Origin of the sequence: Lwoffella lincolnii (assembly GCF_037201985.1) — a bacterium.
GTDB lineage: Bacteria > Pseudomonadota > Gammaproteobacteria > Pseudomonadales > Moraxellaceae > Psychrobacter > Psychrobacter lincolnii.
In genome coordinates this window covers 57,672-115,342 of the sequence record NZ_CP147511.1, presented here as the reverse complement: position 1 = coordinate 115,342, position 57,671 = coordinate 57,672, and the positions used below count along the sequence as shown (strand labels likewise).

The window sequence follows — 57,671 nt, the reverse complement described above, 5'->3', positions numbered from 1 at the left end:
ATTCACATAGATATCGGCACTTTGCCCTGGGTGCAAAAATGCCCACTGGCTACGTTGATACATCAGACGTGATGATGATTCACCATTGTGGCCAGCACCAACATTAACCCAGTTGTTGGGAAATAGACGCTCAATGTCATGTTTTAAATCAAAAAAATCCATCGTACGGCTGGTGTTCATGGACGCATTGCGTTCTGATTCTGCCGTACCAACCGCCACCAAGGCAATGCTTGGCGTTTGCTTCAACTGTGCCACATTCGAACCGACAAAAGTGAGTCCAGTTTCAAAAAGACGCACTCGTGATTGTTGGCGATTTAGATTAAACTGCACACTTGGCAGTAGGCTAGACAACAAAGTACGACGCATCACCGCCAAATCACTTGAAATTGGATTGGCAAGTGTCAGCATCGCTCCTAAATCATCATCATTGAGTGTTTGCTCAAGCTTGGCATCACTAAAACTAAACGTCACCGCTTCGGCATATCCTGCTTCAACCAAACGCATCTTTAAGTCAAACAACCGATCATCATGGTCATCATATCGCATGTTAACCATCAGCCTAGGCAACTGATTGCTGATGTTGTCATAACCATAAATGCGAGCAATCTCTTCAATCAAATCTTCTGGCAAGCTCAAATCATAACGCCAAGATGGTGGCGTGCATTGCAGATGGGTTTTGTTGTCTGTCACAACAAGCCCAAGTTGCTTTAAAATTCGCTCAATTTCTGAGCGCTCAATATCAACGCCAAGCAATTTTTGTACTTGCTCTAATCTTAAATCAATGGCAAGTCGCTTGGGCAGTTTATCTTGCACTTTAACTTCACTCACCACACCAAGTTGACCGCCAGCAATGTCTTTGAGTAATTGGACTGCTCGTGATAATGCCATCTGTGGCAACTCAAAGTCTACACCCCGCTCAAAGCGTTGTGACGCATCGGTGTGCAAACCAAAGCGACGAGCCCGCCCTGCAAGTGCCAATGGGGCAAAAAATGCACTTTCTAGCACCACATTGGTGGTGGTGTCTGTGACGGCAGTACGTTTGCCCCCCATGATACCAGCCAAGGCAATCGCTCCTTTGTCATCAGCTATCACCAACTCATCGCCTGTCAATGTGATGTCATCATCATTGAGTAAAGTCAGACGTTCTTGCGGTTTGGCAAGACGTACCACGATTTGTCCGTTAATTTGGTCTTTATCAAAAGCATGTAGAGGCTGACCCAGCTCTATCAACACATAGTTGGTAACATCTACCAAAAAGTTATGTGTGCGAAACCCAGACTGCAACAAGGCATCTAGCATCCATTTTGGGGTGGCAACATCACGGTCAATATTCAGTACAGGCTGTGCCAAATATAGAGGGCATTGCTCAATTGCCATCACTTGCACATCTTGGGCATCAGGTAGGCTTGGCGTTAGGGTGGTGATTTTGGGAACAATCAATGGTAAATTATTAATCACTGCAAGCTCTCGAGCAATGCCACGCACGCTAAAACAATCACCACGGTTGGGCGTGATAGAAATGTCCAGCACTTGGTTATCTAAACCCAAATACTCACGAATATCCATGCCAACAGGGGCATCATCTGGCAGGTGCAACAGACCATCCACCCCATCATCGCAATCTATCTCACTGCTACCACACAGCATGCCTTGTGATTCAACGCCACGAAGTTTGGATTTTTTGATTTGAAAGGGTTTGCCATTTAATCCATCTGGATTGGGTAATTGTGCACCAATGGTTGCCAAAGGGGCTTTCATACCCACCTGCACATTAGGAGCTCCGCAAACAATTTGTACTTGCTCACTGCCTGTATTGACTTGTGCAACCTTTAGTTTATCAGCATTTGGGTGTGGTTCAACACTGATGACCTCAGCTACCACCACACCATTAAAATCTTTGGCAACGGCATATTTATCATCAACTTCCAACCCAGCCATGGTCAGCTGTTCAGCTAAGGCATCACCATCAATATTGGGACTCACCCACTGGCGTAACCAGTTTTCACTAATTTTCATCGTTGAGTTTCTCTAAATTTGTTCATTTTAAGGTGGTTGTTTAAGTTAAGGTGATTGTTTAAGGTGATTATCCTTTTAAACACTAAGCAAACTGCCTTAAAAATCTTAAGTCATTTTGATAAAACAATCGTAAGTCATCAATGCCATAATACAGCATGGCAAATCGCTCAATGCCCATACCAAAAGCAAAGCCTGAATACATATCTGAATCAATGCCACAATTTTTTAACACTTGCGGATGCACCATGCCACAGCCCATCACCTCTAACCATTTGCCACTGGCAGATAAAATATCCACCTCCGCTGATGGTTCGGTAAATGGGAAAAACGACGGACGAAAACGCACACTGACTTCTTTGGCAAAAAAGGCATTCAAAAATTCATGAATAACCCCTTTTAACTCAGCAAAGTTACTGTTTTCACTCACCATTAAGCCCTCAAGCTGATGAAACATCGGTGAATGTGTTTGGTCATAATCGTGACGATACACACGCCCAGGGCAAATGATGCGAATGGGCGGTGTGCTGTTTTGCATTGTGCGTATCTGTACATTACTGGTATGGGTGCGTAACAAATAATGGGCATCAAAATAAAAGGTATCGTGCATGGCACGAGCAGGGTGATGCTCAGGAATGTTCAATGCCTCAAAATTATAATAGTCATTCTCCACTTCAGGGCCTGTCGCCACGCTAAAGCCTGCTTGCTTAAAAAACTGTTGCATGCGTCTGGCAGTCAGCGTGATGGGGTGTAATTGTCCACGTTCACGCCCACGAGCTGGCAGTGTGATGTCCACACTTTCTTGCGTTAATTTACGTTGTAAGGTAATGGCATCTAGTGTTTGTTTTTGTTCATCAAGTGCTTGCTGAATGTCGCTGCGTAGCTGATGTAACCATTGTCCATAGTTTTTTTTGTCATCAGCAGACAGCTTGCCCATTTGTTTTGACCATGTGGTGATATGGCTTTTTTTACCTGTCAATATGACACGCACTGTTTGCAAATCCTGTGGATTGGTTGTTGTGTTAATCAAAACTTGAGCATCTTGGCTAAATTTATCAAACTGCTCTTGATTTAAATCGGTCAAGGTATCGGAATATGCTTCTAATGAATTGGTCATGGTGTTGGTCATAAAATGGCATCGGTTCAGTGAATAAAACTTAAATGTATAAAACTTAAATGTATAAAACTTAACGTATATATAAAAATGGCGTATGAAAAAAACAGCGTGTAAAAAACTGGTGATAAAAAACGGACAATCCGCTATTTTAAAGCGTTTAACTAGGAATGTAAATGTACGTTACAAGATTTGTAACAATATGTAACCATGTATGTTACCGTATCAAACAAACTCATAAATAGACTAAAAAAAGCGTGGAATGATTGTCAACTAACAGCGGTCAATTAACGACGGTCAACTACAATCGCATTGGTATGCCTTGTTTTGCCATAAAGCGTTTGGCTTCGCCCACTGTGAATTCGCCAAAATGAAAGATACTGGCCGCTAATACGGCATCTGCACCACCTTGTATGATGCCATCTGCCAGATGTTGCAAATTACCCACACCGCCTGAAGCAATCACAGGGACAGTCACACTGTCGGTGATGGCTTGCATCAACATCAAGTCATAGCCTTGGCGTGTGCCATCACCGTCCATGCTGGTGATGAGTATCTCACCTGCCCCAAGCTGTGCCATCTTGCTTGCCCATTGAACCGCATCAATGCCTGTGGCTTTGCGTCCGCCATGGGTAAAAATCTCCCAACGGGGTTGCTGGTTTATGTCGCTTACCCGTTTGGCATCTATTGCCACCACAATACATTGACTGCCAAAACGGTCAGCTGCTTCACCAACAAAGTCAGGGGTAAATACGGCAGCTGAATTAATCGCCACTTTATCCGCTCCAGCATTGAGTAGAGTGCGAATGTCCACCATTTGGCGCACACCACCGCCCACGGTCAGCGGTACAAAAACCGTTTGAGCCATTCGTTCAACCGTATGGTAAGTGGTATCACGTCCGTGGTGGGTGGCGGTGATGTCCAAAAAAGTAATCTCGTCCGCCCCTTGTTCATCATAACGCTTGGCAACTTCCACAGGGTCACCTGCGTCTTTAATGTCAATAAATTGTACGCCTTTGACCACACGACCGTTGTCAACATCTAGGCAGGGAATAATGCGTTTGGCTAGCATGGGTATCTCAAACTGTTTTAGGATAGGTTAAAATTCATGAAATGACGAATCATGTTATTGACATACTTTTTAGTGGTTGGTGGTTGGGTCTTGTGTTGCCATCGATGCCAAAATGTCTTTATCAATCACGTCCACACGTCCAGTTGTTCATTATTGGATTGCTTGGTATTATCTTGCAAATGCTAATCATGCTTAGGGTGTTCTCTAAGCAAACTCAATCCAAGACAAAATAAATTCAAAACATATTGTGTTTTATCCGTATAATGATGCCAAATACTATCATATTTTGTATTGTCATATTTTATCAATTTAGGACAGCTCATGTCGGTATATACCCAGTTATCTGAACAGCAGTTCATCGAATTTTGTCAAGCATTTGGCGTGGATTTTGCCCATGCCACACCCATTACTCAAGGCATCAAAAATTCAAATTGGTTCATTCAAACCACCCATGATAAAACAAATGAGCCATCTTTTGTGTTTACTTTATTTGAAGAACGTAAACCGCATGAAATTCAAAAAATGGCAATTATCCTAAACAAACTCAAAGACAAGCTGCCTGTTGCCACCCCTCTTAAAGCCAATAATGGTGAGTTTTTGCTCTATTTTGACAACAAAGCCATTACCCTTGCCCCAAAGTTATCAGGCAATCACCCCACCCACATCACATCTGATATGTGCATGCAAATGGGGCAAGCGTTGGCAACGTTGCATGATGGCTTACAAACACTTATCCCTGCTGAGCATTATGGCGTGGCGCTGTATCCTTGGCATTTGGTCAAAGACCGTGAAACCAAGTTTATGCCAAAAGACGAAGCCAAATTAATGAATGACATTTGGCAGGCGTATGACAATGTGATTAAAAGCGATGTAACTAAAAACGATGTAACCAACAGCGATGTGGCACATGGTGGTTTGCCCAAAGGCTTGTGCCATTTGGACATGTTTGCAGATAATACGCTGTGGGATTTTACGGGTGATACACCAAAGCTGACAGGACTGCTTGATTTTACCGAGGTGTCTGTTGAGCATTATCTGATGGACATTGCCATCACCATCAACGATTTTTGTACCACATGGGGCAATGCCAATGACGGCGAGAGCGTGAATTTTAACACGGACAAAATGACTGCTTTTATAGATGGCTATGAGAGTGTCCGCCCCTTAACGGACAACGAAAAAACCGCCTTGCCTGTGATGCTTGCCTACTCTGCCACCATTTTTTGGCTTTTGCGACTAAATGTCATTTATTACAACCGTGAACAAGGACGCACAGGTGATAACATCATGGTCAAAAATCCCGACTTGATGAAACGCTTGGCAAGTCATCATTGGGCAAAGGTGCAATAATCATGTGTCAACTGCTTGGAATGAATGCCAACACCCCCACCGACATTGGATTTAGCTTTACAGGGTTTAGAAAGCGTGGCGGACTTACTGACCATCATGAAGATGGCTTTGGCGTTGCGTTTTTTGAGCGGACAGCATTGGGTGATATTGGGCTTCGTCAGTTTCATGATGATAAACCCAGCCATTTATCGCCTGTGGCTGATTTGGTGAATCATTATCCCATTGAAGCAATGAATGTGATTGCCCATATTCGCAAGGCAACCACAGGGGGTCATGGACTTGCCAATATTCATCCTTTTGTGCGAGAAGTGTGGGGAGAGCAATGGGCATTTGCCCATAATGGGCAGATGAGCGCCGACTTCATCAACCGCCTGCATCGACTCAATGCGAACGGTAACGCCCAATACTACCAGCCTGTTGGGGATACCGATTCAGAGCTGGTATTTTGCTACCTACTCAATCGGCTAAAGTCCACCTTTAAACACCGCCCTGACGACACCAGATTATTTGCCTTTCTCATTGCCCAATGTCGCTACCTATCCGTTGGTGGATTATTTAACTGTCTAATCTCTAACGGTGATTGGCATTTGGCTTATGCAGGCAGTTTGTTGTTTTATTTGACACGCAAAGCGCCCTTTGGTGAAGCCAGACTTGCTGATGATGATTTGTCCATTAACTTTAAAGACGTCACATCAGCCACCGATTGCGTTACCATCATCACCACCATACCATTAACCAACAATGAACAATGGCAACAGCTTGCGGTTAATGAGTGCCTTATCTTCCGACAAGGACGCATGGTTCACCAAGACCTACCCAGCAAAAAAACATACCTAAGCATTGATGATGGCATTACTTTGGCCAGGCAAGTGGGAGCAAGCGTGTGATGGGTCATGGTCATATTGGTACAATCGATGCCATCTTTGCCAAGCAATCTTTGCCAACTTGTCTATACAATTATATGAGCAACATGCTATAGTGCAGAAAAATCACCATCATCCACATCACCACATTACCATGACGATTAGGACACCAATATGGACATTGACTTAACCCAACTTAAGCAACTCATCGCCATTGCTGAGAATGCCAACATTGGACAGCTTGAGATAAGCGATGGCGACCAACGCATCAGCATCATCTGTCAGTCGCCCATATTTACGTTACTGCCCGCCTTTAACACCGCATCGAGTTTGGTGGCGCCCCAACACCATCAAGCCCACACCCCATCATCTTTAGATGCGACCGCCCCTACTGTGTCTGCTTCACACATGTCTGCTTCTGATGTCTCTTGCTCAGACAATTTAAATCCAAATGCGTCAAATCCAAGCACATCAAGCCCTGCCATCTCCAGTGCTGATGTTACCAATATCATCACCGTCACTTCGCCCATGGTTGGTACGTTTTATCGCAGTGCCGAACCTGACACACCCCCTTTTGTTAACGAAGGCGATGATGTGGCAGTGGGCGACACCTTGTGCATTGTTGAAGCCATGAAAATATTACACGAAGTCAAAGCTGAGCAAGCAGGCAAAATCCAACACATCACCGTCAATGACGGCGATATGGTCGAATATGGGCAGACGCTCTTTGAACTACAGCCAACAGGGGTATAGCGATGTTTAACAAAATATTGATTGCCAATCGGGGTGAGATTGCCTTACGCATTGTCCGAGCTTGCCAACAAATGGGTATCCAATCGGTGGTGGTGCATTCTGACGCTGACCGTGATTCTTTGCCTGTCAAACTTGCTGATGAAAGCGTGTGCATCGGACCTGCCAAGGCGAGTGCCAGCTACCTTAATCATGATGCCATCATTTCTGCTGCTGAAATCACAGGGGCTGGGGCGATTCATCCTGGTTATGGCTTTTTGTCCGAAAATGCCGACTTTGCCGAGCGGGTAGAACGGGCAGGGCTGATATTCATCGGACCACCATCAGACTGCATTCGCAAAATGGGTGATAAAGTCGCTGCTAAGCAGACCATGATTGCCGCTGGTGTGCCTGTGGTACCAGGGTCAAAAGGGGCGTTGCCCGATGACGATGACGAAATCGAACGCATCGCCGACCAAGTGGGGTATCCAGTCATCATCAAAGCCGCTGGTGGTGGCGGTGGTCGGGGCATGAGAGTGGTTGAAGACAGAGCCAAACTGCTGTCTGCGGTAACCATGACCAAAAACGAGGCCAACACTGCCTTTGGCAATCCTGTGGTATACCTTGAACGCTACCTAAAAAAGCCTCGCCACATCGAAATTCAAGTGTTGGCTGACCGTTTTGGCAACGCCATTCATTTGGGTGAGCGAGACTGCTCCATGCAACGTCGTCACCAAAAAGTCATCGAAGAAGCCCCTGCTCCTGACATCACCAAAGAGCAACGAGAGCAGATTGGGCAAGCGTGTGTTACTGCCTGCCAGCAGATGGGGTATGTTGGGGCAGGCACGTTTGAGTTTTTATATGAAGATGGTGAATTTTTCTTTATCGAAGTCAACACACGCATTCAGGTTGAGCATCCCATCACTGAGCTGATTACAGGCATCGACATTGTGCGTGAGCAAATCCGAGTGGGGACAGGCGAAGTACTCAGTTATCAGCAGTCTGACATTGAGCTGATAGGACATGCCTTTGAATGTCGCATTAACGCTGAGCATCCGTTCACGTCATTGCCCAGCCCTGGGGTGGTGAGTGCGTGCCATTTTCCAGCAGGTTTTGGGGTGCGTATGGACACGCATCTGTATGCAGGCTATCGCATTCCCACCAGTTATGACAGCTTAATAGGCAAACTGTGCGTTCATGACCACAGCCGTGATGCCGCCATCAAAAAAATGCAGGCTGCTCTAAGTGAGCTGTCCATTGATGGCATTCAACACAACAAGGCGTTGCATCAAGCGTTGTTTGCTGATGAAAATTTTGGGCAAGGTGGCACAAGTATCCACTATCTTAGCCATTGGTTAGAAAATCATGACAACCACACGACAGCCAAATGACAGCCACACGCACGACAGGGAACATTCATCATGGCACAGATTCAAAAAGACACCATAAAAACGCCACCGCAAGACAGCTTACAACCCAAATCACTCACCAAACCACCAAGCAAACCTGTCAGCAAAGCATCAGCGAAAGCCAAGCTTCATTTTAAAATCAGCAATGCCCATTGTTTGATTGGCTTTTTTATTGACCCATTGGACAAAAAGCAAGCAGGACAAGCCGCCAACTTAGTGAACCAACAAGCTTGCTGGGCATTGCAACCGCATATCCAAGCCATGCAAGGTGTGTTGGAAGTTGTGCCAGGCATGAACGCCCTAACTGTCTATACCCACTCGTTAAGCTTGCTTGAGCTACAACAACTACAAAAAAAACTCAATGCCTTAGACATCAGTGAGTTTTTGGGTGGTGATGAGTGCAAAGACACCAAAGACATCATTAAAATCCCTGTCATCTATGGCGGTGAGGCAGGTCCTGATTTGGTGGACAGTGCCAAATGTTTGGGCATGACCCCAGCCGAGCTGGTCGAAGCCCACACAAAGCCAATTTATACCGTGTATTTTATGGGCTTTCAACCTGGTTTTCCGTATTTGGGCGGTCTGCCTGAACACTTACATTTACCAAGGCACGCCAACCCTCGCACCAAAGTGCCAGCAGGGTCGGTTGGTATCGGTGGGCAACAAACGGGGGTCTATCCTTTTGCTTCACCTGGGGGCTGGCAGCTGTTGGGTCGTACCGATGACAAATTATTTGACATTCATGCCACCCCTCCCACTCGCTTACAAGCAGGTGACCGTTTACAGTTTGTGGCGACTCAAATTATTGATGAAGGGCGTGTCAATTAAAGGAGTTTTTGACCAAACGACTGCCAATTAAAGGATAGCCAATTAAAGGATAATAGCATGAGAATAGACAAACTGACAGGCATCTGTAGTGTACAAGATTTGGGGCGAATCGGTCATCGCAGTCAAGGAATCCGTCGTAATGGGGCAATGGACGCTTGGTCACTGATGGCAGGTAACGCCTTACTCAAAAACCCAACCAACACCCCAGCCATTGAACTGACCATGGCGGTGGTAACCTTAAGCTTTGATTGTCAGGTGAGCTTTTGTCTGACAGGGGCCCAATATGAAGCCTATCTGGACGGTGAGCAAATTCGTAATTATTGGCGTGTGCAAGCCCACGCAGGGCAAACGCTGGAGCTTAAAAGGGCGGTCACAGGTTTGCATGGTTATCTGTGCATACAAGGCGGTTTAAACATGCAGTCGGTTCTGGGGTCTGCCAGTACCGACATTCAAGCAGGATTTGGTGGTTATCAAGGACGGTTGCTACAGGCAGGAGATGATTTTGAGCTGACCGATCAGTTTGAGCTTGCCACCATTGGCATTGCCAGCCTGCCTGCTCAAGACACAATCCGCATCAGTAAAAACAGTGAATACGATGCTTTTACCGCCAACGCCCATCAGCAGTTGGAAAGCCAAGCCTACAAGCTGTTGCCATCAAGCAGTCGTATGGGCTATCGCCTAGAGGGCAATCATGCCCTAACGCTCAAGTCAGAACTACAAATGCCCTCACACGGAGTTGATGTGGGCATGATACAAGTACCACCCAATGGTCAGCCAATTGTATTGATGGCAGACGCTCAGACCACAGGGGGCTACCCTAAAATTGCCTCAGTGATTGAAGCAGATTTGGGGTTGCTTGCTCAGACCCGTTTTGGGCAGACGTGTCGGTTTGCTGTGGTGTCGCTGGGTGATGCCATCATTGCTCGCAATCAGCGACTGCTTTATATTGATAGAATTCGGAGATATGCCAATGCCAACTGATACCACAAGCCATGCCAACCCCAAAACACCCACACTGTCCATTGATTTAAATGCTGACGTTGCCGAAGGGTGTGGTCAAGATGAGCGACTGATGAGCATCATCAGCTCCGCCAACATCTGCTGTGGACTGCATGCTGGGTCAGTTGCTGACATTCATCAAACCTTGCAATTTGCCAAACATCACGGCGTGCAAGTGGGGGCCCACCCAAGCCTAGATGACAGAGCCAATTTTGGTCGAGTGGCACAACAGTTAAACGCCGACGCTTATCACGCTTTGATGAGCTATCAGCTTGGGGCAATGCAAGCCATGTGTGACTTGCACGGTCTTAAACTGGCTTATGTCAAGCCACATGGGGCGTTGTATAATCAAGCCGCCAGTGATGAACATTTGGCAGAAATTTTGGTCAAACAGCTAAAAGCTTTTAACCCAGAGCTGGCACTGATGGGGCTGGCTGGCAGTCAGATGATTGCCGTTGCCGAGTCGTTGGGCGTGGCGGTCATTCGTGAAGCCTTTGCTGACCGTCGCTACACCGATGCAGGCACGTTGGTATCTCGAACCAAGCCACACGCCGTCATCGCCAACGAAGAAGAAGCGGTACAACAAGTCCTTGGTATGGTGCAGGCAGGTCACATCATCACTGAATCAGGAAAAACACTAAGCACCCAGATTGACAGCATCTGCTTGCATGGCGATAACGAACACGCCATCGCCTTTGCCAAGCAAATCAAGCAAGCATTGCAACAGCATGGCATCGCCATCAAGCCGTTGGCGATTTAGCTTTATATCTTATATCCCACACGTACACAGACAAAGGATTGTTTATGCAACCACACAAACTCAATACCGCTAATAAATCCGCCATTTTAGGGGCGGCATTTTTGATGGCAACCTCAGCGGTTGGGCCAGGCTTTTTGACCCAAACCGCCACTTTCACCGAATCACTGCTTGCCAGTTTTGGTTTTGTGATTTTGCTGTCCATCATCATGGACATTGGCGTACAACTCAATGTTTGGCGAGTGGTGGCGGTGTCTCGCTTAAGGGCTCAAGAGCTTGCCAACAGGGTCTTTCCGGGGGTGGGCTATCTGCTGTCGTTGCTCATCATCATGGGTGGCTTGGCGTTTAATATCGGTAACATCGGTGGGGCGGGGCTTGGCATGGAGTCCATGTTTGGCTTATCGCCGATTGTCGGGGCGTTGATTAGTGGTGTGATTGCCGTTGCCATCTTTTTGAGCAAAGAAGCTGGCTCACTTATGGACAGATTTGCTCAGCTTATGGGCTTTATCTTAATCATGTTGGTCATTTATGTGATGTTCCAGTCTCAGCCACCTGTGGCAGAAGCAACGGTAAAAACCTTTGTGCCTGATACCTTAGATGCGATGGCGATTGTTACGTTGGTTGGTGGCACGGTTGGCGGATACATCACTTTTTCAGGGGCTCATCGTTTGTTAGATGCTGGCATCAGTGGGCAAGAAAACTTAAGCGAAGTTACCAAAAGCTCAGTAACAGGCATCATCATCGCCTCCATCGTGCGTGTGTTTTTGTTTTTAGCGGTATTGGGCGTGGTCAGCCAAGGAGTTAAACTTGACCCAAGCAACCCAGCACTGACCCCATTTAGCCATGTGCTTGGTCATGTGGGACAAATCATCTTTGGCATGGTCATTTGGGCTGCTTCCATCACCTCAGTGATTGGTTGTGCCTACACATCTGTGTCATTCATGACCAACTTACACCCCATCATCCGTGATAACAGTCGTTATTTTATCATTGGCTTTATTGCTGTATCGACCTTGGTGTTCTCAACCATCGGTAAGCCTGCCACGGTGTTGGTGTTGGTGGGTACATTAAATGGCTTGGTATTGCCCATCGCCCTAATCATCGTGCTGATTGCCGCTTATCGAAGTAACATTGTGGGCGATTATCAGCACCCCAAATGGATTGCCTTTTTTGGTTGGTTGATTGCCATTGCCATGAGCATCTTAAGTGCCATGACCATCGCTAAGTATTTGGGCTTGACAGGTTAATCTGATAAGGTAAGTAAAACAGATAAGGAAGTGTGATGAACATCGACATTCAGCAAGTACAACACATTGTCAATTTGGTGAATCAATCACCCATTCAAGGCTTGAGCATCAGTGATGGACAACAGTCTTTACAGATTAACAAATGGACCACACCGCAGCCAATGACGTCATTGGCTCAGCCAAGTCGCTCAAACAATTCAAATAACAGCCCATTTTTGGCAAGCACACCCCAAAAATCTCAAAACAAACGGTCAAACAGCAAAAGCAAAGCAAATAGCGAACCATCAGGCGGACTGGGTGGGCAGATTGCCAACACTCGAGATGTGGACACAGGTCGCATCATTGCTGCCAATCATGTGGGCTATTTACGACTGCGTGCCGATGATGTCACCTCCGTTTTGGTAAAAGTGGGCGATACCGTGAGCAAAGGGCAAACCCTTGCCTATGTCCAATCCACCGTTAAGATGTTGCCAGTTACCGCCAATATTTCGGGGCAAATCACCGATATATTGGCGAATGATGGTGATAAAATTGAATATGGGCAGGCGTTATTTGCCTTAGCAAGGGATTAACATCATTTTATTTTGCCATCTGTCATCATTTTGACAGCATTCATTGATAGCCGAACGTGATTGATTTGATAGGCTCACAAAGGTGATGACTAAATCATCGCTTTTTTTATCAACAGCCAACTGATTGGATCGCTGAGCGTTGCCCAAAATTGACCAAATGAAGGAGCAATAAACCATAATGTGGCGACCAAAGCATATAAAATCGCATACCGCCATGGGTATTTGGATTGATAAAACTTCATCGCTGTGCCTGAAGAGCGTTTTATTTTTAGCCCCAGCAGATTGACACTGTACAATTCATCTAAAATCAGATGCACAAGGCTGCCCAAAAACAGCATGCTGCCATAAAACCAACTGATGAATGCCGAATTGGCAAAGCCATAAAAGTTTAAGCAAACCAATGCCAGCCCCAACAATGCCATAAATGGTACTGAGTGAATCATGCCCCGATGCACCGTTACCCGACCAAATACCCAAAATAACCCATAACGCACCAGCACATAGCCCACCGCCCAAGTGATGAGCATGGCGATAAACGATAACTGCTCTCGCCAATGGCTCAATACCGCAAACACCACCATAATTGACAGCAGATTAAACCCCATTTTGGCTGGGGTTGATTTGTCCGAATCAATGTCAGGCAGCAAGCTGCCAACCGTACCAATTAAGGTGGCGGTGGCAAATTCATTGTCCGATATTGTGCCTGCCTTAAAGCTGAGCAACGCCAACACGCCACTGACCACAAAACCCACGCTCACATGGGTATGAAAATTTGCCACGGATTATTGAACTTTTTTGGGCTGCAAGTCAATCACCTCACCCTTGACGTCGATGCTGTCATCACTCATCAAACACACATAAGCAGGCATCAACTCTTCAGGTGTTTTTAAAGTCATGGGATTTTCACCCGGATAAGCATGGGCTCGCATGTTGGTACGAGTGGCCCCCGGATTTAGGCAATTAAAACGCAGTTTGGTGGTGCTTTTGGTCTCTTGTGTCCAAATATCACTGAGACCCTCCACGCCTTGCTTAGACAGCGCATACGCCCCCCAAAATGCCCTTGGCACAGACCCCACAGAGCTTGTGGTAAAGACCACGGACGCATGGTTGGCAGACTTTAATAAGTCAAATAACGCTTGTGTCAGCATGAATGGAGCGGTGAAATTGACTTTCATCACCTGTTCAAAGGTAATCACATCATACATCTCCAATGGGGTCAATGCCCCCAATGTCCCTGCATTGTGCAAAATGCCGTGCAACTGTGCCACTTCATTGCCGATGAGCTTGGCAAGCTGTTGCATTTCTGCATGACTTGCTCCCTCTAAGTTCATGGGCAAAATGGCAGGTTGCTCACCACCAAAATCTTCAATTTCGTCATAAACGCATTCTAACTTACTTGTGGTTTTACCCAGCAACAGTACCGTTGCGCCATAACGTGCATAAGTCAATGCTGCCACACGCCCAATGCCATCACCTGCCCCTGTTACAAGGATATTTTTGCCTTTTAGACAATGAGATTGTGGCTGATAATTGCGAATGTCATCATGTGTTATTGTCATTTTTCTTAAAAGCCCCCATCAAAAAAATTCTGTCATAAATAATCAAAGCGATTAGAACCAAGTAACGTTACCAACTCTTTTGGCGTATTGACGATAAAATCCGCTTGCCAAGCAGGCAGATTGTCTTTATCTTCAGGTGGCAGATAACCATATGCCGCCAAAACCGTTATCATACCAGCAGCATTGCCTGCTTGGATATCACGAAGGTGGTCGCCCACATAGATGATTGAACCTGCCATGGCACGTGGCATCGCCAGTTTTTCCATTGCCAAATACATGGGTTCTGGGTCAGGTTTACTGCGGGCAACGTCATCAGGACAGACCAAGACAGCACAACGATGAGTCAAGCCCAGTGCATCAAGCAGTTTTTCTGCCAAATATCTGGGCTTATTGGTAACAATGCCCCAAGGTGTGCCTTGTCTTTCTAATTCTTTGAGCTTATCATCTAGACCTGCAAATATTTGGCTGTCTACACAGATGTCTTGTTCATAAATGTCTAAAAACTCTTGACGATAGGACTGTATTTTTGGGTCGTCATCAGCAACTTTCGCCAATTCTTCGCCAAACATCAATTTAACCATTGCCTTTGCTCCTGCAGACACCTGCTCTCGTATGGCAGTATCCGTAGGGCATGGGTGATTATGTTTGGCACACATCACTTGAATGATGCGAATAAAATCATTGGCAGTGTCAATCAATGTGCCGTCTAAGTCAAATAGCACAGCTTTGATATATTGTTGATTCATCATGGATTACTCAAAACAAATTGTTGATTTTTTATCAAGGTCATTTCTTTATCTTTATCAGGGCAATTTTTTGACAGCCATCATATAATTGACATCGACATTTTGTGCCAGCCAATAGCGTTTGGTCAGTGGGTTATAATGCAGTCCAATCAAATCATGACGGATAAATCCTGCATGCGTTGCCATGCTGTCAAGCTCAGCTGGGGTAATGAATTTGTCATAATCATGTGTTCCTTTGTCCAACAGTCTTAGCACATATTCTGCCCCAATAATGGCAAACAGATAGGCTTTTGGGTTTCGGTTGATGGTAGACAGCACGCACACCCCATTGGGTTTTAATAAGTCAAAACATGCTTTCACAATGCTGGCAGGGTCTGGCACATGCTCAAGCATTTCCATGCAAGTCACCACGTCAAACTGCTCTGGTTGACTTTGAGCCAGTGTCTCAACAGCAACATGTTGATAATCAAGGGTGTCCGTCAAACCTGTTTTGGCAGCATGAACGCTGGCGGCTTTTAGATTTTCTTCCCCCAAATCTAGCCCTGTTACCACCGCCCCACGGCGAGCCATGGACTCTGCTAAGATGCCACCCCCACAACCAACATCTAACACCCGCTTGCCTGCCAAGCCACTGCCTAAAACGTGTCGCACATTGTCTTCAATCCAGCTTAACCGCAACGGATTGATGTCATGCAACGTGGCAAACGCCCCTTGTCGACTCCACCATTCATCTGCCAGACGAGTAAATTTACCCACTTCAGCGGCATCAACATTGACCGAATGAGCATTGGGCATGGCGTTGGTGTTAACGTTGGTATTAACGTTGGCATTAGCATTGGCATTAATATTGGTACTAACATTGGTATCAGACACGTGCATGGTGTGTTCCATCATAATGGTTGTCAAGAAGATGACTTTGGTTGATTTTGGTTGATATGGTTGTCAAGAATGGTTATGAACATGGTCATCATTCTAGCAAATTTCTACCACAAATAAATCAATGAATGTCAGAGACAAACAAGAAAAGCAGCATCAACAATTCTTTACGGCAAATCATGGACAAAATGGGTTATCCTAAACTGGTATCATATTGTAAATTTAACTCATCGTGCGTAATTCTCCACCTATAATCTTTGATTTAGGTGGAGATGTAAGCACGGAGCGACCTAAGCAGGCGTTAGCTGATGTGGCAGGACTTGCTACTGTGTAAAGAGTTCCCTCATGCCGATACTATTCAGCGATGGTGGCATGACGAAGGGTAACAACTCAATCTAAGCTTGGGTTGTTATGGGTCGCAAGGATTCTCACGCCTACCGCTAGGTTTGGTGGTGGGAGTATGTCAATACAAAACGTCAAAATCAAACCTTGATGCAAAATTTAGACACAAAACAACATAGGAGCATTTATGAAACTTGCCTTTAATCTCGCCGCCACCGCCTTGGCTGTTGGCATCAGCATGGTGGGCATCACCGCCCACGCCGCCACCTTTCAAGAAGGCACGGATTACCATGTATTAGACAATCCAGACAACATCAAAGGCGACAACGTGGTGGTGCGTGAGTTTTTTTGGTATGGTTGCCCACACTGCTATTCACTTGAACCACACATGGATAAGTGGCTAAAATCCAAGCCTGCTGATGTGGCATTTTTCCGTACCCCTGCCGCCATGAACCCAGTATGGGAAACCAACGCTCGTGGCTTTTATGCTGCACAACTGATGGGCCATGAAGACAAAACCCATATCCAACTATTTGATGCCATTCACAAAGGCAACGAACGTCCTTTTGACAAAGCGTCCTTAACCAACTGGTATACCGCTCAAGGTCTGGATAAAGGCAAATTCTCTGGATTGTATGACTCATTTGCTGTCAACGCTCGCATTGCTCGTACTCAAGAAGCCTCACAACGATATGGCCTCACAGGTGTGCCTGCGGTGGTGGTGCATGGCAAATATGTGGTACAAGGAGAAAGCGAAAAAGTACCGCAAGTGGTGGATTTTTTAATTGATAAGGTGCGTGCAGAGAACAAACAATAAATAAGTGCTTGAAATAAATGCTTGTTACCCTATATCTAGGTTCTTATAAACCATCAATATAGGGTAACTTGTTTGTTAAAACTGACTGTGTAAGCTTACCCCCATGTGTTGCCTTTTATGCGATTTTTGCCATTGCCCTTGATAATCTAAAGTGATATTAATATTGGGTGTTAGGTTCATGCCAAGCCCCATGCCTGCCAATAGGCTTGTTTGTGCAATGTCATCACCTGATATGCTAAATTTTTTATTTGGATTAACACCAAAGGCTGTGGTTGTTTGCGTGCGACGACTACCATTTTCTAACATACCTGCCAACATGCCATCTATAAAGACAACGTGATTTAAAGGCTGTTTAAATCGCATGCCAAACATAGAATACAAGCTTTTATGGCTGTTATCATCAACATGTAAATTTAAGATATTATTGCCTGTTTCTTGATAAGCAGGAGAATTGACTTGAACATAATCTAGCGTAGCGAAGGGCGTTAAGTGCTTATCTTTTGTGCCTATTTGGTATGATACGCCAATACCCGCTTGTTTACTATGGGCTTGATATTTGCCATTTGTAGAAATGGTGGTATTGGATAAGGTGAGTTTGCGAGTGGCATCAATATCGCTTTTACCCCCACCGACATAGCCATGTAACTGGGTATTGCCATTATGAAATCCTGTATAGAAAATAGCCTGAGTGGTTTTGGCTTTTAGGTCATGGTAAGCAAGTGATTTTTTGCTGTCAACTTGGCTGGATATCTTACCAAGAATCAAACCTAATTTAATCTGCCCAAAATTACCATCAATACCTGCCATGACACCTTTATCTGTTTTATCAAATCCTAATAGTCCATTAGTTGGATTATCTTGAGAGCTTGTGTTATTAATGATGTTCGCCCATAAGTGACTGCCTTGTTGTGTGTGATGCAAAGCCAAAGGGGCATATTGATGTGATTGTGCGATGAGATGATTTACTTTTCCACCAATTATTGGTTGCATTTGAACTATGGTTTGGTTAATTTGATTTATGTTACCTTGATTTTGTAAGTTTTGGGCGTATAAATTTAAAGCATTACCCAGTGGGTTTTTAGGGTCAGCTAAAAAATCATCTAATGTCTCCGTTAGATTTAGTAGAGAATATTGTTTTTGGTCTTTAGCCATTTTGCTTAGGTTGACTTCAGGAGATTTTAGCTTGGTAGTCAGATGTACCGCATTGTCCTGATAATCTAAGGTCAATAATGGGTTGGCAATCTGATTGCCTTGGCTGTCTAGTACGTTAAATGCCTCTTTAGCAAACTGTCCTTTTAAGGTTTTGGCTTTGATGATATTTTGCCATATATGGTCATTATCCCTTACGCTGCCATCGAGCAACTGTTTGATGGCATCTTGAGCTTTGATTGTTAACCCACCGTTACTAATGTCTGCTGTGCCTGTAACGTTGAGCTTGCCATAGTCATTTTTATCATTTAAAGACAGATGTAATGTTTGGTTTGCTCCAAGAGTATAATCACCATTAATTTTTAAAGTACCTGATTCTAAGATGGTATTGCCAGTCCATTGTTTGCTGTTAGCATCTATGTTCAGCGTGCCTGTGCCTTTTTTGTGAAAGGTTTCTCCTGTTAATTTAGCAACTGCATTGAGTGTGGCATCATGGTCGCTAATCATGGTAAGATTTTTCAAAGTTGCTGTATCGCTATCTTTAAATCCATCAAACAACGTACTTGTTGGTTTCTCAGATAAAGTTAAGGCACTATCCGTTAGAGTAAATTTTGCGATATTATCGCCTGTTTTGTTAATGTCTTTAATTTCAAGACTGGCGTTATCAATATTAACACTACCATGGTTTATGTTTAAAACATTTGAATATAACTCTGATTTATTTTTAATGTCTAATTTACCAATACCATTTGTACCATTTGCCCCAACACTTAAACTTTCAGTTGCCATGACAATAGCATGGTCATCTGCAACGACACTGCCAGTACTATGATATTCTTGTCCTAGATTGATATGTTTAGCAGCAACATTTGACCCATCACCTATGATGTTAATCTCTCCTGTACCACCGCCGATGCCTCCTACAATCAATGCTTCACTGGCGGTTAAGGTTTGTCCGTTTTTGACATTTACCTTACCCACTGCATCACGCCCAATACCAAGTTTGATGTTACTTCCTGATACCACGCCACCACCTTGTATCTCTAAAGTGGTGGTATCATAGCCTCTCGTACCAATCAAAATTTCTTTTCTAGTGGTACTGGCATCTTCTCCTTGGGGTAATGTTAATGTCAGTGAACCGCCTTCACTGATGGTGATGGTACTCTCATTTGATAATAAAATTGTGTCATCATGTTCTTTGGCGGTGTTGATTTCTTGTGTTCTGGTGTACCTTTCAATGGCAATGGCTTGCGTACTTAATGCTGATAAGATGGTAATGCTTAATGTGGTCAAAGACAGCTTACCTATAATTTGGGTACGGTGGTTAGATGGCATACAACACTCCTGATACGATAAAAGATATTGGATAGTCTTTAATTTATCATAAATGTAATAATAATGATAATATTAATGAAAATAATTATCATTATTATTGTGTTGTTTTAGATAATTGTGCATAATACTAAATATACGGCGTATCAATGATGTGCTTACTTAATCATTATTTAAGCGTATAAACAAAACTGTCCAAACGTATCAGGTGATATGGTAGAGAGCGAATGAGTAGTCAATATTTTAATACAGACATGTTAAAGACCATCATGAAATATTACCCAAAACATCAATTACTATTCGGTATTGGGGTATTAGCTTTGATAACCGCCTGTGGTGGTGATGACAATCATGTGGATAGCAATAAAATAACATCATCAAAACCAGCTTTAACAACAGACATCACCACTAACCCCAACATAAATCATTCACAGTCTTTATCACCCCAATCTCATCTAGACATCAATGCCACAGGTGTTAATTTGTGTGCTGATGAAACCAGTAACCATAAAGACTGCACCAAACTTAGCAATGATTGGCAAAATCTAAAGCAAGATGCACAAATAAAAGCAGGCAAGCCATTGTCATATCAGCACATAAAAATAACAAATAGTCATGATGAATGTATACAAGATGTCAACACCAAACAATATTGGGAAAAGAAAACCACCACCAATAAAGACAAACGTTACACTTTTTCTGAAGCTGAAAATTATGTTAAAGCACTAAATGCACGGCGTTATTGTGGGCAAGATAACTGGCGACTGCCACAAATCTATGAATTGTATGCCTTAGTTGACTTTGGTAAAAATCCAAAAACTCAAGAACCCATTGATGATTTTTTCGCCAATGATTTGCCAGTAAGTGATGCTGATGAAGTGAGATATTGGTCAGCAACCATCAGTGCTGATGATTATACCCATGAACACACAGCTTGGTTAAAAACACTACAACTGAGACCATACCTTAGCCAAGGTAAACATGGTCGCAATACCCAGCATGCCGTACGTGCTGTTACTGATTAATCAGCAATTTTGTAAATAATTATTTTGTAAATAATTATCCGTGATAACTGCCATTATTCATTAAGGATTTATTCATGTATTCATTAACGCCAACACTAAAACAACAGCTAAAGATGGGAGGTGTTGTTTTGATGATTTTTCTAGGTGGCACACAACTGGCACAGGCTGACTGTTTTGATTTACCTAAAACCACCCCCAGCAGTCGCTTTACGCCTATAGGTGATGGTTCAAAAATCAAAGACACAAAAACCAACATTATTTGGCAACGTTGTGCCATTGGGCAAACATGGGATAACACTTCTCAAAACTGTGTAGGTAATGCCACAGTATTTAATAGTTGGCAGACCGCTTTACAATCAGTAGCTAGCATGGGAAAGAACACTTATTTACCCAATGTAAAGCAATTGATGAGTTTGGTTGAGCATGCTTGCCATGGGCCCGCCATCAATGAATCGGTATTTAAAGGATTTGACAAACAAGATGATGCAACATGGTACTGGTCATCAACACCTGACATGGCTGATGATAATAATGTGTATGCACTCAATTCTCATTCAGGAACAATCAGAAGTGTGGGTAAAAATTCAACTGGTGTGGTTCGAGCAGTGGTTTTTGAGTAAGGCAGACGCTATGTACAGCCTGAAGTTACCTAAAAACCACATACCAATCACATGGTTTTCAAAGTTTGACAGACATCATCGGATAATAAATCCTTATGAATATTGATAAACCTTTAGATGTACCAATCTCCATATTGATGATGGCTGTTATTTTTGCTGTCATATTAATGGGGTGTGCCTCAGACTACTCATTAAACCATTGGGAAAACCATCAATCTAATCAACACATAAAACAGCTTGAGCAGACACAAAGCACACATTCAAATCTAGAGTTATCAACCCTGATAAATAAATCACAAATTTTTGTGGCAGGAAGCCATGAACGCATGACGTTTGATGAATTTGTAACATATTTGGCAGATAAAGATTATTTAATTTTAGGGGAATATCACAACAATGCCACTCAGCATCAATTGGCATTAGCATTATTGCAAGCCCTGCATGGTCAACGAAAACAAGGCAGTCTATTACTGGAGATGTTACGCATCGACCAGCAACCGTTAATAGATAAGATACAACAAAACCCCCAAATGCTTAACCATCAATCATTAAAAACTGCTCTAAATTGGCAAAATTCATGGGACTGGTCAATATATGGTGATTTAGTGAAACACCCATTTATTCATAACTATAATCTCATTGCCACCAATTTGACCAATGATGAAGTTCAAATACTCATGCAAGGAGCGTATCCCATTAAAGGAAATAAATCAACCAGTTCGCATATTCAAAATACCATTAAAGAACATATTCTAGCCAACCATTCGATAGGTTCAAGTAAAGCACTAAGTCAAACCCAACAACAAATTGTAGACCACATGGTACAGGTTCAACAGTTTCGTGATAGACGCATGGCAGAAAAACTACTATCAGCAAAACAACCTGCATTTTTATTAACAGGTAATCTTCATGCAGATAAGCATATTGGCGTTCCCATACATGTGTTAGATATCACCGAAAAAATGCCCAATAAACCCAATGGTGCTGTGATTGTAATGGTGAATGAGCTGACAGAAGCTGACAGTAAGGAAGCTGACTTTATTTGGGTAATTAATGATTAATCTACCACATTTGTTTTTTTTCATCATGTGGCTCATATGCTCATCACATAGCCAAATCCATGTTTAGATTGGATAATTAACATGTTCAAGCAAAAATATTTATCAGTTCTATCTTTATTATTTATAACATCATACCCAGTTTGGGCAAAAAACAACGTGCCAGTTTTGATAAATACTGCTCCCATCATTGATAAACAGCCAAATTTTACAAATTGGCATGATGATTTACGCCTTGATGATTATGAATGGTTGGTTCACGATGCCAAAGCAGTAAAACATGGACTAATACAAGAAGATGCCCATGCAAATACAATTTTAGACTTAACCTTAGCTGATACCCTCATTGAAGAGATGAAACAACGTCAAGTTAAGCAACCCAAGTGGGAATATTGGCAACATGGGAAATTTGTCTTTAAAAAATCGCTGGTTGGTATGCCTAAATTTTATTATCAACCCAAAATAGAAAATAAAAGTTTACCCAATGCTTGGCGACCATTATGGCAAGGTGACAAACAAAAATCAGTGATGAATTTTTATGACATAAAATACCCAAAAATAAATTCAACTGGTACTCATGTTGCTATTGGCTATGATACCAAAGGTAACGAAAATTATCAGATAGCCATTACTTCATTAAACCAAACCAATCAACAAATAACCCCTATCATTTTTGATGATACTAATGGTGATTTTGTTTGGCTAAATGATGACACTTTACTGTATGTTAACCAAGCAGGCAATGAAGTATTGGCATATTCGCTAAAAACCAAACAAAGTACCAGTATACATAAAAGTCATTATGGGCTTTATGTCAGTTTGAGTACAGCAAGCTCAGATGAATATGTATTCATCACCATAAATAGTCAAACATCAGGAGAAGTTTGGTATTTAGATAAAAAAGTCAATCGTTTAATACCCACCCTATTTAAAGCAAGAACCCCCAACGTGGAATATTATTTAGACCATAATAAAAATGGAGGATTTTATCTTAAAACTAATGGTGATAGGCAGGGAAATTCCATGCCTAATTTTACTTTTTATCAAATGAATTCTTTATCTGATGATGAATTAGATAAATGGCGGACAGTTTTTACCCCAAAACAAAACCAAAGTTTCGAAAGTTTTTTTATCACAGGTGATTGGCTGATTATTAAGTTAAAAGAAAATGGGGTAACGACATTACTTTATCGACCCATTGAAAATAATTCTGATTCTAACCAATCAAATCAATCAATGTGGCACAAGTTAGAATTACCGAAAGAGCATGCCACGGTATGGCTACAAAGTAGCGGGTTCAGTGAGAACTTAGGTGAACTTAATTTTGGCAAAAACCTACTGAGAGTTGGTTATACATCAATGACCACACCGAAAACCGTTCTTACTTATCAATTAAATACAGGTCAATTACTTAATAAACCAAGTAATTTAGACTCTTCTGTAACAAGCCAACGGCTTATCGCCAAAAGCAAGGATAACACCCCTATTCCCATTACCTTGGTGTATAAAAAATCACAAGTTGGGTCAACTCAGTTACCGCAATTAATAGACAGACCCTTACTGGTTTATGGTTATGGGGCGTATGGGCATAGCTTAAATCCGATGTATGGTATGGGTTACAAAAGTCTATTGGATAGAGGATTTGTGTATGCTTTGGTACATGTGCGAGGGGGTGGTGAGCTAGGAGAAGCATGGCATCATGCAGGGCAAGGTTTAAATAAGCCAAACAGTTTTGCTGATTTTATTGCCGCCACACAATTTTTACAGAAACAAGGCATCAGCACACCACAAAAAACCTTTGCCATGGGCGAAAGTGCAGGTGGATTATTGATAGCTAACGCATGTGTACAAGCATCTCAGCTGTATCGGGGCTGTGTGCTACATATGCCTTTGCTTGATGTTTTATCTCCTATGTTAAGAAAGGGGGTAATTTTACCCAAAAGTGAATATGAAGAATGGGGCAATCCAACCAATAAGCATGCTTATAATATCATCAAAAGCTATAGCCCATATGAGATATTAACACCCAAGGTCTATCCTAATATGTTGGTGATTGTAGGACAAGAAGATGTCAGAAGTACGCCTACGGAGGCATTAAAATTTGTGGCGAAGTTACGTTCAATGAATGAATCAGACAATCATGTGTTATTAAAAGTGCATGATGGTGGACATAAAACAGGCGATGGAAGAATGATGAACAATGCCCTATCTTATGCGTTTATGTTAGATATATTACAGCAATAATGCAATAAAAATGCTGCCATAATCAAACACATGACTACCTGAAAATTTTTAAAAACTAATCCTTGGTAAACCCATGAATAAAATAACCACCACTTTTATATTAATACTCATTACCACCGCACAGACCAAGGCGAATGATGGTCATCATGACGCATTTAAAACGATAATCTTAGATGAAGTTAGCGTCCATGCACAAGAAAATAAAAAGGAGCATAAACTATTTGAAAAAGCTGGTTCAGTATCTAGTATTCATGAAAAACAAATAGAAGAAAGTGTTACAGGACTTGATAGCGTGATACGGGCATTACCTGGTACATTTACCTATATGGATACAAACCAAGGCACATTGCAGGTAAATGTGCGTGGTATGACGGGTTTTGGGCGAGTGAATACCTTGATTGATGGTGTCCCACAGACTTTATTTGGAATAACAGCAAGTAGCGAAGATGATAAAGGCTTTCATGAGGGTGGTGCAGGTACGTCCAGTACCTTTGGTGCGGTCATTGACCCCAATTTTTTAGTAGGAGCAGACATTCATAGAGGAGGAATGGTGGGTGCTGGTGGCATGAATGCGTTGATGGGCAATGCCAATTTTCGCACATTAGATGTGGAAGATGTGTTAACAAATGAACAACATTTTGGTGGGCAACTAAAATACAGTCATGGCAACAATAAATTGGGCAGCAATGCCATGATTGCCTTGGCAACTAAAATACCAATGAGTCAGGGAAAATTGGGAGCAGTGTTGGCCTTAAGTGGTGCAAATAAAGGCACAGACTATCAACGTGGTGATGGTAAATCAGCAAGCAGTAACGCTTATGCTGTTTCAAATGTACAAAAGCCCCGCTCCTATTTAGCAAAAATAAACTATCAAAATGATAATCATAAAACCACATTATCTGTCAGAGATTATGATTTAAATAGTGGCGGAAGAGTTTTAAGCAGTCAATCTTATGGACTGAATTATCGTTATGCACCAAGTCAAACTGATTTATCTAATTGGATTGACCTATCATTTTTGGCAAACATGACAATAAATGAACAGACATTAAATCCATCTGCCAAGTACTTTCAGTTAGACAAAGCAAAAAGCATCAATCGCTCAAGCCTGATTGATGTTAATAATACCAGTTATTTTTATCCTAAATTCGCTGACATCAGTACCACCATTGGGGTATCTTTGCAACAAAATGACTACCAAAGACAAGTTCAAGGACAGAATAATGACAATGAAATTCACACCCCTTTTGCTCCAACAGGCAAACAAACCATTTTAGGTTATTATATGAATAACACCTTAGAAAAAGGAAAATATACATTGGATTGGTCTGTGGGGCATACTCAAAGTAAGTTCAATGGTTTTAAGCCTGCATGTGGTGAGGTGGCGGGCATTGTGGTTCGTTGTTTTCCACAAGGTGAGGCGACTATTAATAAAAAAGATAACAAAACACAAGCAAAAATTCAGTTATCAGCACATATCAACGATTGGTTTCGCCCATTTATTAGCCACGCTCAAACCAGTCGTATGCCCAATATTCAAGAAGTATTTTTTAATAATGAAGGGGGCGGATCGATGAACCCATTTTTGCGTCCAGAAGTCGCCAAAACCAATGAGATTGGCTTTAACACACTAAAAACAGGCGTGTTTAAGGATAATGATACTTTAGGAATCAAAGCGGTGCATTTTAATAGCCGTATTGATGATTATATTCATGTACAGTCATTTTATTTAAAAAAAGATGGCAACTTGTCTAATAATATCAACGATGCCAACGCCAGCTTCCATGCCAAACTGGCGGTAAATTCTGTTAAACCTGTTTACAGCCATGGTTACGAATTAACTGCTAATTATACCGCATCCCCTATTTTTGGCACATTATCTTTTACTCGCATTCAGTCTGACCAACCTGTTGATAGCCACTCAGGGCATAGTGACTTTGGGTTTTCAGGTGGTGCAACAAGCCGTTTACCAGAATCCTATTGGACACTAAATGTTGGCACAAAAGGCTTTAATGAGAAACTTCAGCTTGCTAGTACGTTGAGATACTATGGTAAAAATGTTCGTTTAAGACCTGATGGTCTGCAGTCAGATGATGGCATAACCACTTATAAATTACAGACCTTACCTACAGCCCCCATTATCACTGACTTAAACATGTCATATCAGTTTAACAAAAATACATCGGTATATTTAGGGGTAGAAAATGTTTTTGATAAGCTCTATATTCACCCATTAAACCGCCAAAATTCAAATAACGAACAATATGGTGAAGACGGTGAAAGTTTTTTATTTAATAACTATGCCAGAGGGCGGACAGTAAAAATTGGAGCAAATTTACGATTCTAGAAAGTATGGTTTAAATAACATATATGATGACACATAGAATACTTAAACATACTTTAAAAACATGGCAACAACGGATTATTGTCTGTCTATTGGTATCGATACTGCATATCATGGTGGTCATGTTGTTATGGACAGTCAAAATACCTGACCTGCCAAAAAGCTCTATCACCCCATTGGTGATAGAAATGATAAATCTAAATCAAACCAAATCCGCATCAGAGCCGTTAGTCACAATAACGGATAATAGCAATAATACTAACAAAAATAATAATACCAGTTCTAATAATAATACCAATAACACAATAAAAACCACACCTAAAAATAGCGTGCATAACACATTAAACAAGCCGTTAAAATCATTATCCACCATCAGCAGTCAAATCAATCAGATGGTTAACAACCAACCATCTGATAAACAAACAGAACCTGAAAAAAAGAATGAACTTGGAAAAGAGAATGAACTTGAAAGAGAAAAGAAAACAGATGAAAGCATAATTAATCCCAAGTCTTTGGATAATCAAACCAATAATTTCTTCGATGAACAGTTGTCTGATAATAAAACAAATCAAAAGTCAGCAATACATCAGATAAATATCAACAAAGACGGTAATACAGATTTTGTAAACACATCAAATGATGATATGCACACTAATGGTACATACAACACTGGTACGCACAACACGATGACAGATGTCGCAGATGAAGGTCATAAAACTACTCAAAATGACATGTCTTATTCCGTTTTAGAACAAAATTGGCAAGCACAAGTTCGTCTACAATTAGAACATCACCTAATATACCCCAAACAAGCACTTGCAAAGCAATGGGGTGGACAGGTTTTTTTAAAAATTACCGTTGATGCCAATGGTGTGGTTCAGGCAGTCACGATTGCTAAATCTAGCTCAAAAAACATACTAGACAATGAAGCAATTGCCACCACTAAGCGTGCTTCACCATTACCCCCACCACCTGCTACGTTATTACAAGCAAAAAAAACGATAACCTTTAATGTCCCTATGAGTTTTAATTATCAAAAATATCAATAAACGCAAAATACTAATCAGGTGAATATCAGCTTTTTATTTGCCTGCAATCCATTCACCAAATCGCTGATGGCATGAATGTCCAAATGTTGCTGTGCCCGTGTGGTCGCCACATATAAAAGTCGCAACTCTTCTGGGGCAACTTTGATGCCGTGTGTGCTGACATCATAATAAAAATCGTCATCAAGCTGTACTTTTGACCATTCAAGCCCCTTGGCTTTATGGGCGGTGGAGATGACATAATCGGCGTGGGCAGGTTGGCTTAGCCGATTGACGGCCTTGATGAGCACGTTTGTGCCGTGGTCATCTACCAATTTAACCAAAGTCTTGATGTCGCTACCCTCGCTGGTCTCAGCATATTCTTGTACATCACGCCAATTATAAAAATACGCCAACTCGGGCACACCATAAGCGGGATAACCTTGTTTAAGGTTATTTGCTGCTTCACAAAACTTAAGCATGCGTTCAGTGTCAGCTTGTAGGGCTATTTTATACCCTTGCTTAAGTCCAGACAATAATTGCACCATGGCAGCGGCATTGGTGCGACACAGTATGGCATCTTTTTGCCCTTGCTTTGGTATTTTAACCACCTCTGACTGCTTATTTGGATTTCCCCTAAGTGGCACCTCTTCTTGTAATGCTTTTAAAAACACATTGGCAATTTGGGCAATCGGCTCACCAAAACGAAACGACTGGGTTAATAAAGACTGAGGCAAGGGTAAGCGTTTCATGGCATTAACCGCCCCACGCCATTCATATATTTGTTGATGAGCATCACCCACATAGATGACTTGGCTGGGCTGCTGAGTCAAAATGCCCATCATTAAAGGGTCAGCATCTTGAGCTTCATCAAATAACAAAAAATCGGCAGGGATAACAGGCTTAGATAATGCCCACAGTTTCAGATAAATGTCATGCCCAATACCAGCAGAATGACGGGAGTCTATCGATTGTAGCCAACGTTGTTCCACAGCAGGGTATAGTCGTTCTCTGAGCTGTTCGGCTTCATCTTGAGCAATCCAGTTGGGCAAAGGAATGTGGCGAGACGCTGGGTAACTGGCGTGCGTGCTACAAAATTGGCTGACCGCATCGCTGACAAAGCGTGCCAACCGAGCAGGCGATAAAGTAACCAGTTGATTTTTGCCTTCAATTTTACGTCTTACCTGCACACGCTCTAACCCCAAATCATTGCCCAAACGGTCAAGCGATGAACGAGGCAACGACAGCTTGGCGGTGATGTCTCGTGGCACATGACGATATGCCAATGAATGAAAGGTACGACACTCCACATGTGCTGGAAATTTAGTTTGAGCTTCTGTGGCAATTGCCTTGTTAAACGCCAAATACAGCCCCCGACCACGCAACCGTTCACCAATCAACTTTAAGGTTGTGGTCTTACCAGCCCCAGCATACGCCACAATCTTAAATGACTTGCCATCCATCGCCATGTTCAATGCCGTGAGCTGTTCTTCGGTTGGCTGGTTCATATAGATGGGCATGTTTATGTGAGACATAAGCAACTTAGATAAATGGCAGACTAAATGGGATAAGATGAGATAAGACTATAGCAAATTAACAGCCAGTAAAAAACATATAAAATGTATGATTCACTTTTACCATCTAAACCCCTACCAACTGGGGGTAATTTTTTGGACAGCTGGCGTACTGCACGCCTCTACAAGGTCAAAGCAAATTGGGTCATTCCAAGTTTCTTTGGCAAGTTATTTGCTTAAATATTGATTAATGGATTTAATGGATTTACCATTATAATAAATGATGCGTCATCAAAAATTTGCGTCATCAACCATGAAAGATGATTTTGACAGTCTGTTTATGACAACGATAAGATAAAAGGAAATGACCATGCCTACTTTACAAGACCCAAGTTTACTGCGTCAGCAAGCGTTTATTAACAATCAGTGGATTAACGCCAGTGAGACCAGTAACAATACCAATACCAGTAACAATGACACGTCTGATGTCATTAACCCCTTTAACGGTCAAGTCATCGGCACGATTCCTAATCTGTCTAAAGAACAAGTCACTCAAGCAGTCACATTTGCACATCAAGCTCAAACCAAGTGGGCAAAAAAAACCGCCAAAGAACGCAGTCACATATTAAACAAATGGGCAGATTTGATTGACCAGCACAAAGAAGATTTGGCGACCATCATGACCAGCGAACAAGGCAAGCCAATCAGTGAATCTCGAGGTGAGATAGACTATGCCAACAGCTTTATACGTTGGTTTGCCGAAGAGGGCAAACGAGTGTATGGAGATGTTATCCCTGCCACTGATAAAAATTTGCGTTATGTCATCTTAAAACAACCCATTGGTGTGTGTGCAGCGATTACCCCATGGAATTTTCCTGCGGCAATGATTACTCGTAAGGTTGCTCCTGCTTTGGCAGCAGGTTGTACCATGCTTGTTAAGCCTGCAACCGAAACACCATTGACAGCTTTAGCATTAGCAGAACTTGCCCTACGTGCTGGACTGCCTGCAGGGGTTTTACAAATCATCACAGGCAAGTCTTCGATTGTGGGCGAAGTATTCACCCAAGATGACCGTATTCAAAAACTCTCCTTTACAGGTTCAACCGAAGTGGGTCGAACATTAATGTCTCAGTGTGCATCGACGGTAAAAAAACTGTCAATGGAGCTGGGTGGTAATGCCCCTTTTATCGTATTTGAAGATGCCAATCTTGACCATGCTGTTACAGGGTTGATTGCGTCAAAGTATCGCAACGCTGGACAAACGTGTGTGTGCGCCAACCGAATTTACGTGCATTCATCAATAAAAAACCAATTTTTAAGCCTTTTTAAGCAAAAAGTTGACGCACTTAACGTTGGTAATGGCATGAACTCAGATGTGGAGATTGGACCGCTCATCAACCAAGACGCATTAGACAAAGTGCAAAAACTGTTAAAAGATGCGACTGATAAAGGGGCAACACTTGTTACAGGCGGACAAAAACATCATGCTTCTGATTTAAGCTTTGAGCCAACAATCATTACCGATATTAGCGATGATATGGACATTGCTCACGAAGAAATTTTTGGACCGATTGCGCCTGTGTTTATTTTTGATGACGAAGAACAAGTGATGAACCACGCCAATAAAACCATTTATGGCTTGGCAGCTTATTTTTATACCCAAGATTTAAAACGCTCATGGCGGGTAACCGAATGCTTAGAATATGGCATGGTTGCCCAAAACACAGGCGTATTATCTACTGAAGTTGCCCCATTTGGCGGCATCAAGCAATCAGGATTTGGGCGTGAGGGTTCAAAATACGGCATTGAAGAGTATGTTACAACCAAATATTGGTGTGTTGATATCAATTAAAACACATCAGCGTTACTTAAGCGTCAATTTAACTTATCGTGCGTCATGCTCCACCCATCTCTTTTACTCTGATGGTCTTTAACGACGGTCTTTGACTTGGTGAGTTAGGAACAAACATCAGCATAAGCAATCTAACGGCTGCTTTTTTGGGTCAGCAACACATTTGCCAACACCAATCCTAACTCAAACAACCACCACATGGGAATGGCAAGCAACAACATCGACAGACCATCAGGCGGTGTTACCACAGCCGAAACCGCAAAACAACCAACAATGATATAACGACGCTTATCCGCCAGCGACTTGGTAGATACCACCCCTGCCAACACCAACAGCAACGTTAACACAGGTATTTCAAACGTCGCCCCAAACACCAAAAACAGCTTCATGGCAAAACTTAAATAACTGTCAATATCGGTCATCGGTAATACATTATCAGGTGCAAACAGAATAAAAAACCTTAGCACCCCTGTCAGCACCACATAATAAGCAAACGCCACCCCTGCATAAAACAACACCACCGATGACAGCAAAACAGGAACGGCAATTTTCTTTTCGTGCTTATACAAGCCAGGGGCAACAAACGCCCAAATTTGATATAAAATCATCGGCATTGCCAAAAATACCGCCAAAAATAACGTCAATCTGATGGGTGTCATAAAAGGCGTGGTTATATCAGTGGCAATCATGGACGAACCAGCAGGTAATAACGCCACCAAAGGACTTGAAAACAACGCATACAACTCTCGAGCAAACCCAACCAATAATAAAAAAATCAGCAACACGCCCCCAAAAATCTTAATCAAACGACCACGTAGCTCAATCAGATGTTCGGTAATGGGCATGTCGCTTAACGTCTCTGGCACATTGCTTTGTTGAGACTGCTGGGTGGACAAGGTGGTGCTGTCATCGGTAGCAGGGCTGGGGGTGTCCGATTTTTGTGAGTCTTTGGACTGATGGTCTGCGTTCATGCGAATTGGGCTTAAATGATTTATTTTTTAGGGTCATTTTGGTTGATGTTATTTTGGTTGGGCTTATCTTGATTGAGATGATTTTTATTAAGATGGTTTTTATTGAGATGGTTTTGGTCGACAAGTGATGACTGATTTGTCAACAGGACTTGATTAAGTAAGGGGTCAGCACGTAAATTGGGCAATCTGGGTGCAGGCGGTAGGCGACGCATTTTTTCTGCATCACCAATCACAAACCAACGCCCTGCCAATGGCACATTAGCCATCTGGCTAACATTTGCTGGTAAATACGTGGTTTTATTTTGGGCTGCTTGTTGTTGCATCTGTTGTAGGTTACCATGCAACGCTTGCATTTGTTGTTGCATTTGTGCTTCAGTTTGGCGAATTTTTGCCAGCTCTGCTTGTAGCTGTTTGCGAGTTTCTGCCAAATCCAGCTCAGTTTCAATATCATGTTGTAAATTGGCAACAGTACGGCGAAATTTGGCATACCATTGCCCTGCCGTACGTGCCGCCTGTGGCAACTTCTCTGGCCCTAAAATAATCAAAGCCAACGCTGAGAAAATCAGCAGTTCAGAAAAACCAATATCAAACATCATCGCATCGCATCAAAAACCAAAAAGTCAAAAACCCAATCAACCCTAAACCCAATCAACCTTGTTGCTCATCTTGATAAACACGCTGGTCAGCAGGTGTGCTTTTTTTATGGTCTAATGCTTCATGGTCTAACACACGGTTTTGTTGGACACGCTGTTCTTTTTCATCGTCTCTGACCGCATTTTTAAAATCTCTGACCGCACCACCCACATCTTTACCAAAATTTTTAAGCTTGGCAGTACCAAACACCACCACCACCACCACCAATAAAATAATCCAATGGATAATAGAAAAACTGCCGCCCATGTCATGTTCCTTATATGTTTGCTTATTTTTGTTTTGGCACAAGCCACAAAAATGATGCCAATAAAGGTCAAATGCCATCTCTTGTCTTGACCAACATTGACCAAAAGACGCTTAGTTGTTGTTACGATTGGCTTTTTCTGTCAATCCAGACAAACCAAACCGCCTTGCCAACTCTTTCAATACATGGCTTGAGTCCATATTAAACCACGCCAACATGACCATTGTATGAAACCATAAGTCAGCAATTTCATAAATCAAATCATTTTTTATAATCACTTGTGACGCATTGGTTGGTTTATCCAAGCGGTTTGTTGTGTTTGTTTGTGATAAGTGATGTGCATAATCTTTGGCAGCTATCAGGGTTTCGGTGGCTTCTTCGCCCACTTTTTCTAAGATTTTATTGATGCCTTTGGCATACAAACTGGCAACGTATGAATCATCGGCATCGGCAGTTTTACGAGCGTGTAGTTGTTTATCCAACTCAATCAATATGGTGGCTGGCTGGCTGTTAAATGTGGCAGAAGAAGTGTGTTGATTGTCGTTGTGATTGTCGTTGTGATTGTTGTTGTGAAGATTATCGTCATTATGATTGTTGTTGCCATAAATATCATGCGGGGGTTTTAAAACAGCATCAATCGTCTGCCAAGTTGGGGTGGGACTTTGGGTGTCTAATCGCTGATAAAAACAAGACGCTCGTCCTGTATGGCAAGCGATGCCCCCTAACTGCGTTACCATTAATACAATGACATCAGCATCACAATCTAGGCGGATTTCATGAACAATTTGGGTATGCCCTGACGTTTCGCCCTTATGCCACAACTGACCACGAGAACGAGAAAAATACACCGCTGTGTTGGTTTGTGCAGTGAGCTTTAACGCTTCTTTATTCATCCAAGCCATCATCAAAATGCGTCCACTGGCGTGGTCTTGAGCAATGGCTGGTATCAGTCCATCAGCATTGTACTGTGGGGCATCTAGCCAATCGGCAGAAGAAATGACAGCAGACATGGCAGTTACCTTAATTTATCAAATCGAGTTTATCAAATTTCAAAGGGCTCATGATACAAAGCTTGCATCAGTTCATCATCAAATGTGGTCATTTGATTTTTGCGATAATCAAAGTTAACAATATTGGCTTGAGCCTTAGCAACCAAAGAGCCATCATACATGCGACTGACCTTAAAAATCATATTGGCAGTATGCTGATTGATGCCATCGATACCCACTTCAAATAATAACTCTTCCCTGGCCTTAATGCGTGTGGGGAAATTGATTTGTAAATCCGTCATGATGGGACCTTGATAATTGGCATTCACGTCCTTGATGCCTTGCGAATAAAAGTAGCGTGCTTTTGCTTCAGTCAGCAAGGCACACATGGCTTCCATGGTCAAAAACTGTCCAACATCAATCTCAGTATAGCGGACACGCATGACGGTCTCAAACACAAACATGCTTTCATTTAGCGTGATTTCTTGCGTTGCCAAGATAAGCTCCTTAATCTTACTTATTTTCATTGATGATGTCTTTAACAAGGTAAAGCATAAGGTGTTTTTAATATCGTATCTTTATAGAAGACATTTTATAGAATGTATTATTTCATCATCGCCATCATGTCATTTTTTGTAAAAGTAAACCTTTGTATCATATCAGCATCATGGCAAAAGTTGTATAGAAAATCACAAAAAATCCAGCAAAAATCACTTGGTGTACAGGCATACAATCCTACTTATCCATACTGACCGTTTGGACAATGACATGACACAACCATGACATGACAAAAAACAGTCAAGAAAACGTTTGATAAAAACCTTTGATAAAAACCTTTGCTAATCATTGCCAAATATAATCATTGCCAAAAAAGAACCAATTTGCTAAAATCTCATCTCCCACCTCAAGGCATATGGCAATTTTCAGTCATGCTTTAAGACAACTCAAAGACAGCGTTAAAACAGCTTAGCCTTTAGGCTGTTAAAAAATCTTTAGGCTGTTAAAAGTTTTTGACTGTTAAACCCAAACTCATTGGGTGTTCACTCATTAAGTGAACCCGCTGTATGACAAACAGGTATTTTATCAAGGCAATGTCATTGTAAAATCAAGCATTGTGTGATTAAGAGGTCTTCTTATGAAAGTTAAATTAAAAACCAAACGTGGTGCTGCTAAGCGTTTTAAAAAAACCGCCACTGGCTTTAAGCGTAAACAAGCGTTTAAGCGTCATATTCTAACCAAAAAATCTCCTAAGCGTATTCGTCAATTGCGTGGATTAACAATGGTACACAAGTCAGATGAAGCATCTATCCGCCGCATGTGTCCATACATCTAAATCTGTCTTTTTTTTTCGCAATTTTTTGATTACATAATAATATAGGAGAGCATCATGGCTCGTGTAAAACGTGGTGTACAAGCAAATCGCCGTCATAAAAAAATCTTAAATCGTGCCAAAGGCTATTATGGGGCACGCTCTCGTGTGTATCGTGTGGCGGTACAGGCAGTTACTAAAGCTGGTCAATATGCGTATCGTGACCGCCGTAATAAAAAGCGTTCATTCCGCCGTTTGTGGATTGCTCGTATTAACGCAGGTGCTCGTCAAAATGGCTTAAGCTACAATCGCTTTATCAACGGCTTAAAGCGTGCCAATATTGAGATTGACCGCCGTGTGTTGGCTGACATTGCCATGCATGATGCCAAAGCATTCACTGCTTTAACTGAGCAGGCAAAACAGGCCTTGGCATGATGAGTGCCAAAAACACATGACACAAAAAAGCCATTAAGCGTACTTAATGGCTTTTTGGCATATGGCTTTTTGGCACATTGATGCCACGCACATTGATGCCACGCACATTGATGCCACGCACATTGATACATTAGGACGACATCATGAACCTATCTCAACACAAAGCCAACATCACCCACATTGACGGTCAGCTACACCACAATCACAACACCCGTATCGGCATTGTGGTTGGTCGTTTTAACGGTTATATCGTTGAATCCTTGGTAGACGGAGCGATTGACACCTTATTGCGTCATGGCGTGGTTGGCGACAACATCACCGTGGTGCGTGTGCCAGGGGCATTTGAGTTACCCATCACTGCCCAACGCATGGCGGAATCTGACCACTTTGATGCCATCATCGCTCTTGGTGCGGTCATTCGTGGTAGCACACCCCACTTTGATTATGTGGCAGGCGAATCAGCAAAAGGTTTGGGTGGTGTGGCAACTGACTATGATATCCCTGTGGTGAATGGGGTATTAACCACCAACAGCATTGAACAAGCCATTGAGCGAGCTGGCACAAAAGCAGGCAACAAAGGCTCAGAAGCCGCCATGACCGCTCTTGAGATGGTGTCGGTATTAAGTCAGTTAGACGATTTATCTGCTGATGATACAAACACCTAAGCCATATTTGTGCCATCAAAACAATCATAAGGGCAATCCATACAAGAAATCGCCCCAAACTTATCTAAGCATCACTAAAGTATCATTGACAGCAACCGCAAATATTACAAAAGTATCATCAATTCACTAAAGATTAAAGACGCCAATATTCCATGCCCAAAGATAAATACAACGCTCAAACAAACATTGAGCCAAGCGATAACAACGATAACAACAGCCAAACCATCACCTACAAAACCACCCACACCGCCGTACGCAAGGCAAGACGCTTTGCCTTGCAAGGCTTATATGAATGGCTGATGACTGACCGCCGTTTTGCCCAAATGGGTCAACATAACTGGCAATCCAACCCACCACATGCCATCGCTGCCCGTACTCGTGCTGATAATGCCATGCACACCGTACATTTGGGCTACTATCATCAACTGATGCGTGATATCCCTGCCCAAATTGATGAATTAGAAGCCCTGATTGTCAGCCAACTTGACAGAGAGTTATCCAAACTTGACATCATCGAACACGCCATTTTACTCATTGGCACTTATGAGCTTAAACATAGCCTGCATATCCCCTATAAAGTGGTGTTAGATGAAGCAATGAAGCTCAATGTCCATTTTGGGGCAACCGATGCTCATAAGCTCATCAATGCCGTCATGGATAAGATTGCCAAAAATTTGCGTCAGCCAGAAGTACAAGCTGATAAACAAAAAACCAAAAATGAACACTCATTGTAAAACATCAAGATAGGACATGCCATACGCCCCAAAACAACATGCCAAGTTAAAATTTGTGCTAAAATAGCCACACATATTGGCAAAAATCATCAACCAGTCATCACATGTTTACCGTATTTTTAAACCGTCTTAAGCGTCAAGCGTCAAGCGTCAAGCGTCAAGCGTCAAGCGTCAAGCGTCAAGCGTCAAGCGTCAAGCGTCAAGCGTCAAGCGTCAAGCGTCAAGCGTCAAGCGTCAAGCGTCAAGCGTCAAGCGTCAAGCGTCAAGCGTCAAGCGTCAAGCGTCAAGCGTCAAGCGTCAACGATTATCTGCACATGACACAACTTGTCAACCCCTTAACGCCCTAATTTTTCTTTTTCTACCAAAGCCTGCTTTTATGTGGGCTTTTTTCGTCTCTAAACTGTGTCCAAAAGGCGGTGAAAAATGACTGATGCCGCCAAAGCACAAGATGACAAGCAACAAATCAAATCCAAAAAACGAGTTGCCGATTTTGGCGAAGTATTTACCGCCGAGCGTGAGGTTCATGCCATGCTTGATTTGGTCAAAATCCAAACCGAGCAAATCACCAGCACTTTTTTAGAGCCTGCCTGTGGCACAGGTAATTTTTTGGCAGAAATTTTAAGGCGAAAACTTGCGACCGCCCTAAGACTCTCCCAAATCAACAAAAGCAAAAAATCCCCCAAATATGCCCAATTTCCTTATGAAAAACACACCATTTGTGCCATATCATCAATTTATGGCATTGAGCTTTTGGCGGATAATTGTGATGAGTGCCGTCACCGATTGCTGGATTTATTCCTAGACCATTACCAAAGCCATTTTAAACAAACAGACCCTGCTGTTATTGACACGGCAAAGTTTTTATTATCAAAAAATATCGTGGGTGGCAATGCGTTAACGCTCACAGATTTCAATCATCGCCCCATCATATTTAGCGAATGGAAGCTCATCAGCGACACGCTTATCCAAAGGCGTGATTATGTCTATGAAAACTTAGTAGAAAAAACCAACAACCAATTGACCGATAATCAAGGATTTATTCCCAAACACATTCAAGATTATCCGCCCATTCATTATCTAAAATTAAGCGAGCAATAACATGGACAGTGGCAACTTACAAATAGACAACAACATCACAAAAGACCTAGATGCCATTCAACAAGGTCAATTATCACTATTTGAATTGGGCTATAACCCCGATGTATTGGACTGTTTATCCAGTCTGTCTAATGATGAGGTTTTCACATCGCCAAAACTTGCCAATCAAATGCTGGATTTATTGCCGTCTGAGATTTGGTCAAATCCAAAGGCGACATTCTTAGACCCTGTGTGTAAATCTGGGGTATTTTTGCGTGAAATTGTCAAACGCTTGGATAAAGGCTTAAAAAATCAAATACCAGATAAACAAACTCGCATTAACCACATTTTAAAAAATCAAGTTTTTGGAAGTACTGCCACGTATGTAGGTGGCTTTGACTGATGTTTGCATAAAAACTCCTTTGCTGGTGAAATGAATTATTTTGCCAATTTTAAAATATTTCTGGCACCAAATAGTACAATGACAAAGATAATCATGCCAATGATTAAATCAGGATAGCTAGAATGAGTCAATAACGTCAATGCTCCCGCCGCTATCACACCGATATTGATGATAATGTCATTGGATGTAAAAATCATGCTGGCTTTGATATGGATTTCTTTATTTTGATTTTTGCTCAGTAGATATAAGCACAGCCAGTTTGCAATCAATGCCAAAAATGCCGTGCCAATCATCAGTTGATAATTGGGCAGCTGCTCAGCACCGATAAAACGCCTAATCACTTCTATCACCCCAAATAACGCCAATATTATCTGCGTTATCCCCGCCAAAAATGCCACACGTTTTTTATACGCCAGCGTCATACCAATGGCTGATAGCGCCAATATATAGACAAAGCTGTCCGCCAGCATATCTAGACTATCAGCAATCAGCCCCATAGAATTAGCAAAAATACCAACCAAACACTCTATGATAAAAAACACAAAGTTAATCATGAGCACTTGATATAATAATCTTTTTTCTAAGCGCTCATCAGGCTTGTTAAACACTATCTTATCAACAATCACTTCGGTGGAAATGATATGACTATCAAAATTAAGCGGTTCAAGTACTTGTAAAATCGTTGTATCTTGATTATCGTGATAGACGGTTAAGCACCGCCCAGCAATATCAAACTGTAATTCATAAATATCAGACACATCTTTTAAACGCATGCGAATGAGCTGCTCTTCGGACGGGCAGTCCATTTTGGCAATATTAAAAATGGTCTTTTTCATCTATTTAGTGCCTTGTTTTGATCAGGTTGGCTCAAATAAATCTGTGTTTATATTGCTGCTTGGTAATTTTTGGATGGTTTGAGTAAATTGATTAGGTTAAAATTTACTTTTGGAAGTACCGCCACGCATGTAGGTGGCTGGGGTTGGGGTTTGCATTTGCATAGTTTTGTTCCTTAAGTTAATGTTATATCAGTAATTTGGGATAGACTACTTTTAATAATCTTTATATTATGCCCTTCAAAGAAAGTGTTAAAAATATCACTTTTTGTTTGAATTAATATACCTATGCTATTAGGTTTTTTACTTAATGATTTTTTCATTTTTAAATAACTATCTTCAAGAGATTCATTTTTATCTTGAACTTTAATAAATACTACTTTCCCATCCAATTCTTGTTTTAAGGTAGCATCGAAGCCGCTATTTCTATGTATTCTTATAAAGTCAAGACCTAAAAGGTGTCCAGTTATCCATTCATTATCATTACTGTATGATTTATAGCCTTTTTTCATTAATGAAGAATCTGTTTTTATGGGATTATTTAGTCTTTCCCTACTTAATTTTACAGCCTCTAGAGAAATATCCACACCTATGTATTTTCTATTTAAAATCTTGGAGGCTACTAAAGTTGTTCCACTTCCACAAAATGGATCTAAGACTACATCACTTTCATCTGTTAGTAATTTTATAATTCTTTCAAGTAATATTAGAGGCTTTTGTGTTGGGTATCCCGTTCTTTCTTTTGCTTTTGGATTTAGATAAGGGATTTCCCAAACATCTCCAAGAGGAACGCCTTTCTTAGAATTACCATACAGGATATTTCCACTGGCGTCTTGAGCATAAATAGATTTTCCCAATTGATCTTTCTGTCTTTTCTGGAAAATTTGATCTATATTTGTACTAGGACTGTAATCCACAAACTGGGGATTCCACTTAAATTTATCGGTTTTTGAATAGAATAAAAGGTTTTGATGTTGATTTAATAAGCCTTTTTTAGAGTTGCTCCACCTTTTATAAGACCAAATAATCTCTGATTGAAAATTATCTTTACCAAATATCTGATCCAAAATAAATCTAATAATATGAACACTGTTTCTATCACAGTGAACAATAATAGATCCTGTATTTTTTAATAAATTAAAACAATTACTTAATCTAACATAAAGGAAATTAGCATATTCAGAGTCATTTAGCCAAGTATCATCAAAAGTATAGTTTTGTGTTTTTGGTTTTGTGCCATTAAACACTTTACCTGTAAAAAAAGGTGGATCTAAATATATTAAATCCACTGATTCTAGGTCAAGTTTACCTAGGATATTTACACAATCTCCATGAAAAATTTTATTTAGCATTTCTTTTCTCTTGAGCAAGATTTTGTAGTATTAATAATAAATTAATACCTGTAAAATTATATATAAAATCCCATGCAGAGTCAGAGTAATAGTATTGACCTCCTAAAGCTTTATATAAAGTTTCTAATGTTTCTTGTATTCTTTGAGCCTGAGTTCTATTTGGATAGTAAAACATGAGTCGCACAGGAATATAACCAGCATTATGAATGGCTTTCAATCTGGTATGCTCTTTGGTGATATGATCACCATCGGTTGTTGCGTCCCTCCATTTAATTTCGATTGCATAATGATTATTTACTAAAGCATCTATTTCAAAAGTTTTTGGTCTTTGACCTATAGTATTAGGTATTTTTACTTTGCTAGAGTCTGGAAATTTATGCTTGATACACATTAAAGATGCTTCTTCTAAAAATGCACCAGCATATTTGTATAAAAAACGACCTTTATTTTGATAAATATCAATCAATTTTCCTTCATTATATGGAATACCCAAAACTTCATAAATTAAATAATGGCTTGTATCATCTTGCTCCATCTCCTGAACCCTTAGATTTATTTGAGATTTAAGTTTGAGCTCATAATTAAGGGCTAATTCTCTAATTTCATTTAACAAAAGCATATAGTTTATCTCGTTCAAGATATGAAAGAATGATTGTAATATAGAATAACCGATTTTATCTCAAGTCAGTAAAATAGAAGTTGTATTAAAACTTTAAGGCAAGATAATTTTACCACAAATTGCCTTGCTTTGATATCGGTTGCCAGCTTCTAGCCAGCCAAAAACTCCCCTGCAAACTGCTGTAACACCCCGCCTGCTTTATAAGTCTTGACTTCGGCGTCGCTGTCTAGTCGGCAAGTTACAGGCACTTTATCAATCGTGCCATTGGTGCGTTCAATGGTTAGCGTCAATTCACAATGGGGGCTAATGTCGCCTTTTACGCCATAAATACCGTCTAATTTTAGCGTATGACGATTTTTGCCACCCATAAATTAACAATGGCAACACGCCCATGCCCACAAGGTTGGTTCTGTGAATGCGTTCAAAACCTTTGGTAACAATCACTTCCACGCCAGCCAATCGCACGCCTTTGGCTGCCCAATCTCGGCTTGAGCCTTAATCATCAGCTCTGCTTTTTTTATTTTTAGTTTATTTGCTTGCTAGCCAAAAATGCCCATGGTATTGGCAACATATAACAAAGCAAATCCAAGCAAAAACATAAAACCGATGATTGACAACGCTTGAATGCCAGATGACAGCTTTTGTTCTGAGCGTACCAAAGAGTAGTTTAGCCACGCAAAAACAGGCGCAGACACAAATGCAGAACTCATGGCAAATTTGAGCATATTGCCAAGCTGACCTGTAAAAAAAGCAATGACAATAAATCCACCAAATCATGCCATTTAGTGATGATAATTTATTAAACAGTTTATTGCACACACTTTGGTTTTTGCCAAATGTTGCCAGTTGTTATGCCATGGCAAATTTATTAAAAGCCCCCAATAATAAATTTTATCATGACTACACAATCATTGTGGCGGCAGGCAATCAGGCAGGCATGAGCGATAAGGCGTTAGCCCCTGTTAATGATGCCATTGGCAATAATCCTTTACAGACAAAAACCATCACCCTATCTTGCAGTAAGCTGACGACGGGCGTTAGCGTGCCTGCGTGGACGGGGATTTTTATGCTCAAAAATTGTACCAGCCCTGAGACTTATTTTCAGGCAGGATTTCGGGTGCAAACGCCTTGGACAGTGCAAGGCGATGATGGGGTAACTGTGATTAAAAATCAATGTTATATTTTTGACTTTGCCCCCAATCGTGCCTTACGCCAAATCGCTGATTATGCCCATCAACTAAACCCAAAAGAGGGCAATCCAGAGAGTAAAGTTGCCGAATTCATTGCCTTTTTGCCCGTGCTTGCCTATGACGGCAGTGCCATGCAACAGGTGGATGCCAAATTATTGTTGGATATGGCGATGAGCGGTACAACCGCCACGCTGTTGGCAAGACGCTGGCAAAGTGCGTTATTGGTGAATGTTGATGATTTGACATTAACCAATTTAATGAATAATAAAGAAGCCTTACAAGCATTGGAAAAATTAGAAAGTTTTCGCAACCTAAATGATGAAATTCAAATCGTCATCAATCGCTCTGAACGCATTAAAGCCATTAAGCAAAAAGCCAAAGAAAATGAATTATCTGATGATGAAAAGAAAGAGCTTAAAAAATTAACCAATGAAGAAAAGGATAAGAAATCCAAACGCCAAGAAATTAAGGAAAAACTAATTAAATTTGCCACACGCATTCCAATTTTTATGTATTTATCAGATTATCGAGAACACAGTTTAAAAGATGTGATTACGGTGCTTGAACCTGAGCTGTTTACCCGAGTAACAGGGCTTACGCAGGCGGATTTTTCTTTGCTTGTGTCATTGAATGTGTTTGATGAAGCGGTGATGAATGATGCGGTGTATAAGTTTAAACGCTATGAAGATGCCAGTCTTGAATATGCAGGGATTGATAAAAAGGAGGGTTATGTGGGGTTGTATAATACCCAAATCAAACGACAATGGTAAGGCATAAAGATAAGGCAAGAATGGCAAATTAAGCATCTAAAAAATACCAGCAAAAATCTATGTCTACCGTTTACTATGCTATAATTTACCTGATTTAATCAGATACTTAGGAACGGCTTATGTGCGGTATCGTCGGTGGCATTCGAAAGCATGCCAACATCATTGATTTTTTAACAGATGGCTTAAAACGTCTAGAATATCGTGGCTATGATTCATCAGGCATTGCTGTGCAGACGGACAATGGGCTTAAACGTGTTCGCCGAGTGGGGCGGGTTGCCTTGATGGAGCAAGTTGCTAAAGCCAAAGGCATCACAGGACATACGGGCATTGGACACACTCGCTGGGCAACACACGGTGGCGTAACTGAGCCAAACGCCCACCCACACATTTCAGGTGATTTAATTTCGGTTGTGCATAATGGCATCATTGAAAATTTTGAAGCCGAACGCACACGCTTGCAAAACTTGGGCTATGCTTTTAATTCTCAAACTGACACCGAAGTCATCGCTCATGCCGTGCATGACATTTATAAAAAAACCAACGATTTATTCACCGCTGTACAACAAGCCTGTGCCAACTTTCATGGGGCATACGCCATCGCTGTGATTGCCAATGATAAGCCAGGTGAGATGGTGGTTGCTCGCATGGGTTGTCCATTGCTCATCGGTGTGGGGAAAGACGAAGTGTTTATGGCATCAGACGTATCAGCGGTGGTGGCATTCACTCGTGAAATCATCTATCTAGAAGATGGCGACATCGCTTGTCTGACTGCTGATGGTGTGCAAAAATTGATTGACAAAACAGACAATCTGACAGAACGCACCGCCACAACGTCTCAAGTATCACTGGCATCGCTAGAGCTGGGGGCGTATAACCACTTTATGCAAAAAGAAATCTACGAACAGCCCAAGGCCACGGCTGACACTGCTGAAGTCTTTTTGGACGCTGGGTTTATTCCAGAAAATTTTGGTAAAAATGCCAAGCAAGTTTTTCACGACATTGATGGCATCAAAATCTTAGCCTGTGGCACGTCCTATTATGCAGGATTAACCGCCAAATATTGGTTAGAAAGCATTGCCAAACTGCCCACCGATGTCGAGATAGCCAGTGAGTACCGCTACCGTAACGTGATTGTCAATCCCAAGCAACTTATCATCACCATTTCTCAATCAGGCGAAACGTTAGATACCATGGAAGCGTTAAAATATGCCCAAGCCCAAGGGCATCAGCACAGCCTCTCCATTTGTAATGTGATGGAATCCGCCCTACCTAGAGCCAGTGAACTGGTATTTTATACCCGAGCAGGGGCAGAGATTGGGGTGGCATCAACCAAAGCCTTTACCACCCAGTTGGTGGCATTGTTTGGCTTGGCAGTTACCTTGGGGCGTTTATATGATGTGGTGAATGATGACAAAATGACCCAATATATCAATGAATTACGCAGTTTGCCCAATGACATACAATATGCCTTAAACCTAGAACCACAAATTACCAGCTGGGCAACTTTTTTTGCTGATAAGCCAAGCAGTCTGTTTTTGGGGCGTGGCATTCACTATCCAGTGGCATTAGAAGGTGCGTTAAAACTCAAAGAAATCACCTACATTCATGCCGAAAGCTACCCTGCTGGTGAGTTAAAACATGGTCCTTTGGCGTTGGTTGATGACAATATGCCCGTGGTGGTGATTGCACCTAATGACAACCTATTAGACAAAGTCAAAGCCAACATGCAAGAAGTGTCTGCTCGTGGTGGTGAGCTGTTTGTATTTACCGACCTTGACAGTGATTTTAGCAGCAGTAACAGCGTTCATGTCATTCGCACACCACGCCATATCGGTACGCTGTCCCCAATTGTGCATACCATACCTGTACAATTATTGGCATATCATGTGGCACTTGTCAAAGGCACGGACGTGGATAAACCCAGAAACTTAGCAAAAAGCGTTACTGTGGAATAACCCAAAAGTGATTGCGTTTGGGTCATGTGGTCGGACAATTAATTATCATACTGAACAATTAATTGTCATACTATTGATGTCTGTTTTGTCCTTTGTTATTCTGCTTTTAAGAATAACAAAGGATTTTTATAGTGGTGTTACTGATTTAGAGACTATGATAGAAAGTTGGTCAGAGCAAATTTTGAATAGTTTGGATTCATTAATGAATGAATAAGTATATTCATGAAAGTTTTATAGTGATAGAAAGCATTTAAATTATTCAAAAACGATATATATTGTCTTTTTGTTTTTTCTTACAAGAAGATATTTTGGAAGCGAAACGTTTAAGTTGGTATAATGCTTAATCCTTGAGTCTCTATAATAATGAATTTTTTAAATTTAATCGGCTTTTCAAGAACTAATGTTGGTTTTAATCCATGAATAAACAGTATATTGCTTTATCATCGTCGCTAGAATTAGGATATCAAGTCTTTGATTATTCTTATCAGAAGCAAGAAGCACATTGCCTTAAGTTAATGAAGCCAAATCTTACGAGATATGAAGTGAATAAACAACCTGTTTCATCGCACTTGTCTGAAATTGCACAACTCCATACACCCAAGGGTAGTAATGTTCAAGCAACGCTTGATCAGTGGCTGTATGCGATTAAATACGATACCGATTTGTATTGTGATACGAATATTTGTTCATCTAAATCACTTAAAAAGCAAGTTTTAGCGTTAATTTCTGATGCTGAGTTGGAAAAATTATCTAACTTAATTATCAATTATAAGTTTAAATTCATTGACTTATTTGCAGGTATTGGGGGTATTCGCCTAGGTGCTGAGAGAAACGGTGGTCTATGTGTATTTTCGTCAGAATTTGATAAATTTGCACAGCAAACCTACCAACTTAATCATCACGAGATGCCTTTTGGTGATATTACCCAAATTGATGCAAATAATTTACCTTCACATGATTTACTATTGGCAGGCTTTCCTTGTCAGCCTTTTAGCTACTCGGGTAAAACAAAAGGCTTTGAGGACAAGACACGAGGGACCTTATTTTTTGATGTGTTACGCATTTTAGAAAATAAGCAACCAAAATTTGCCTTACTTGAAAATGTCAAGGGCTTTAAATCGCATGATAAAGGCAAGACAATGGACATCGCTCTAAAGGCATTGGATGAAGCGGGCTATAATACTTATTGGACGATTTTAAATAGTTATGATTATGGCGTACCACAATTTCGAGAGCGTTGGTATTGTGTGGTAATTCGCAAAGATAGCGATAATGATAGATTTGAATTTCCTAAAAACCGTGATAGAACAACGAAGCTATGGGATATTATCGAATCCGACAACAATGACAAATCGCTAATTTTAAGCAAGTTTGAAATTGATAGAATTAACTATCATTTTGCCAATTGCCATATCAATGAACGAGTTGAGCATGATAATTCTATGTATGCTCCCCATACCAAAAAAGGAAAACATGGGGTTTTTTCCTACTTAAAAGCGGACGGAGCGTTACGTTTTCATGTCGGTGACTTTGCCAAAACGCAAATTCAAGAAGCCTTTTACGCATCTCTTGACACCTATTCTCCAACCATTATTGCCAATCGTGTGCCTAAGTTGTGGGATATTCAAAGAAAGTTATCTGTCCGTGAAGCCTTGCGACTGCAAGGTTTTAATGATGATTTTAAATTTGATGTGTCGAACGCTCAAGCCTATAAACAATTGGGTAATTCTGTTACTGTGCCTGTCATTCAAGCAATCTTAGCTTCATTATTTGCCACCCAACAATTAATGTAAAATTATTGTCTATAAAAAGGCGTTCGTAATGGATCTATATATTTCAATCAATCAGCTTATTGAAGCAAGAAAGCTGATTCAGCAACGTGTTAGGAAGCCTGATACTTTTGTGGGCATTATTTTATTGTTATTAAGTTCCGAAAAAGTTCAAGATTATTATTACCATGCAGATATGGGATTGTTTGCCAATCTTGCAAATTCAGCGTTTTCTTTGAAAGAAGTGAAAACTAGAAAATCTGAAAAAAGTTGGTTTGCTTTATTTACGCCCAGTTGGGCAACTCGGTCATTAACGAATTTTTTAAACGGCAGACCCATCAATATCAATATATTATTGACTACCATTTTTTGGTACAAAAATGCAACATTCATTGAAGCACAAAAGCAACGGTTATATAGCTTAATTAGAGAGCAAGATTTTAACACCTTGTTTATTGATGAAAATATCACGGTTTTCGATGCCCATCAGCCAATATCGCTTGACAATTATCTAACTGCGACTAAAGGGGCAAACCTAGATAGCAATTTGACAATTAAATATGATGGCTCATTTATTGTCAAAGATGCAGGAGATTTGAGCGCCTCCCCATTTTCACAAACGTTATACTCTGGACTAGAAATCAAGCAGATTGTGAATATCTTTGATTTTAATATCATTGGTGAATTCGATGTCAATGCTGAACAATCTCATCACTTGCCGCCTCTTAGCTCATTTAGCAACATCACAAAACCTATTCCAAATATTCCAAGAAAGCCCCAAAATTTGCTTTTATACGGTATTGCAGGTGTTGGAAAAAGCTATAACATCAACAAAATCACAGGTGAAGACGAAACATATATTGAACGCATTGTCTTCCACCCTGACTATCTCAACACCGACTTTGTGGGACAAATTCTACCTAAAGTTAACGATGATAATGGCAAAATTGACTATAAATTCAAAGCAGGTTCTTTCACTAAAATTCTGAAAAAAGCTATCAATGACCCTAGCCACCACTACTATCTTGTCATTGAAGAAATTAACCGTGGTAACGCCCCTGCCATCTTTGGCGAAGTCTTTCAGCTACTTGATCGCAAAGACGAAGGCTCAAGCAGTTATCGCATTTCTCACGATTTAATGGCAGAAGAAATCTTTAACGACGCCAATAAAACTATCTTCATTCCCAATAATCTCACCATCTTGGCAACAATGAACACCGCTGACCAAAACGTGTTTACCCTAGACACTGCCTTTCAACGACGTTGGACAATGCGGATGATTGAGAACAATATTGCCAATTGTGACTATCGTAATGAGCTAATTTTAGATACAGGTGTTAGTTGGCAACACTTTAATACCGTTATCAATGAGCACATTCTCGATATTAACAAAGACACTCTCTCGTCAGAAGATAAACGGCTTGGGGCGTTCTTTGTACGAACCGATGAACTCAAACTGCCCGATGACCTTGACAACGGCATTCCGTTTACCGAAAAGGTTGTCAAATATCTGTGGGATGATGTGTTTAAATTTAACAAATACGCTTTATTCAGAGCTGACCTTAATAGTTTAGATAAAGTGTTGCGAGAGTTTAAAAACAAGCAAGGTTTTAGCCGTTTTGAGGTTTTTAATGAAGACATCAAAGCCAAGCTCCAACAAGGGCAATCACTAAAAACGCAGGTCAGCGATAACAGCAATGAAGTATGATTTATTGCCCTACTGTAGCCTTGCCCAAGAACGTGAAGACTTTGTCGGGGTTCGTTTTGAGTTTGATAACGTTTTAAAACACCACCGCCCCTATATTACTTTTCCCTATGGCTATGACTATACATCCAATGAAGACGTGCTATGTCTAATCAGCGTGCTATCAGACTATCAACGTGAAATGCAAAATGTTGTTAGGGCTGATTTAACCGAAGATGAACAACAGGGCTTTCCCATTCAGTCCTATCACTTTGTCATTCAAGATTATTTGAGCAATGGCTACTACACCGAGCGTGAAACTATGTATGCCAGCCGAGCCAATGGAAAAGTCAATTGGGTCAGAACTGTCAAAAAAGAAAAGCCCGTCATTCAAGAAAATGGAGCAATCTATCTAAATCTCCAAACTCGTCTTCACCATAGCAATGACGAACACATTATGACCGAAATAAGCAAGCATTGCGTATATGAGAGCTTTGCTAAGCTTGGATGGTACTACGGTTTATCTACCCCTTCTAAACCATCCTCTACGCTTTGTAAAACACAATTTATAGCTATATTGCGAGACAAGTTGCATAAAGCTAATAAGGATATGGATAAACAGCTATTCCAAAGCATGATTAATGTGCTTCAAAACTTGGATGAGAATAATAGTAATCCAAAGCATTTTGCCTTTGGTACAAGACGGTTTGAAAAGGTATGGGAAAATCTGATTGAAAAAACTTTTGGCACTGAAAAAGGGGACAATAAAGCTCAATATTTTCCAAAAGCGACTCGGCATTTGATTGATGGCAGTATCAAAGATACCAATCCGCTATTACCCGATACAATTATGATAAATCATGACGATAATAGCCTGTATGTGATTGATGCTAAGTATTATCGCTATGGTATTACCCATAAAATAGACCATTTGCCTAATATGTCATCGATAGCCAAGCAGATTACTTACGCTCAATATATTGATAGTCACTTTGATTTTGATAAAGTGAGAAATGTGTTTCTCTTACCATTCAATGCAAAAGTAAATAGGTTACTCGTTTATCATTGTAGCGGATGGACAGTAGCTGATTGGGTGGATGATGCATATGCATATAAGAAGATTTATACGATTTTAGTTGATACGAAGTATCTGATGAGAAATAGGGTTTGGGCTAATATAGAAGAAGTTAGGCAGTTGTCTGTTACTGTTAATAATATCATTGAACTAACTACCCAAGGTAAATCTAATAATCAATCAATTACAACTTAGACCAAAGTTGGTAACCACCATCTGTAATATCGAAGATGAACAAAATTGATTCTTAGCAAAAATCAACCACAATGTTGCTACCACTAGGATAATTCCTATACCAACGAATGTTATTGGCCAATTCGTTATATCTTGATTACCACAACGTCCACAATAATAATAAGATTTAAGTTTGTTGCCACATTCGGGACAACGAGCATGATTTGCCATTTATTTCTCCAATCAATCAGTTTTTCTAATTTTATAAAACTTTACAAATTTATCATTTACTAAAAAAGTGCAGCATATTAAAATATACCGCACTTCTCACTGCTAAACTATTTCCTAAACTTTCTCGGTCAAAGTCGTTTTAGGATGACTAGCAGCATAAGTACCAGTAACAAACTGTCCCGTTATTGCAGAACGGTTGACAGTTTTGTTACCTTTACTTGCACCACTACTCTCTTTTACGGTTGTCTTTGGATGTCTAGCGTAAGTAGCTTTGCTGACATAACGACCTGTGATTGCGCTACGATAAGCCATTTTTTGACTCCTTATAAAGTTTAGATCAAGTCATAAATAAAGCATAACAACCTATTTGTTATACCTATTAGTCCATGTAACAATACATTAACTAATGGGTGTATTTTTTCATATTTAAATTCTAAAGTCAAATATTTAGCGCAACAAATTATATTGTTTTTCTAATTTTTAAACGCTATAATAAAAAAAACCAATAAATGAATCGGTGTTACTCGATGACGGAAGAATTAAGAAATGAATTAGTTGAAAATTTATTACAGGTACTGGGCAAAAAGTTCTTCAGGAACTTCGATACGCATTTACGAAGTTTGCTTGTGTAGGATGAACTGTATGCTGAAGGGAAATTTGCTAATATCCCTAATCAAAAAAAGATTTTTATTGCAGATGAAATTCAAAGAAGTGCTGTTACTGCTTTAGTGGCAACGGCTGATAAAAACCAGTTATTAATTAGCGAAGTAGGTAGTGGCAAAATATAGTTGAAACCATATCAACAAAAGGTTTTAATATTGCCGTTTATCGAAATGGTTGTGGTACGTCGTTATCTTCAAAGTACAAGCAGCTTCTTGCTCAAGGCAATACAATACTTGAACTCACAGAAAGTAATGACTTGTTCAAGGAAGATTTAATAGCAGAATCCAATATCTCTGAGATATTGAGTAAAATATTTTTTACTTATAGGGTATTTAGCAAAAATACTGAATCTGATATTTCCGATATTGAGTGCAGTATTGATATACCGACAAGTAAGGGTAAAGCAATTATGGAATCTATTCCTTTTGCTGATATTTTTGCTTATAAACAGTCTAAATCGATAACTATACATAAGAAAAAGGCGAACGATACCCTTGTTCTTAAACTCAAGAAAGTTCTTGAGGAAAGTATAGTGGAGGGGAGTAAAAAGCCTCCTCAAGCTGATTTAGCATGAATGGGGTAATATATGTTTAATGGTAATCGTTTATTGTTAGCCTTGAAGTCCCAAGGCTTAACCAATGTAGCTTTTGCAAACTTAATGGATGTTAATCGTTCAACTGTAACAAGATGGATTAACGACCCAAATTTCACACCAAGACCTGATGTTTTACTAAAAATGAGTGAAATATTAAAGGTTAATATTGAATGGTTTCAAAGCAAACCTAAAGCAATTCTACAGACCGTAGAATTTTATCGTTCTAATGCCTCAACAACTAAATTAGCTCGTAATATCGCTAAATCTAAACTTGTTTTTTCTGCTGAAATTTATCAAATACTCTCCGAGTGGGTAGGTTTCCCCGAAACGAAGTTACCTAAATCTTTAACTTTAAGTGAATGGCATGCACTCGATAACAATAAAATCGATGAACTAGCCAAAGAATGTCGTAAACTTTGGGGTTTAGGAAATGATCCAATTGATAATCTGATTGGTGTAGCAGAAAGTAACGGTATCGTTGTTATTAAAGATGAATTAGGCACAGATGCAAGCGAGCAAATGGATGGGGTATCAGCTTGGTATAATGATGTACCTTTCGTGTTTATTATAAAAGATACACCTGCTGTTAGAAGTCGTTTTGATTTGGCTCATGAGATTGGACATTTAATTATGCACAAAGCTATTCCTATAGAAGATTATAACAAAAAGGAAATTTATAAAAAAATAGAGAACCAATCTCATAGGTTCGCTAATGAGTTGCTCTATCCATCAGATATTGCTATTGATGAATTATATTATCCATCTTTAGAAAAGTTTATCCAATTAAAGATGAAGTGGTTAATCTCCATTCAAGCAATTTTGAGAAAAACTCTTGACCTTGAACTAATCACTGAAGATGAGTATATAAAATTTTATAAAACAATAAGTTATAGAAAGTGGCGAAAGCATGAGCCACTGGATGATGAATTAATTGATGAGCAACCTACTTTATTTGCCAAGGTATTTGAGATGTTATTAGAAGATGGTGGGTTTAGTAGGAAAAGTATTATTGATAAAGTGTTTTTACCGCCTAAACGTATTGAGACTTTATTATCTTTGCCCAGTGGTTTTTTATCGGAAAATATTTCTCCAAAAATTAAGTTAAAAATCCTATAAAAGTTACATCAAAACTTCAAACTTCCAATTAAGCTGATAGCCTTGAAATTCGGCTATCAGCCTAAATTTTCTTTGACTATCTATTTCATCTTTGGATTTTCACAAGTAGCTTCAATATAGCATTTTCATGCTTAAGTATTATTATCATTTCATCTTTATGGCTAATAAAAGGTTTTAACTTATTAATTTCCGCCTCTAATAGGGCTTCTGATGCAGAACCAATAATATTCCTACTATGAGTGTTAAAATTATAAACGACCTGATAGAAGTGTTTGAATAAGCAGAATATTTTATAACTGACAAAGAGTACGATTCGCAGAGAATCAGAGGTAAAGCATGACATGAAAGCGGTTATTCCTAGAAGAAAAAACACGAAATAACCTAATCCGTAGTTTGACAGTTCCCTTTATAAATTACTCCATTTAGTTGAAAATATGTTCACTTGATTAAAGCACTTTCACAGTATAGCAACACACTATGAAAAGCTGGCACTAAATTTATGCTTTATTTACCTTAAAACCTGTTCACGATTGAAAAAAATGTTTGTCTGTATGCAGCAGCCAAAAACAGTCAAAAAAACAGAGATGCCATTATCAGTAGCATACTGACCATCACCCCTGCCAACACATCATCAATCAATATCCCAAATCCACCAGAGACATTTTTATCCACCCATTTAATCGGAGGGGGCTTGATGATATCAAAAAAGCGAAATAAAACAAAAGGGACAATGAATAATAACGCAGTGCTTGGGTGGTAATACTCTAAGCCAGTTTTAGCTGCATCTTGTGTTTGAGCAAGCAACCACACACTTGGCAAAAGCGAAATCCACATGCCCACCCATTCATCAAAGACAATGTGTGGGTCATCATGTACGCCCATCAGCTTTGAGGTTTTGCCACACACATAACTGCCAACCAAACAGCCAACCACCACAACCGCCAAAAATCCCCAAAATCCCAACAAAAGCATGGGTAAAGCAATCATAACCCCACCCACTGTTCCCCAAGTGCCGGGGGCTTTTTTAGGCAAACCTGTGCCAAGCCCAAGCCCAAGCCAATAAATCACCTTCTCCCAAGCCGTGGCGGTGGCAGGGCAAGGCGGACAAGGGTTTGCTTGACGAATGTCAGGTTTGTGATTGGTCATTGTTATCCTATTTTACCGTTATCCTATTTTTACCGTCATCTCATGTTATGTTTCCCATGTTATCGCTGGTTTATCGGTCATGCGATGTTAACGATGGTCATTTTTAATGGGGTAAGTTTTTAATGGGGCAAGCTTTTTAATGGGGTCAGTTTAAGTGGTGCGATTTTAAAAATGCGCCCACCCTTGTACTGTTAAATCCACTTTTTGATGATCATTCATCAGTGTTAACCCTTTCTGTGCCACGATTTCACCAATGGCAAAAATGCTGTTTGGGTATGATTGATTGAATTTTTTAAAATTTTGTTTTGTCATGGTCAAGCACAACTGATAATCATCGCCCCCATTGATTTGATGTTGCCATTTTTGGGCATGGGGCAAGGCATCAAGTAAGGCATGGCTGGGTATGGCATCAAGCTCAATCACCGCACCGACATTTGAAGCAGTCAGAATATGCCCCAAATCCTGCCCCAAACCGTCCGAGATGTCTATCATGCTATTTGCAAAGCCGATGAGCCGTTTGCCAAGTGCCACTTGTGGGGCGGGGTATTGCATGGCTTGGCGTAATTTTTCAGGCAAGCTCTCTGGTGGTCGGTTGGCGTGTCCGTCTCCATTTAAATCGTCCAAAATCCCATGCAAAGCAAGGCTTGCCAGCCCCACCGTATCACTGACACACACCACATCGCCCACGCATGCCCCTTGGCGTGTGATTGCCTGCCCATGTGGCACAAATCCAAGTGCCGTTACTGAAATCGTTAAAATGGGTGAGCTTGTGGTGTCTCCCCCAATCAGCTCTACCCCAAACGGTGTGCAAGCCACCGCCAAACCCTCTGCAAACGCCTGACAAAAGTCGTCATTTGCCATGGACTTTGGTAAGGATAAGCCCACCAAAATGGCATAGGGCGTCGCTCCCATGCTGGCAAGGTCAGACAGATTGACCGCCACCGATTTATAAGCAATGGCGTGGGGGCTGGTCTCATGGACAAAATGCCGCCCTGCCACCAGCGTATCCACACAGCTGACCAGCTGGCTGTTTGGGGGAATGTTGCTGATGGCACAATCATCACCAATGCCCAACACGGTATGTTGGTGGGGAGCGGTTAGATGCTTAAAATGGGTGTGGATTAGGGAAAATTCGGACATGGTGGGTGATGGGTTGATGGACAAAGCTTGGCAGATAAAAAAGAGCAATCTGTGTTTTTGGTAGAGGTCATATGATTAAGACTTTTTCTCAGGTCTTGCCCACCCATCGACTGCCATTTGACGGCTACGAGCAATCACCAATTTTTCACTTTCACAATCTTTGGTAATGGTACTGCCAGCCCCCACGGTAACTTTATCACCAATGGCAACAGGAGCAACCAACACCGCATTTGAACCAATACGCACATCATCGCCAATGCTGGTTTTAAATTTATTCACCCCATCATAATTTGCCGTAATTGTTCCAGCGCCGATATTGGTTTTTTGCCCAATGGTGGCATCACCCAAATAGGCCAAATGATTGGCTTTTGCCCCATCTGCCATTTGTGTGTTTTTAAGCTCGACAAAGTTACCGATATGCACATGATTGGCGGTCATCACCTTGGGGCGTAAACGGCTAAAAGGTCCAATTTGGTTATTCTTCCCCACGATGGCATTATCAAGCAGACTGTATGGGGCAATGACCGTATTATCTGCAATGTCGCTATTTTTAATGACACAACCTGCCCCAATGACGACATTATCACCAAGCTGACAATCACCTTCAAAAATCACATTCACATCAATCTGCACATCTGTGCCACATACCAACGTCCCACGCAAATCAAAACGATTGGGGTCAAGAACATGCACGCCTTGCTTCATCAGTTGTTTGGCTTGGTGCTGTTGCCATGTGCGTTCAAGATTGGCAAGCTGTATACGATCATTGACCCCTGCGACTTCAAAGTCAAATGTGGGAGACACAGTGGCAATTTTAATGCCATCAGCAACCGCCATTTTCACAATATCAGTTAAATAATACTCACCTTGGGTGTTGTTATTATCAAGGTGATTTAGATACTGGTGCAAAATGTCGTTAGCAACACAATACACACCACTGTTAATCTCAGTAATCAGCTGTTCGCTTGCGGTGGCATCTTTTTGCTCTACAATTGCCAATACTTTACCATCTGGGTTGCCATTTTCACGGACAACACGCCCAAGTCCAAATGGATTCGCCACCGTCATGGTCAGCATGGCAAAGGGGCCATGACTGTTGGTCAATTTATTCAGCGTATCCACCCCAATCAGTGGCACATCACCTGATAAAATCAAGGTTTTGCCTGTTTTTGGCAATATGGGCAATGCCATCTGTACCGCATGACCTGTACCAAGCTGTTTGGTTTGCTCTACCCATGTTATTGTTTCATGTGAAAACGCATGTTTGACTTGCTCACCTGCGAAGCCAAAAATCACGATATTATTTTGGCTATTAATTTTTTTGACGGTGTCCAAAACGTGCTGTAATAAAGGCTTACCTGCCAAGGGCTGTAATACCTTTGGTTTGGTAGATTTCATGCGAGTGCCTTTACCTGCCGCCATGATGATGGTGCTTAACTGCATACCTTTGTATGTCTCCCCTATGATACAAATGTCTTTTGGTTATCTTAACATATAAACAAAGCGGGAAGTCAAAAAGTGCTGACGATTAACCCAACAAAAAAAACAAGCACATTCAAGAATTACAAAGGAAGAAGACTAAAACCCAGTGACACACTTTTAGCCAAACTTGCAATTTTTGTAGGCACAAAACCCAATAGATACAGTTTTAGCTTACAAACCAGAAACAGAAAGCAAAGAAAAAGCCAGTCTATGGCTAGACTGGCTGAATAAGTGGCATCCCGTAGGGGATTCGAACCCCTGTTACCGCCGTGAAAGGGCTAGATTTATTCACAAATGTGTTAAGCTTACTAACAATTTGTTAAATATTAATCAAATCAACCACGTCTTTCAAGGTGTCTGTAGACAAGTGAGCATACTTTTGAGTGATGCGAGTATCAGAATGTCCCAACAACTGGGACACATGATATAACGGAACACCTTTTTTTACAAGTAAGCTTGCAAAAGTATGACGCAGGTCATGAATGCGACATTGTAAGCCACATTCCTTTAATGCCCACACCCATGCTCCCCTAAATGTCTTGTAATGATAATCTGTCTTAGGATTATAAAAGACCCATTGATAATGTATGTAATCAATATCATCAATTACCTGTAATGCTTTGTCATTCAAAGGCTTATAAACCGTTTTCTTGTTCTTTGATAAAGAATTTTTAATGATGATACAACGGTTTTCAAGGTCAACGCACTTCCATGTTAGTGTTAATATCTCATTAGACCTAGAGCCAGTGTATAACAACAAGGCAATATAAACATAGAACATAGGGTTAGGGTATCTCTTGCAAGTATCTAATAGCCTTTTGCATTCATCACTAGATAGATACCTTGGTAAGTAAACTTCTTCAAAGAGTTTAAAACCATTGAATGGATTTTTATAATTTGTTTCATGATGCAAATTATAATAATTAATCGCAGAGCGGAT

At 41.0% G+C, this 57,671-nt stretch carries 54 protein-coding genes and 2 pseudogenes (1 of these 56 only partly in view); 32 read left to right on the top strand and 24 right to left on the bottom strand.

Going from position 1 to position 57,671, the window contains the following annotated elements; translation table 11 throughout:
• From pheT to hisF, 3 genes are all read right to left on the bottom strand, one after another.
• Positions 1-2,016: the 5' portion of a phenylalanine--tRNA ligase subunit beta gene (pheT, locus tag WDM69_RS00570; protein WP_338755474.1), read on the bottom strand. It extends 429 nt beyond the left edge of the window; the window shows 2,016 of its 2,445 coding nt (coding positions 1-2,016); its start codon is at positions 2,014-2,016; its stop codon lies off the left edge, out of view.
• 82 nt (positions 2,017-2,098) lie between these two features.
• Complete coding sequence (pheS, locus tag WDM69_RS00565; protein WP_205760116.1) at positions 2,099-3,130, bottom strand: phenylalanine--tRNA ligase subunit alpha; 1,032 nt, start codon at positions 3,128-3,130, stop codon at positions 2,099-2,101.
• A 298-nt stretch (positions 3,131-3,428) separates the two neighbouring features.
• Positions 3,429-4,199, bottom strand: a complete 771-nt coding sequence (gene hisF / locus WDM69_RS00560; protein WP_078307687.1) for an imidazole glycerol phosphate synthase subunit HisF — start codon at positions 4,197-4,199, stop codon at positions 3,429-3,431.
• Between the two features lie 321 nt (positions 4,200-4,520).
• On the opposite strand from hisF, the gene WDM69_RS00555 reads away from it, so the two are divergent.
• From WDM69_RS00555 to WDM69_RS00515, 9 genes are all read left to right on the top strand, one after another.
• A complete protein-coding gene (locus WDM69_RS00555) occupies positions 4,521-5,549 on the top strand; it encodes a homoserine kinase (protein WP_078307693.1) in 1,029 nt (342 codons plus the stop codon).
• 2 nt (positions 5,550-5,551) lie between these two features.
• The gene (locus WDM69_RS00550; protein WP_078307694.1) at positions 5,552-6,436 is read left to right on the top strand and encodes a class II glutamine amidotransferase; all 885 of its coding nucleotides are present in this window, start codon (positions 5,552-5,554) and stop codon (positions 6,434-6,436) included.
• A gap of 150 nt (positions 6,437-6,586) precedes the next feature.
• Positions 6,587-7,165 (top strand): acetyl-CoA carboxylase biotin carboxyl carrier protein, encoded by a 579-nt coding sequence (locus WDM69_RS00545; RefSeq protein ID WP_078307695.1) that lies wholly within the window; start codon positions 6,587-6,589, stop codon positions 7,163-7,165.
• Between the two features lie 2 nt (positions 7,166-7,167).
• Entirely contained in the window at positions 7,168-8,532 is a 1,365-nt protein-coding gene (gene accC / locus WDM69_RS00540) for an acetyl-CoA carboxylase biotin carboxylase subunit (protein ID WP_338755472.1), read from the top strand.
• Positions 8,533-8,562: 30 nt separating this feature from the next.
• The gene (pxpB, locus tag WDM69_RS00535; protein WP_338755471.1) at positions 8,563-9,378 is read left to right on the top strand and encodes a 5-oxoprolinase subunit PxpB; all 816 of its coding nucleotides are present in this window, start codon (positions 8,563-8,565) and stop codon (positions 9,376-9,378) included.
• A 57-nt stretch (positions 9,379-9,435) separates the two neighbouring features.
• Positions 9,436-10,359, top strand: a complete 924-nt coding sequence (locus tag WDM69_RS00530; protein WP_338755470.1) for a biotin-dependent carboxyltransferase family protein — start codon at positions 9,436-9,438, stop codon at positions 10,357-10,359.
• Positions 10,349-11,137 (top strand): 5-oxoprolinase subunit PxpA, encoded by a 789-nt coding sequence (locus WDM69_RS00525; RefSeq protein WP_338755469.1) that lies wholly within the window; start codon positions 10,349-10,351, stop codon positions 11,135-11,137. The genes WDM69_RS00530 and WDM69_RS00525 overlap by 11 nt, the downstream gene beginning before the upstream one ends.
• 44 nt (positions 11,138-11,181) lie before the next feature.
• Entirely contained in the window at positions 11,182-12,381 is a 1,200-nt protein-coding gene (locus tag WDM69_RS00520; RefSeq protein WP_338755468.1) for an NRAMP family divalent metal transporter, read from the top strand.
• Between the two features lie 35 nt (positions 12,382-12,416).
• Positions 12,417-12,953 carry an acetyl-CoA carboxylase biotin carboxyl carrier protein gene (locus WDM69_RS00515; protein ID WP_338755467.1) on the top strand — a complete coding sequence of 179 codons (537 nt, stop codon included), beginning with the start codon at positions 12,417-12,419 and terminating at the stop codon, positions 12,951-12,953.
• An 89-nt stretch (positions 12,954-13,042) separates the two neighbouring features.
• Here WDM69_RS00515 and WDM69_RS00510 read toward each other — a convergent pair whose 3' ends face one another.
• From WDM69_RS00510 to ubiG, 4 genes are read right to left on the bottom strand one after another with little or no spacing between them, the layout of a single operon-like run.
• Entirely contained in the window at positions 13,043-13,732 is a 690-nt protein-coding gene (locus WDM69_RS00510; protein ID WP_338755466.1) for a metal-dependent hydrolase, read from the bottom strand.
• A gap of 3 nt (positions 13,733-13,735) precedes the next feature.
• Positions 13,736-14,512, bottom strand: a complete 777-nt coding sequence (locus WDM69_RS00505) for a YciK family oxidoreductase (RefSeq protein ID WP_338755465.1) — start codon at positions 14,510-14,512, stop codon at positions 13,736-13,738.
• Between the two features lie 32 nt (positions 14,513-14,544).
• The gene (locus WDM69_RS00500; protein WP_078307787.1) at positions 14,545-15,258 is read right to left on the bottom strand and encodes an HAD family hydrolase; all 714 of its coding nucleotides are present in this window, start codon (positions 15,256-15,258) and stop codon (positions 14,545-14,547) included.
• A 57-nt stretch (positions 15,259-15,315) separates the two neighbouring features.
• Positions 15,316-16,053 carry a bifunctional 2-polyprenyl-6-hydroxyphenol methylase/3-demethylubiquinol 3-O-methyltransferase UbiG gene (gene ubiG, locus WDM69_RS00495; protein ID WP_338755923.1) on the bottom strand — a complete coding sequence of 246 codons (738 nt, stop codon included), beginning with the start codon at positions 16,051-16,053 and terminating at the stop codon, positions 15,316-15,318.
• 610 nt (positions 16,054-16,663) lie between these two features.
• Between ubiG and WDM69_RS00490 the strand changes: the two genes are divergently transcribed.
• Positions 16,664-17,293, top strand: a complete 630-nt coding sequence (locus WDM69_RS00490; RefSeq protein ID WP_078307709.1) for a thiol:disulfide interchange protein DsbA/DsbL — start codon at positions 16,664-16,666, stop codon at positions 17,291-17,293.
• A gap of 75 nt (positions 17,294-17,368) precedes the next feature.
• On the opposite strand, the gene WDM69_RS00485 is transcribed toward WDM69_RS00490, so the two are convergent.
• Positions 17,369-19,777 carry an autotransporter outer membrane beta-barrel domain-containing protein gene (locus WDM69_RS00485; protein ID WP_078307710.1) on the bottom strand — a complete coding sequence of 803 codons (2,409 nt, stop codon included), beginning with the start codon at positions 19,775-19,777 and terminating at the stop codon, positions 17,369-17,371.
• 224 nt (positions 19,778-20,001) lie between these two features.
• On the opposite strand from WDM69_RS00485, the gene WDM69_RS00480 reads away from it, so the two are divergent.
• The 6 genes from WDM69_RS00480 (at position 20,002) to WDM69_RS00455 (ending at position 28,114) form a co-directional block, all read left to right on the top strand.
• A complete protein-coding gene (locus WDM69_RS00480) occupies positions 20,002-20,799 on the top strand; it encodes a DUF1566 domain-containing protein (protein ID WP_078307712.1) in 798 nt (265 codons plus the stop codon).
• Positions 20,800-20,873: 74 nt separating this feature from the next.
• Positions 20,874-21,419, top strand: coding sequence for a DUF1566 domain-containing protein (locus tag WDM69_RS00475; protein ID WP_078307714.1), 546 nt, complete (start codon positions 20,874-20,876; stop codon positions 21,417-21,419).
• A 95-nt stretch (positions 21,420-21,514) separates the two neighbouring features.
• Positions 21,515-22,480, top strand: a complete 966-nt coding sequence (locus WDM69_RS00470) for a ChaN family lipoprotein (protein WP_078307715.1) — start codon at positions 21,515-21,517, stop codon at positions 22,478-22,480.
• A gap of 156 nt (positions 22,481-22,636) precedes the next feature.
• Positions 22,637-24,721, top strand: a complete 2,085-nt coding sequence (locus WDM69_RS00465) for a prolyl oligopeptidase family serine peptidase (protein WP_158077879.1) — start codon at positions 22,637-22,639, stop codon at positions 24,719-24,721.
• A gap of 73 nt (positions 24,722-24,794) precedes the next feature.
• Positions 24,795-27,068: a TonB-dependent receptor domain-containing protein gene (locus WDM69_RS00460; RefSeq protein ID WP_078307718.1), complete on the top strand. Its 2,274-nt coding sequence runs from the start codon at positions 24,795-24,797 to the stop codon at positions 27,066-27,068.
• 185 nt (positions 27,069-27,253) lie between these two features.
• A complete protein-coding gene (locus WDM69_RS00455; RefSeq protein ID WP_158077880.1) occupies positions 27,254-28,114 on the top strand; it encodes an energy transducer TonB in 861 nt (286 codons plus the stop codon).
• Positions 28,115-28,128: 14 nt separating this feature from the next.
• Here the strand turns inward: WDM69_RS00455 and WDM69_RS00450 are convergent, their stop codons facing one another.
• Complete coding sequence (locus WDM69_RS00450) at positions 28,129-29,625, bottom strand: UvrD-helicase domain-containing protein (RefSeq protein WP_338755464.1); 1,497 nt, start codon at positions 29,623-29,625, stop codon at positions 28,129-28,131.
• A gap of 349 nt (positions 29,626-29,974) precedes the next feature.
• Here WDM69_RS00450 and WDM69_RS00445 point away from each other — a divergent pair, with 349 nt between their 5' ends.
• Positions 29,975-31,456, top strand: coding sequence for an NAD-dependent succinate-semialdehyde dehydrogenase (locus tag WDM69_RS00445; protein WP_338755463.1), 1,482 nt, complete (start codon positions 29,975-29,977; stop codon positions 31,454-31,456).
• Between the two features lie 131 nt (positions 31,457-31,587).
• Here the strand turns inward: WDM69_RS00445 and tatC are convergent, their stop codons facing one another.
• The 5 genes from tatC to WDM69_RS00420 form a co-directional block, all read right to left on the bottom strand.
• Positions 31,588-32,301, bottom strand: coding sequence for a twin-arginine translocase subunit TatC (tatC, locus tag WDM69_RS00440; RefSeq protein WP_240494918.1), 714 nt, complete (start codon positions 32,299-32,301; stop codon positions 31,588-31,590).
• 146 nt (positions 32,302-32,447) lie between these two features.
• Positions 32,448-33,023, bottom strand: a complete 576-nt coding sequence (gene tatB / locus WDM69_RS00435; RefSeq protein WP_338755462.1) for a Sec-independent protein translocase protein TatB — start codon at positions 33,021-33,023, stop codon at positions 32,448-32,450.
• A gap of 52 nt (positions 33,024-33,075) precedes the next feature.
• Positions 33,076-33,327, bottom strand: a complete 252-nt coding sequence (gene tatA, locus WDM69_RS00430) for a Sec-independent protein translocase subunit TatA (protein ID WP_338755461.1) — start codon at positions 33,325-33,327, stop codon at positions 33,076-33,078.
• A 111-nt stretch (positions 33,328-33,438) separates the two neighbouring features.
• Positions 33,439-34,335 carry a phosphoribosyl-AMP cyclohydrolase gene (gene hisI / locus WDM69_RS00425; RefSeq protein ID WP_338755460.1) on the bottom strand — a complete coding sequence of 299 codons (897 nt, stop codon included), beginning with the start codon at positions 34,333-34,335 and terminating at the stop codon, positions 33,439-33,441.
• Between the two features lie 32 nt (positions 34,336-34,367).
• Positions 34,368-34,811 (bottom strand): acyl-CoA thioesterase, encoded by a 444-nt coding sequence (locus WDM69_RS00420; protein ID WP_338755459.1) that lies wholly within the window; start codon positions 34,809-34,811, stop codon positions 34,368-34,370.
• Between the two features lie 638 nt (positions 34,812-35,449).
• Here WDM69_RS00420 and rpmI point away from each other — a divergent pair.
• From rpmI to WDM69_RS00380, 8 genes are all read left to right on the top strand, one after another.
• Entirely contained in the window at positions 35,450-35,647 is a 198-nt protein-coding gene (rpmI, locus tag WDM69_RS00415) for a 50S ribosomal protein L35 (protein WP_078307728.1), read from the top strand.
• Positions 35,648-35,701: 54 nt separating this feature from the next.
• Positions 35,702-36,058 (top strand): 50S ribosomal protein L20, encoded by a 357-nt coding sequence (gene rplT / locus WDM69_RS00410; protein WP_078307729.1) that lies wholly within the window; start codon positions 35,702-35,704, stop codon positions 36,056-36,058.
• Between the two features lie 61 nt (positions 36,059-36,119).
• Positions 36,120-36,242, top strand: coding sequence for a hypothetical protein (locus WDM69_RS00405; RefSeq protein ID WP_338755458.1), 123 nt, complete (start codon positions 36,120-36,122; stop codon positions 36,240-36,242).
• Complete coding sequence (gene ribE, locus WDM69_RS00400) at positions 36,202-36,723, top strand: 6,7-dimethyl-8-ribityllumazine synthase (protein WP_338755457.1); 522 nt, start codon at positions 36,202-36,204, stop codon at positions 36,721-36,723. Before WDM69_RS00405 ends, ribE begins: the two co-directional genes overlap by 41 nt.
• A 152-nt stretch (positions 36,724-36,875) precedes the next feature.
• Entirely contained in the window at positions 36,876-37,457 is a 582-nt protein-coding gene (gene nusB / locus WDM69_RS00395) for a transcription antitermination factor NusB (protein WP_338755456.1), read from the top strand.
• 104 nt (positions 37,458-37,561) lie between these two features.
• Positions 37,562-37,804 carry a hypothetical protein gene (locus WDM69_RS00390; protein WP_338755455.1) on the top strand — a complete coding sequence of 81 codons (243 nt, stop codon included), beginning with the start codon at positions 37,562-37,564 and terminating at the stop codon, positions 37,802-37,804.
• A gap of 76 nt (positions 37,805-37,880) precedes the next feature.
• Positions 37,881-38,555, top strand: coding sequence for a restriction endonuclease subunit M (locus WDM69_RS00385; RefSeq protein ID WP_338755454.1), 675 nt, complete (start codon positions 37,881-37,883; stop codon positions 38,553-38,555).
• A gap of 1 nt (position 38,556) precedes the next feature.
• Positions 38,557-38,937, top strand: coding sequence for a DNA methyltransferase (locus WDM69_RS00380; RefSeq protein ID WP_338755453.1), 381 nt, complete (start codon positions 38,557-38,559; stop codon positions 38,935-38,937).
• A gap of 35 nt (positions 38,938-38,972) precedes the next feature.
• Here the strand turns inward: WDM69_RS00380 and WDM69_RS00375 are convergent, their stop codons facing one another.
• The 5 genes and pseudogenes from WDM69_RS00375 to WDM69_RS00355 all read right to left on the bottom strand — a co-directional run.
• Positions 38,973-39,773, bottom strand: coding sequence for a cation diffusion facilitator family transporter (locus WDM69_RS00375; protein WP_338755452.1), 801 nt, complete (start codon positions 39,771-39,773; stop codon positions 38,973-38,975).
• A 173-nt stretch (positions 39,774-39,946) separates the two neighbouring features.
• A complete protein-coding gene (locus WDM69_RS00370; RefSeq protein WP_338755451.1) occupies positions 39,947-41,122 on the bottom strand; it encodes a DNA-methyltransferase in 1,176 nt (391 codons plus the stop codon).
• Positions 41,112-41,741: an ApaLI family restriction endonuclease gene (locus WDM69_RS00365; RefSeq protein WP_338755450.1), complete on the bottom strand. Its 630-nt coding sequence runs from the start codon at positions 41,739-41,741 to the stop codon at positions 41,112-41,114. Before WDM69_RS00365 ends, WDM69_RS00370 begins: the two co-directional genes overlap by 11 nt.
• A gap of 149 nt (positions 41,742-41,890) precedes the next feature.
• A pseudogene (locus WDM69_RS00360) lies at positions 41,891-42,236 on the bottom strand (Fe/S-dependent 2-methylisocitrate dehydratase AcnD); the annotation flags it as partial.
• Between the two features lie 44 nt (positions 42,237-42,280).
• Positions 42,281-42,514 (bottom strand): annotated as a pseudogene (locus WDM69_RS00355) (divalent metal cation transporter); the annotation flags it as partial.
• An 83-nt stretch (positions 42,515-42,597) separates the two neighbouring features.
• On the opposite strand from WDM69_RS00355, the gene WDM69_RS00350 reads away from it, so the two are divergent.
• From WDM69_RS00350 to WDM69_RS00330, 5 genes are all read left to right on the top strand, one after another.
• The gene (locus WDM69_RS00350) at positions 42,598-43,701 is read left to right on the top strand and encodes a hypothetical protein (protein ID WP_338755449.1); all 1,104 of its coding nucleotides are present in this window, start codon (positions 42,598-42,600) and stop codon (positions 43,699-43,701) included.
• A 119-nt stretch (positions 43,702-43,820) separates the two neighbouring features.
• Positions 43,821-45,656: a glutamine--fructose-6-phosphate transaminase (isomerizing) gene (gene glmS, locus WDM69_RS00345; RefSeq protein ID WP_338755448.1), complete on the top strand. Its 1,836-nt coding sequence runs from the start codon at positions 43,821-43,823 to the stop codon at positions 45,654-45,656.
• A gap of 416 nt (positions 45,657-46,072) precedes the next feature.
• Positions 46,073-47,449 (top strand): DNA cytosine methyltransferase, encoded by a 1,377-nt coding sequence (locus tag WDM69_RS00340; RefSeq protein WP_078307741.1) that lies wholly within the window; start codon positions 46,073-46,075, stop codon positions 47,447-47,449.
• 28 nt (positions 47,450-47,477) lie between these two features.
• A complete protein-coding gene (locus WDM69_RS00335) occupies positions 47,478-49,133 on the top strand; it encodes an McrB family protein (protein WP_078307743.1) in 1,656 nt (551 codons plus the stop codon).
• Positions 49,123-50,379: an LlaJI family restriction endonuclease gene (locus WDM69_RS00330; RefSeq protein WP_078307744.1), complete on the top strand. Its 1,257-nt coding sequence runs from the start codon at positions 49,123-49,125 to the stop codon at positions 50,377-50,379. Before WDM69_RS00335 ends, WDM69_RS00330 begins: the two co-directional genes overlap by 11 nt.
• 324 nt (positions 50,380-50,703) lie before the next feature.
• Here the strand turns inward: WDM69_RS00330 and WDM69_RS00325 are convergent, their stop codons facing one another.
• On the bottom strand, positions 50,704-50,901 hold the full coding sequence (locus WDM69_RS00325; protein ID WP_078307746.1) for a hypothetical protein: 198 nt from the start codon (positions 50,899-50,901) through the stop codon (positions 50,704-50,706).
• A gap of 607 nt (positions 50,902-51,508) precedes the next feature.
• Between WDM69_RS00325 and WDM69_RS00320 the strand changes: the two genes are divergently transcribed.
• Entirely contained in the window at positions 51,509-51,826 is a 318-nt protein-coding gene (locus WDM69_RS00320) for a hypothetical protein (RefSeq protein WP_078307747.1), read from the top strand.
• Positions 51,827-51,838: 12 nt separating this feature from the next.
• Positions 51,839-52,963: an ImmA/IrrE family metallo-endopeptidase gene (locus WDM69_RS00315; RefSeq protein WP_338755447.1), complete on the top strand. Its 1,125-nt coding sequence runs from the start codon at positions 51,839-51,841 to the stop codon at positions 52,961-52,963.
• Positions 52,964-53,533: 570 nt separating this feature from the next.
• Here the strand turns inward: WDM69_RS00315 and WDM69_RS00310 are convergent.
• The 4 genes from WDM69_RS00310 to WDM69_RS00295 all read right to left on the bottom strand — a co-directional run bounded on the left by WDM69_RS00310 (position 53,534) and on the right by WDM69_RS00295 (position 57,512).
• Complete coding sequence (locus WDM69_RS00310) at positions 53,534-54,109, bottom strand: phosphatidylglycerophosphatase A family protein (RefSeq protein WP_078307752.1); 576 nt, start codon at positions 54,107-54,109, stop codon at positions 53,534-53,536.
• Positions 54,110-54,274: 165 nt separating this feature from the next.
• The gene (gene thiL, locus WDM69_RS00305; protein WP_169832908.1) at positions 54,275-55,249 is read right to left on the bottom strand and encodes a thiamine-phosphate kinase; all 975 of its coding nucleotides are present in this window, start codon (positions 55,247-55,249) and stop codon (positions 54,275-54,277) included.
• Positions 55,250-55,324: 75 nt separating this feature from the next.
• A complete protein-coding gene (gene glmU, locus WDM69_RS00300) occupies positions 55,325-56,692 on the bottom strand; it encodes a bifunctional UDP-N-acetylglucosamine diphosphorylase/glucosamine-1-phosphate N-acetyltransferase GlmU (protein WP_078307753.1) in 1,368 nt (455 codons plus the stop codon).
• A 358-nt stretch (positions 56,693-57,050) separates the two neighbouring features.
• The gene (locus tag WDM69_RS00295; RefSeq protein WP_240494919.1) at positions 57,051-57,512 is read right to left on the bottom strand and encodes a tyrosine-type recombinase/integrase; all 462 of its coding nucleotides are present in this window, start codon (positions 57,510-57,512) and stop codon (positions 57,051-57,053) included.
• Positions 57,513-57,671 lie beyond the last annotated feature (159 nt).

Bases quoted from the DNA above. Each gene is read 5' to 3' on its own strand.
- WDM69_RS00375 (WP_338755452.1), bottom strand. From the start codon at position 39,773: ATGAAAAAGACCATTTTTAATATTGCCAAAATGGACTGCCCGTCCGAA.
- glmS (WP_338755448.1), top strand. From the start codon at position 43,821: ATGTGCGGTATCGTCGGTGGCATTCGAAAGCATGCCAACATCATTGAT.
- ribE (WP_338755457.1), top strand. From the start codon at position 36,202: ATGAACCTATCTCAACACAAAGCCAACATCACCCACATTGACGGTCAG.
- WDM69_RS00340 (WP_078307741.1), top strand. From the start codon at position 46,073: ATGAATAAACAGTATATTGCTTTATCATCGTCGCTAGAATTAGGATAT.
- WDM69_RS00505 (WP_338755465.1), bottom strand. From the start codon at position 14,512: ATGACAATAACACATGATGACATTCGCAATTATCAGCCACAATCTCAT.
- hisI (WP_338755460.1), bottom strand. From the start codon at position 34,335: ATGTCTGCTGTCATTTCTTCTGCCGATTGGCTAGATGCCCCACAGTAC.
- tatB (WP_338755462.1), bottom strand. From the start codon at position 33,023: ATGATGTTTGATATTGGTTTTTCTGAACTGCTGATTTTCTCAGCGTTG.
- WDM69_RS00470 (WP_078307715.1), top strand. From the start codon at position 21,515: ATGAATATTGATAAACCTTTAGATGTACCAATCTCCATATTGATGATG.
- pxpB (WP_338755471.1), top strand. From the start codon at position 8,563: ATGGCACAGATTCAAAAAGACACCATAAAAACGCCACCGCAAGACAGC.
- WDM69_RS00390 (WP_338755455.1), top strand. From the start codon at position 37,562: ATGTTTACCGTATTTTTAAACCGTCTTAAGCGTCAAGCGTCAAGCGTC.
- accC (WP_338755472.1), top strand. From the start codon at position 7,168: ATGTTTAACAAAATATTGATTGCCAATCGGGGTGAGATTGCCTTACGC.
- tatA (WP_338755461.1), bottom strand. From the start codon at position 33,327: ATGGGCGGCAGTTTTTCTATTATCCATTGGATTATTTTATTGGTGGTG.
- WDM69_RS00500 (WP_078307787.1), bottom strand. From the start codon at position 15,258: ATGAATCAACAATATATCAAAGCTGTGCTATTTGACTTAGACGGCACA.
- glmU (WP_078307753.1), bottom strand. From the start codon at position 56,692: ATGCAGTTAAGCACCATCATCATGGCGGCAGGTAAAGGCACTCGCATG.
- WDM69_RS00350 (WP_338755449.1), top strand. From the start codon at position 42,598: ATGGCAAATTTATTAAAAGCCCCCAATAATAAATTTTATCATGACTAC.
- WDM69_RS00490 (WP_078307709.1), top strand. From the start codon at position 16,664: ATGAAACTTGCCTTTAATCTCGCCGCCACCGCCTTGGCTGTTGGCATC.
- WDM69_RS00370 (WP_338755451.1), bottom strand. From the start codon at position 41,122: ATGCTAAATAAAATTTTTCATGGAGATTGTGTAAATATCCTAGGTAAA.
- WDM69_RS00365 (WP_338755450.1), bottom strand. From the start codon at position 41,741: ATGCTTTTGTTAAATGAAATTAGAGAATTAGCCCTTAATTATGAGCTC.
- hisF (WP_078307687.1), bottom strand. From the start codon at position 4,199: ATGCTAGCCAAACGCATTATTCCCTGCCTAGATGTTGACAACGGTCGT.
- WDM69_RS00485 (WP_078307710.1), bottom strand. From the start codon at position 19,777: ATGCCATCTAACCACCGTACCCAAATTATAGGTAAGCTGTCTTTGACC.
- pheS (WP_205760116.1), bottom strand. From the start codon at position 3,130: ATGACCAATTCATTAGAAGCATATTCCGATACCTTGACCGATTTAAAT.
- WDM69_RS00530 (WP_338755470.1), top strand. From the start codon at position 9,436: ATGAGAATAGACAAACTGACAGGCATCTGTAGTGTACAAGATTTGGGG.
- WDM69_RS00405 (WP_338755458.1), top strand. From the start codon at position 36,120: ATGGCTTTTTGGCACATTGATGCCACGCACATTGATGCCACGCACATT.
- WDM69_RS00295 (WP_240494919.1), bottom strand. From the start codon at position 57,512: ATGTTCTATGTTTATATTGCCTTGTTGTTATACACTGGCTCTAGGTCT.
- WDM69_RS00455 (WP_158077880.1), top strand. From the start codon at position 27,254: ATGATAAATCTAAATCAAACCAAATCCGCATCAGAGCCGTTAGTCACA.
- tatC (WP_240494918.1), bottom strand. From the start codon at position 32,301: ATGCCCATTACCGAACATCTGATTGAGCTACGTGGTCGTTTGATTAAG.
- WDM69_RS00310 (WP_078307752.1), bottom strand. From the start codon at position 54,109: ATGACCAATCACAAACCTGACATTCGTCAAGCAAACCCTTGTCCGCCT.
- thiL (WP_169832908.1), bottom strand. From the start codon at position 55,249: ATGTCCGAATTTTCCCTAATCCACACCCATTTTAAGCATCTAACCGCT.
- WDM69_RS00475 (WP_078307714.1), top strand. From the start codon at position 20,874: ATGTATTCATTAACGCCAACACTAAAACAACAGCTAAAGATGGGAGGT.
- WDM69_RS00330 (WP_078307744.1), top strand. From the start codon at position 49,123: ATGAAGTATGATTTATTGCCCTACTGTAGCCTTGCCCAAGAACGTGAA.
- WDM69_RS00555 (WP_078307693.1), top strand. From the start codon at position 4,521: ATGTCGGTATATACCCAGTTATCTGAACAGCAGTTCATCGAATTTTGT.
- ubiG (WP_338755923.1), bottom strand. From the start codon at position 16,053: ATGCCCAATGCTCATTCGGTCAATGTTGATGCCGCTGAAGTGGGTAAA.
- WDM69_RS00385 (WP_338755454.1), top strand. From the start codon at position 37,881: ATGACTGATGCCGCCAAAGCACAAGATGACAAGCAACAAATCAAATCC.
- rplT (WP_078307729.1), top strand. From the start codon at position 35,702: ATGGCTCGTGTAAAACGTGGTGTACAAGCAAATCGCCGTCATAAAAAA.
- WDM69_RS00325 (WP_078307746.1), bottom strand. From the start codon at position 50,901: ATGGCTTATCGTAGCGCAATCACAGGTCGTTATGTCAGCAAAGCTACT.
- WDM69_RS00315 (WP_338755447.1), top strand. From the start codon at position 51,839: ATGTTTAATGGTAATCGTTTATTGTTAGCCTTGAAGTCCCAAGGCTTA.
- WDM69_RS00520 (WP_338755468.1), top strand. From the start codon at position 11,182: ATGCAACCACACAAACTCAATACCGCTAATAAATCCGCCATTTTAGGG.
- WDM69_RS00335 (WP_078307743.1), top strand. From the start codon at position 47,478: ATGGATCTATATATTTCAATCAATCAGCTTATTGAAGCAAGAAAGCTG.
- WDM69_RS00445 (WP_338755463.1), top strand. From the start codon at position 29,975: ATGCCTACTTTACAAGACCCAAGTTTACTGCGTCAGCAAGCGTTTATT.
- WDM69_RS00380 (WP_338755453.1), top strand. From the start codon at position 38,557: ATGGACAGTGGCAACTTACAAATAGACAACAACATCACAAAAGACCTA.
- nusB (WP_338755456.1), top strand. From the start codon at position 36,876: ATGCCCAAAGATAAATACAACGCTCAAACAAACATTGAGCCAAGCGAT.
- WDM69_RS00550 (WP_078307694.1), top strand. From the start codon at position 5,552: ATGTGTCAACTGCTTGGAATGAATGCCAACACCCCCACCGACATTGGA.
- WDM69_RS00460 (WP_078307718.1), top strand. From the start codon at position 24,795: ATGAATAAAATAACCACCACTTTTATATTAATACTCATTACCACCGCA.
- WDM69_RS00515 (WP_338755467.1), top strand. From the start codon at position 12,417: ATGAACATCGACATTCAGCAAGTACAACACATTGTCAATTTGGTGAAT.
- WDM69_RS00525 (WP_338755469.1), top strand. From the start codon at position 10,349: ATGCCAACTGATACCACAAGCCATGCCAACCCCAAAACACCCACACTG.
- rpmI (WP_078307728.1), top strand. From the start codon at position 35,450: ATGAAAGTTAAATTAAAAACCAAACGTGGTGCTGCTAAGCGTTTTAAA.
- WDM69_RS00545 (WP_078307695.1), top strand. From the start codon at position 6,587: ATGGACATTGACTTAACCCAACTTAAGCAACTCATCGCCATTGCTGAG.
- WDM69_RS00480 (WP_078307712.1), top strand. From the start codon at position 20,002: ATGAGTAGTCAATATTTTAATACAGACATGTTAAAGACCATCATGAAA.
- WDM69_RS00450 (WP_338755464.1), bottom strand. From the start codon at position 29,625: ATGTCTCACATAAACATGCCCATCTATATGAACCAGCCAACCGAAGAA.